The sequence below is a fragment of the Xanthomonas sp. WHRI 6106 genome, from assembly GCF_040202405.1.
In the GTDB taxonomy this organism is placed as follows: domain Bacteria; phylum Pseudomonadota; class Gammaproteobacteria; order Xanthomonadales; family Xanthomonadaceae; genus Xanthomonas; species Xanthomonas cannabis.
Genome location: NZ_JBEGFC010000014.1, coordinates 1 through 57,671 on the forward strand (window position 1 = coordinate 1; position 57,671 = coordinate 57,671).

A 57,671-nucleotide genomic window follows, 5' to 3' on the forward strand; every position below is an offset into this window, starting at 1 on the left:
GCTCGGTGGCGGCATCCATGCCGCCAACGGTCCCGCAATCGGTAAGGGCACCGCACCAGACAGTTGGCTGGTGGTTTGTTGAAGAGCGAAGAAACAGCGTCGCAAGTTTGCTGATCGCTTGTTGAAAACTCTGCACACCGACCAACTCGACCGGTCCTTGCCCGCCCACCGTCGCGGGACCTTGAGCGGCATGGATGCCGCGCCAGAGCTACAGGGATGTACTTGCAGCGCGTCCTGCGATGGTGGGCGGGCAAGGGCCCTGCAGCAAACGCAAAGTCCTCGAAGGCGCGGTGCCCTCACCGCTCGCGGGCATCCCAACTCGATGCCCTCAGACGCAGTTACCAGCACATCACGGTGCGTTGGCAGCGGCTGGCTTGGACTTGATCGGGCGTGCCTTGCTCTCGGCGATGAAGGCGCGGACCTGCTGCTCCAGCACCGGCAGGGTGACCGAACCCTGCTTCAGCACCACGTCGTGGAACGCCTTGATGTCGAAGCGCTCGCCCAGTTGCTGTTCGGCCTCGGCGCGCAGCTTGACGATGCTGATCTCGCCCAGCTTGTAGCTCAGCGCCTGGCCCGGCCATGAGATGTAGCGGTCCACCTCGGTGGTGACTTCGTGCTCGCTGAGTGCGGTGCGGTCGCGCAGGTAGGCCAGCGCTTGCGCGCGGCTCCAGCCGTCGTGGTGCACGCCGGTGTCGATGACCAGCCGGCAGGCACGCCACATTTCGTAGGTGAGCCGACCGAATTCTTCATAAGGCGTCTCGTAGATACCCATCTCCTGGCCGAGCTTTTCGGTGTACAGCGCCCAGCCTTCGCCGTAGGCGGAGATATAGTTTTCGCGGCGGAACGCGGGCTGCTCGCCCTGCTCCAGCGCCAGCGAGCCCTGCAGCGAATGCCCGGGCGAGGACTCGTGCAAGGTCAACGCCGGCAGGTTGTACAGCGGCCGCGATGGCAGGTTGTAGGTGTTGACCCAATACGTCGTGGCGCCACCGCGGCCGGCGGTCCAGAACGGGGCGATATCGTCGGGTACCGGCTTGATGGTGAAGCGCCCGCGCGGCAGGGTGCCGATGAACTTGCCCACCTGCCCGTCCACGCGCTTGGAGATCCACGCCGCGCGATCGAGCAACTCCTGCGGGGTCTTGGCGTAGAACTGCGGGTCGGTGCGCAGGAAGGTGAGGAACTGCGCGAAGCTGACCTTGAAACCCACCTGCTTGATGATCGCGTTCATCTGCGACTGGATGCGCGCTACTTCGTCCAGGCCGATCCGGTGGATCTGCTCGGGGCTCAGCTCCAGCGTGGTGTATTCGCGGATCTGCTGGCGATAGAAGGCCTTGCCGTCGGGCAATGCTTCGGCCGCCAGCGTCGTGCGCGCCTTGGGCATGTAGTCGTTGCGGAAGAACGTCAGCAGCTTGCTGTACGCCGGAAGGACGGCGGTGCTCAGCGCGGCCTTGGCTTGTTCGCGTAGTTGCGCCTGCTCGGCGGCAGGGATCTGCGAAGGCAGCTGCTTGAATGGCGCGTAGAAGGTCGATTCGGTGGGGTCCTTGACCTCGGCGATGGTGGCGATGGAGACATCGCGCCCATCGAGCACCGCGCGCGGCACGCTGAACCCGCGCGCCAGGCCGGCGCGCATGTTGACCATCTGTTGGTCGAAATAGCGCGGCACATCGTTCAGGCGCGCGATGTAGGCGCGGTATTCGGCAGCGGTCTTCATCGGCCGCTGCGCCATGAAGCCCAGGTTCGACCAGAACGAGCTATCGGAGTTGAACGGCATTTCGTACAGGCGCAGGCGCACGTCGGCGGCCAGGTTTTCCACCTGTGGGCGGTAGATGGCGAAGTTGATCTGGTTGGCCGGCGAGAGCTGCCTGGGGTCGATGCCATCAAGCTGCTTGAGCACGCCGTCCCACACCGCCAGGCGCGCCTGCTGGGCGGCCGCGCTGACGTCCGGCAGATGCGTGTTGTCGCCGGTGGTGTCGCTGTCTTCGTCGGCCTGCCCGGTTTCGGCCTGCCGCCAGGCCCACTCTTTTTCGTAGATCGCGCGGAAGCGTGCATCAGCGGGCGCTTCGGCGGTGAGCGTGGCCGGCGCGGGCGGCGTGGCGGCCTGCGTGGAAGCGACGAACGAGGTGCCCAGCAGGGCGAGCGAGAGTGCGACGGCGAGCGGAGAGGTCACGTGCGGAAAGCCTGATCTGGAGCGAACGCCCGATCATGGCAGCCCACGCCCGCGCTGCCATGGGCCGGAAGTCCCAATGCGGGCAGATGCGCTGTGGTGGCTGTTGAGCTCCCTGTGGTGGCTGTTGAGCTCCCTCGCCGGCCTTGGAGCGCATGTGGGGCTGTTGCGCTGATTGGCCGGAGTGTTGGGCACTGCCCCCATCCGCCCTGCGGGCACCTTCCCCCGCAGGCGGAGGAAGGGACCTGACGGTGTCGAGGGTTGTTTGGTTGTCTTTACCGCCGGGGCGGAGCAACTGACGTCTTTCCACCGGGCGGGGCAACTAACGTTGCTGGCGAGGCGGTGCTCATTCCGCCTTTCGCTTGCGCGAGCGCTTGGGCTGTTGCGCTGATTGGCCGGAGTGTCGGGCGCTGCCCCCATCCGCCCTGCGGGCACCTTCCCCCGCAGGCGGGGGAAGGGACATGACGGTTGTCGAGGGTTGTTTGGTGTCTTCCCGTCGGGGCGGGGCAACTGACGTCTTTCCACCGGGCGGGCAACTGACGTTACTGGCGAGGTCGGTGTTGCCCCCTCTCCCGCCTGCGGGAGAGGGCTGGGGTGAGGGCCGCTTGATGCCGATTGGCGTCGGCTCGGCTCAGGCCTTGCGCACCACCACCAGATGCCGCTCGCCCTCCAGGCCGGGCACCTGCAGCGGATGCACCTCGCTCATGGTCCAGCCGGCAGGCAATGCGGCGATTTCCTCGTGCGGATAGACGCCCTTCATTGCCAGCAAGCTACCGCCCGGGCGCAACAGGTGACCGCCGACATCGATGATGCCGGCCAGCGTGTCCAGCGCGCGCGCGGTGAGATGGTCGTAGGCGGCCGGCTCGTCCAGCGCTTCGGCGCGCGATTCGGCCACCCGCGCATTGCGCAGCTCCAGGTGACGCAGGGCCTCGCGCATGAAGCGCGCCTTCTTGCCGTTGCTTTCCACCAGGGTCACCTGCAGTTGCGGGCGGGTGATGGCCAGCGGGATGCCGGGCAGGCCGGGGCCGGTGCCCAGGTCGGCAAGGGTGCCGCTGGCGATGTAGGGCTGCATGGCCAGGGAATCGAGCAGGTGGCGGGTAACCATCTCGCGTGGGTCGCGCACGGCGGTGAGGTTGTAGGTCTTGTTCCAGCGCACCAGCAGGGCCAGGTAACGCAGCAGCGGTGCGGCGAAGGCCGCATCCAGGGATTGGGCCTGCAGGCCGCGCTCGAGCGCGGCGGAGACATCGGGGGCGAGTGCGGCATCGTTCATGGCGCGATTATCGCAGCTGGGGTGCCGTGCGGGCGCGCGCGTGCAGGCGAGAATGCTACTGGGTTGTCCGGGCCGACCCGGCCGACGCCTCTTCGCAACGCTGGACACACGCGCTGCACCGACCGCAATGGACACGTGCCGGTAAGACAGCGGCGCTATATCTGGACACCGCTGCCAGAGCTTGGAGAACGCCATGCCCGCCTCCGATCGCGCCCGCCGCCGCCTCCTGCAAGGATTGGGTGCCGGCCTGTTGCTGCCAGCCACTGCCGGCTGGTCCGCGCGCAGCCTGGCCGCGCCTTCCGGGCGTCCACTGATCACCGACGGAGTGCAGAGCGGCGATGCGCTGGAAGACCGCGCGGTGCTATGGAGCCGTGCAGATCGGCCGGCGCGGATGCGGGTGGAATGGGACACGCGCCCCAGCCTGCGCCAGGCACGCCGGGTGGATGGACCGATGGCGGTGGCCGCCCACGATTTCACTGCGCGCGTGGACCTGAGCGGCCTGCCGCGTGGTCAGGACATCTTCTACCGGGTGCGCTTCGAGGACGCCGACAGCGGGGTACTGAGCGCGCCGGTACATGGTCATCTGCGCAGCGCGCCGCGGACACGGCGCGACGTGCGTTTTGTCTGGAGCGGCGACACGGTCGGCCAGGGCTTCGGCATCAATCCGGACATCGGCGGCATGCGCATCTACAGCGCCATGCGCGAACGCAACCCGGATTTCTTCCTGCACAGCGGCGACACCATCTACGCCGACAGCCCGGTTCCGGCCGAACTCACCGTCGAAGACGGCAAGCGCTGGCGCAACCTCACCACTGCGGCCAAGAGCAAGGTGGCCGAAACGCTGGACGAATTCCGCGGCAATTACCGGTACAACCTGCTGGACGAGCATGTGCGCCGTTTCAATGCCGAGGTGCCGCAGCTCTGGCAATGGGACGACCACGAAACCACCAACAACTGGTCGCCCGGCAAGCAGCTGGATGCGCGCTACCAGGTGCGCGAGATCGACGTGCTGGCCCAACGCGCGCGCCAGGCCTTCCTGGAATACGCACCGCTGCGCGGCGTGCGCGCCGATGGCAACGGGCGCATCTATCGCAAGATCGCCTACGGCCCGTTGCTGGACGTGTTCGTGCTGGACATGCGCAGCTACCGCGGCGCCAACAGCGACAACCTGCAACCGCAACCCGGCCCCGATGCCGCGTTTCTCGGGCCGGAGCAATTGGCGTGGCTGCAGCGCGAATTGGCCGGCTCGCGCGCGCAGTGGAAGGTGATTGCCGCCGACATGCCGATCGGCCTGCAGGTGCCCGATGGCGAAGATGGAGAGGGGCGTCCGCGCTGGGAAGCGATCGCCAATGGCGACCCCGGCGTGCCGCGTGGCCGTGAGCAGGAAATCGCCACGCTGCTGCGCTTCATCAGCCGTGCGCGCATCCGCAACACGGTGTGGCTCACTGCCGACGTGCATTACTGCGCAGCCCATTACTACCACCCCGACCGCGCCGCGTTTCAGCAGTTCGAGCCGTTCTGGGAATTCGTCGGCGGCCCGCTCAATGCCGGCAGCTTCGGACCGAACGCGCTGGATGCCACCTTCGGCCCCACGGTGGTGTTCCAGAAGGCGCCGCCTGCACCCAATACCTCACCGTTGGCCGGGTACCAGTTCTTCGGCGAGGTGGAGATCGATGGCGCCAGCGGCGTGCTGACGGTGACCTTGCGCGACCTGGATGGCGTGGCACAGTTCCGTCAGCCGATCCTGCCGTATGGCGCGGGGCCTCACGCGGCCGCGTGAGGGTAGAGCGCCAGCGCGGCGCGGCACTGCGGTGCGGCCCACCATTCGTGCAGCTGCCAGCGCGCGGCCTGGCCCAGCGCCGGGTCGCACCACTGCAACTGCAGGGCGCCATCGGCGGCCAGCGCGTAGGCCAGCCGATGCAGGCCGAACGACAGGCCATGCCCATGCGCCTTGAGCAGGGCTTCCTTGGCGCACCACAGACGAAAGAACAGCGCCTGCTGTGCGTCCGCCGGCAAGGCGGCCAGCAGCGCCAGTTCGTCGGGGTGGAAGAAGCGATGCGCGATCTCCAGCAGGCGCGGGCGCGGGCGGATCCGCTCCAGGTCCACGCCCAGCCGCACGCCCTGCCCCAGCCCCACCAGCAGGTAATCGCCGCTGTGGCTCCAGCCGGTATCCCAGTCCGGCAAGGCCGGCTGCAGGGTCGGGCGGCCCCGTGCGTCACGTTGCAATGGCACCTGCGCCGGATCCAGGCCCAATGCCGGGCCCAGCAGTTGCCGCGCCTGCGGCTCGCCGCGTTCGCCGGGCCGGTGCGGCCGTAGCCAGAGCTGCACCGGGCCGTGCTGCCAGCTTGCGTACGCTGTCACGCGCCGCCCACCAACCCAACTGCTTCGCCTGCCCGGCGGCCGCGCTCGACAGCTGCTTCACGGCGCGGTGCGTCCAATGGCGCCCATGCACCACGTCGGGTGCACAGACATGAGGAGATCGGCAACATGGGCATCATCATCTGGTTGATCGTCGGCGGCATCGTAGGGTGGCTGGCCAGCATCATCATGCGTCGCGATGCGCAGCAGGGCATCATTCTCAATGTGGTCGTCGGCATCGTGGGTGCGCTGATTGCCGGTTTTCTGTTCGGCGGTGGCATCAACCAGGCCATCACCCTGTGGACCTTCGTCTGGTCGCTGGTGGGCGCGGTGATCCTGCTGGCCATCGTCAACCTGTTTACCCGCGGCCGCGTGCGCTGATCGGCGCAGCGTCGGTTGCCACGACGCCCGGGCCCGCCCGGGCGTCGTCGTTTCAGCGACCGGTGGCGGCGCGATCGGCAGGATGGTTGACGCCATCTTCCACCGGCACCGCGATGTTCAGCGCATACGGATTGACGCCTTCCAGGCAACCGACGTTGTAGCCGTATTCGTTTGGATTGGAACGGCGCCGATGATGGGTGTAGATGCCGCACACGCCGCAGAAGTAATGCGCGGCGGCGTGGGTGTTGAACTGATACAGCCGTAGCGCGTCCTGGCCTTGCACCACGTGCAGGCCGTCGAGGGTGACCGAGGCGACGATGGCGCCACGCCGGCGACACATCGAGCAATCGCAACGGCGCGGGTCGAGCAGGCCGTGCGGCAACTCCAGATCGATCTGCACTGCGCCGCAATGGCAACTCAAGCGGTGCACCGGCCCCAGCGTGACATCGCCTACCTTGTGGGTACTGCGACGCAGATGACGCTCGCTCATGCGCCTGCCTCCGCCAGCCGCACCCAGGCCGGCGCATGGTCGCTGGGACGCTCCCAGGTGCGCGGTTCGCGGTCGATGCCCGATTCAATGGCACGTGCGCGCAAGGCCTCCGACACCAGGGTCAGGTCGATACGCAGGCCGAGATTGCGGCGGAACCCGGCCTGGCGGTAATCCCACCAACTGAACTGTTCGGCTTCATCGTGATGCAACCGGAATGCATCGTGCAGGCCCAGCGCCAGCAGTTTTTGCAACGCGGCGCGCTCGGCAGTGGAGGTGAGGATGTGGTGCTCGTTCCACACCGTCGCATCGTGTACGTCGCGCGCATCCGGGGCGATGTTGAAGTCGCCCAGCACCACCAGCTGCGGATGGCGTTGCAGCTCCTGCGCGATCCAGTCGTGCACCGCATCCAGCCAGCGCAGCTTGTAGGCATATTTCTCGGTGCCCACGTCCTGGCCATTGACCACGTACAGGTTGACGATGCGCACGCCGTCCACGGTGGCGGCGATCACGCGTTGCTGCACGTCGTCGAAGCCCGGGATACCCATCTGCACGTCCAGCGCCGGCGAGCGCGACAGGATCGCCACGCCGTTGTAGGTCTTCTGCCCGCAGAACACGCTGCGATAGCCCAGGGCAGCCAGCGCCGCATCCGGGAACTTGTGGTCTTCCAGCTTGGTTTCCTGGACGCCCACCACGTCCGGCGCAAACGCGCCGAGCCACTGTTGCAGGTGCGGCAGGCGCACGTTGAGCGAGTTGACGTTCCAGGAGACGATTTTCATGGAGGGGGCCGTGGTCCAAACCGCCAATGGTACCGCGCCGCCCGCGCATGCCTCAGGGCCGGGCCGAAAGACGTCCCGAGCTGGTCGGGGCCGGGCGCAGGCGCTACGCCTGCACGGTCGGCGCAGCGACACAGCCGGTGAGGCGCAGCACTTCTGGCAATGCATCGCCACGTCAGCCGGCGCCGCTGCACGCGGCCGCACTCCCCGGGCGGTTCCATTGTCAGACTGTGCACGTGCCCTTGCCGCAATGAGGCTGCCGTATCGCGCGCCTGCGCGTCGCGCCGCAAGGCGTGGCTGCCATGCCGGCACCGGGCCGCAATATCGCCAAAACGCAAGACGCCGGCGCAAGGCCGGCGTCTGCGATCACCTGTACAACGCCGCACTCAGTGGCCCGAGGCACCACTGGCACCCAGGCCGGTTTCGGCACGGATCTGCTGCGCCTTGAACGCGGCGCGTTCATTGGCCGCCTGCGGGCTGCGATCCAGGATCGAGAACAGCCAGATGCCGACGAAGCCGATGATCATCGAGAACAGCGCCGGCGAGGTGTACGGGAACGGCGCCGAACCGGCCGCGTTGCCCAGCGTGTCCACCCACACCGACGGCGACAGCACGGTGAGCACCAGCGAGGACACCAGCCCCAGGAAGCCACCGGTCACCGCGCCGCGCGTGGTGCAGTTCTTCCACAGCAGCGACAAGATCAGCACCGGGAAGTTGGCCGAGGCGGCGATGGCAAAGGCCAGCGACACCATGAAGGCCACGTTCTGCTTCTCGAACACGATGCCCAGCAGCACCGCGATCACGCCCAGCACCAGGGTGGTGGCGCGCGAGACCTTCAGCTCCGAGCCCGGCGCCGGATTGCCCTTCTTGAGCACCGTGGCGTACAGGTCGTGCGACACCGCCGACGCGCCGGACAGGGTCAACCCTGCGACCACCGCCAGGATGGTGGCGAAGGCCACCGCCGAGATGAAGCCCATGAACACGTTACCGCCGACCGCATTGCCGACCAGCACCGCCGCCATGTTGGCTGCACCCTTGCCGCCGTGGATGGTGCCGGTGGCCACGTCCGCAAACTGCGGGTTGGTCAGCACCAGCGCGATCGCACCGAAGCCGATGATGAAGATCAGGATGTAGAAGTAGCCGATCCAGGTGGTGGCCCACAGCACCGACTTGCGTGCCTGCTTGGCATCGGGAACGGTGAAGAAGCGCATCAGGATGTGCGGCAGGCCGGCGGTGCCGAACATCAGCGCCATGCCGAACGAGATCGCCGAGATCGGGTCCTTCACGAAGCCGCCCGGGCCCATGATCGACAGGCCGGCCTTGGCCGCGTCCTCCGGCGATGCACCGCTGTTGGCCGCAATCGCGGTCTTCACCCGCACGCCCTCGGCAAACAGCGCCTCGAAGCTGAAGTTGAAGTGCCACATGATCGCCACGGCCATGAAGGTCACGCCGGTCAGCAGCAACACGGCCTTGATGATCTGCACCCAGGTGGTGGCGGTCATGCCGCCGAACAGCACGTAGACCATCATCAGCACGCCGACCAGCGTCACCGCGACCCAGTAGTCCAGGCCGAACAGCAGCTTGATCAGCGCACCGGCGCCGACCATCTGCGCGATCAGGTAGAACAGCACCACCACCAGCGTGCCCGACGCGGCAAAGCTGCGGATCGCGGTCGGCGCGAAGCGATAACCGGCCACGTCGGCGAAGGTGTACTTGCCGAGGTTGCGCAGCCGTTCGGCCATCAGGAAGGTCAGGATGGGCCAGCCGACCAGAAAGCCGATCGCATAGATCAGGCCGTCGTAGCCGTTGGCCATCACCGCGGCGGTGATGCCCAGGAACGAGGCCGCCGACATGAAGTCGCCGGCGATCGCCAGGCCGTTCTGGAAGCCGGTGATGCCGCCGCCGGCAGTGTAGAAGTCGGCGGCCGACTTGGTCTTGGCCGCCGCCCACTTGGTGATCCACAAGGTGCCCAGCACGAAGAAGCCGAACATGCCGATCGCCACCCAGTTGGTGGGCTGCTTGTCGACCTGGCCCATGTCGCCACCGGCGGCCAGCGCAAGGCCGGCCGGCAGCAGGCCGGCCAAAATCAGGAGAAGGCGCGAAGTCTTGCTCATTTGCGGGCGTCCTCCAGGATCTGCGCGGTCAGCTGGTCGTAGGTGTTGTTGGCGCGCCGCACGTAGATGGCGGTGATGATGATGGTGAACACCATCACCCCGATCGCGATCGGAATGCCGATCGAGGTCACCCCGTCGCCGATGGGCTTGGCAAGGAATTCCTTGTCGAAGGCAATCAGGCCGATGTAGCCGTAGTAGGCCAGCAACATCAGCACGGTCAGCGTCCAGCCCAGCGTGTTGCGTTGGCGTTTGAGCGCGTGGTACTTCGGATTGGCATCGATCTTGGCGATCAGTGCATCATTCGAGACGGTCATGGTCTGTCTCCTGGAGTGCGGGCGGCACGGCCCGCCCACATGCGTGGCGGGCGGCGGGCGGGGTGAACCTTAGAAGCTGTACTTGGTGGTGAACTGCAGACGCGAGATGTCGCCGGAGTCGCCGTTTTCGGCTTCGCGGCGGCCGTACATCAGCTCTGCACCCACATCCACCTTGGGCAGCGGCGAATAGAAGACGTTGGCACGCAGGCTCTGCTGCGACTTGCTGGCAAGCCCGCCGGTGTTGGCCAGGCTGTGGTCGTAATCCACCCGCGAATACATGATGGTGCTGCGTAGCTTGGCGCTGTAGTCGTGGCGCCACGCCACCCAGCCGGCCACGGTGCTGACGGTGTGGATGTTGCCGTCCACATCCAGCTCCACGTCCGAACCGTTGCCCAGGCCCAGATAGCGCCCCAGGCCTTCGCCGTAGCTGAGCTGGTAGCGCAGGTCGTTGCTGGAATTGATGATCCAGCGGCCGCCGCCGGCGATGGCGCCGCCGAACTCGGTGTCGTTGGTCAGCGCGCTGCGGGTGCGGTACTGGCGTGCGATGGCCGACAGGCCGAACGTGCCCCAGGTGCCCTTCCAGTTGTAGCGCGCGGTCAGGTCCGGCATGGCGCCGTGGTCCGAGGCCAGGATGGTGTTGCCGCCCTGGTAGGGCGTGGTCAGCGTTTCCGGGTTTTCTGCCGACACGCTGAAGGCGCCGCGCGTGTAGCGGATCTGGGTCTGACGGCTGAACAGCGCGCCATCGGTCGGCCCGACGATGTCGGCCGCTTCCGGCAGGATCGTGGCGTCGATGAAGTTGGACCAGGTCTGGCCGGCCAGCCAATTGTTCCAGCTCATGTAGGCATGCCGCAGGGTGCCGCCGTACAGATTGTTGACCTGGTTGGCCAGCGCGTTGCCGAAGAAATCCAGCTCGATGAAGCCGGTGAGCTTGTCGCCGTTTTCGGTGACGGTGTCCACGCCCAGGTTGAAGCGCGAGAACTTGGCATGGAAATCGGTGTCGGTGCTCGACGCCTGCCCACCGACCGGCGTCTGGGTCGGGATGTACAGGTACCGCCCCACCGCGCCTTCGGGCAATGCACCATCGCTGGTGCGGGTGGTCATGAAGTCAGCCTTGATGAAACCACCGTAACGGAACGTTGTCCCCGCCGCTGCGTTCGGTGTGATGCTGGTAATCTGGATCGGCCGCTTGCCGGCCGGAACCGCAGGCGCGGGCGCCGCTGCAGGCGCTTGCGCCTGCAGGGTGCGCACTTCGCTGACCTGGGTCTGCGTCTGTGCGATCTGGCCCTGCTGCTGTTGCTGCGCGGTCACCAGCAGTTGAACCTGACGTTCGAGCTCGGCGATGCGTGCTTCCAGCGCCTTTTCCTTCGGCGTCTGTGCAAACGCCACACCCGGCAGGATGCTGGCCACGAACAAGGCGGCAGCCAATGGATGGCGCACCAGCGGTGCAGTACGGTGTTTCATGGACCCCTCTCCCCGATGAAGGCCTCGCGCTTGATGGCGATGCTGTGCGGAGCGTGAGGCAGTCCGCGGTTTGCAGCCTATTCGCCTTTGGTCGTAGCTGCAACGCAGCATTCCGCAAGGTGACCGATCGTCGCACCAGAGCCCGCAATGGATGTGCGCTGGCGCACTGACCTGGTTACGACCATGGTCTAAGGCGCCGTTGACCACCGGGACAGAACGGATGCGGCACACTGATTACCTACCGAGGGCAGCCGCAGCGCCCTCTTCCGACAAGATCATCGCAAGTGAGGGTGCCATGGCTGATGTTTATCCCGTCGATCCCGCGTTCGCCAAGGGCGCACGCGTCAATGGCGAGCAGTACGCAACGCTGTACCGCGAATCGATCGAGCACCCCGAGCAGTTCTGGGGCAAGGCCGCGCAGCGGCTGGACTGGTTCAAGCAGCCCACCCAGGTCAAGGACGTCAGCTTCGCGCTGGACGACTTCCATATCCGCTGGTTCGGCGACGGCGAGCTCAACGCCAGCGTCAACTGCCTGGACCGCCAGCTGGCCACGCGCGGCGACAAGACCGCGCTGCTGTTCGAACCCGACAGCCCGGACGCCGCCTCCTACCCGGTGACCTATCGCGAGCTCTATGAGCGCGTGTGCAAGCTCGGCAACGCCCTGCGCAATCTCGGCGTCAAGAAGGGCGACCGGGTCACCATCTATCTGCCGATGATCGTCGACGCGGCCGTGGCCATGCTGGCCTGTGCGCGTATCGGCGCGGTGCATTCGGTGGTGTTCGGCGGCTTTGCCGCCAACTCGATCGCCGACCGCGTGATCGATTGCCAAAGCAAGCTGATCATCACCGCCGACGAGGGCCTGCGCGGCGGCAAGAAGATTCCGCTCAAGGCCAACGTGGATGCGGCGCTGAAGATCCCCGGCACCAATACCGTCGAAACCGTGCTGGTGGTGCGCCACACCGGCGGCGCGGTGGAGATGCAGGCACCGCGCGACCGCTGGTTCCACGATGTGGTGGATGGCCAGCCGGCCGAGTGCGAACCCGAGCGCATGAATGCGGAAGACCCGCTGTTCATCCTCTACACCTCCGGTTCCACCGGCAAGCCGAAGGGCGTGCTGCACACCACCGCCGGCTATCTGTTGTTCGCCAGCTACACGCATGAAGTGGTGTTCGACCTGCGCGAGGACGACATCTACTGGTGCACCGCCGACGTGGGCTGGGTCACCGGCCACAGCTACATCGTGTATGGCCCGCTCGCCAACGGCGCCACGGCGCTGATGTTCGAAGGCGTGCCGAACTACCCCAGCGTGTCGCGCTTCTGGGAAGTGATCGACAAGCACCAGGTCACCCTGTTCTACACCGCGCCCACCGCGATCCGCGCACTGATGCGCGATGGCGAAGCGCCGGTCAAGAAGACCTCGCGCAAGAGCCTGCGCCTGCTCGGCAGCGTGGGCGAGCCGATCAATCCGGAAGCCTGGCGCTGGTACTACGAGGTGGTCGGCGACAGCCGCTGCCCGATCGTGGACACCTGGTGGCAGACCGAAACCGGCGGCATCCTGATCTCGCCGCTGGCCGGCGCGGTCGATCTCAAGCCCGGCTCGGCCACGCTGCCGTTCTTCGGCGTGCAGCCGGCGCTGGTCGATGCCGAGGGCAAGATCCTGGAAGGCGCCACCGAAGGCAATTTGGTGCTGCTGGATTCGTGGCCGGGTCAGATGCGCAGCGTCTACGGCGACCACCAGCGCTTCATCGACACCTATTTCCGTACCTATCCGGGCAGCTACTTCACCGGCGATGGCTGCCGCCGCGATGCCGATGGCTATTACTGGATCACCGGCCGCGTGGACGATGTGATCAACGTGTCCGGTCACCGCATCGGCACCGCCGAAGTGGAAAGCGCGCTGGTCTCGCACCCGAAGGTGGCCGAAGCGGCCGTGGTCGGCTTCCCGCACGACGTCAAGGGCCAGGGTATCTACGCCTACGTGACCTTGATCGCCGGCGAAACACCGAGCGAAGACCTGCATAAGGAATTGGTGGGCTGGGTGCGCAAGGAAATCGGCCCGATCGCCTCGCCCGATCACCTGCAGTGGGCCCCCGGCCTGCCCAAGACCCGCTCGGGCAAGATCATGCGCCGCATCCTGCGCAAGATCGCCGAAAACGCTCCGGACCAGCTGGGCGACACCTCGACCCTGGCCGATCCGTCGGTGGTGGATTCGCTGGTCAATGAAAGGCTGACGCGCTGAGAGGCCGGGATTCGGCATTCGGGATTGGGGATTGGCTGAGGAGCGGGGATTGGTGATTTGGGATTGGGAATTCGCAGAAGCGGGTTCCCATTGCCTGGTTACCCCGCTCCTCGACCATGCATTGTTTTACTGCAATGCGCAGAGGCGGTTCTTACATCGGCGATTGCGAATCGAGATTCGCTCTTCGACATCCCCGCTCTTACGAATCCCAACGTCCGAATCCAGAATCCCGCGCTTTTACGAATCCCGAATCCCCAATCCCCAATCCCGGCCCCAAAATGACCACCCTGCTGATCGCTGACGACCATCCCCTGTTCCGCGAAGCCTTGCGCGGGGCAGTGCAGCGGGTGATGCCGGGGGTGGAATTGTTCGAGGCCGACAATGTCGATGCCCTCTATACGCTGGCCGATGCGCAGCCGGATGCCGATCTGCTGTTGATGGATCTCAACATGCCCGGCGCGCAGGGATTCAGCGCGCTGGTGCATATGCGTTCGCTGCATCCACAGTTGCCGGTGGTGGTGGTGTCTGCACGCGAAGAACCCACCGTGATGCGGCGTGCGATCGACCATGGCGCGTTCGGCTTCATCCCCAAGTCTGCCGATTCGGACACCATTGGCCGCGCCCTGGCCACCGTGCTCGATGGCGAACGCTGGATTCCTGCAGAAGCGCAGAACCTGCCGCCGACCGACAGCGAAGAACGTGAGGTCGGCCAGCGCCTGCGCGATCTCACCCCCCAGCAGTTCCGCGTACTGCAGATGCTGGGCGCCGGCCGTCTCAACAAGCAGATCGCCTACGACCTGGGCGTGTCCGAAGCCACCATCAAGGCGCACGTCACCGCGATCCTGCGCAAGCTTGGCGTCACCAACCGCACCCAGGCGGTGCTGATGGCGGGCAAGCTCGCCATCGATTCGGATGGCATCGTGCTGCCGCCGGAAGAGGAGTAACCCGCGCGACATGTGCCTGCGTCGGGCGTCTCGGGGAAAGCCCCGTCGCGCCCAGGTGCGCTCCTACGCGTGGCCCTGCATCTGCCAGGTCACGCAATAACAGGCACCACGCCGACACACCGCTGCAGGAGCGCCCCCGGGCGCGACGGCATCATCGATACAGCCTCAGCGCACGCGAGCGCGTGACGACGCCTTACCCTGCACCTGCCAGGTCACGCAGCAACAGGCATCACGCCGACACGCCGCTATGGCAGCGCCCTGGCGCGACGGCATCCTCAAGACAGCCCCGCCGCGCGCAAGCGCCACGACGCCTGGGCCCGCATCTGCCAGTCACTCGACATGATGCAGGACACCGCCAGCGCGGCAGTGACGCGTGTCCATCGATTCCCGAGACGGGCAGGCACCAACGCGCCACAGTACACGCCATGCCATGCACCGTGCATAGCAGCTGGCGCTGCGACAGCCGCCCGTGCCACCTGGTGCGTGGCTGGTTGCTGCGGTGTTTTGCGCAAACCCACTGCGCGACGTTGCTCCACAGTGGCAAGCCCAAGCGCGGCGGCGTGATCGTCTCCACAGCTGCGCGCCGTGCGACATCGCAGTTGTCGATATCACCATTGACCATGTGCTGATGCCTGGGCAAGGCTCGGTCACCAGGGACGCTTTGGAGTTGGGGTGGCATGACGCGACGATTTCCGTGGCTCTGGATGGGCCTGCTGGTGGCGTGCGCACTGATCGCGGTGCTGGCGTGGCAGAACCGGCAGCTGCGGGTGCAGCAGCAGTGGTTGCAGACGCGCATCAGCACCCCTTACGAGGGCATGTACGTGCCCCGGATCGAGGCGATCGATGGCGATGGTCAGCGCCATCTGCTGGGTGCGCCGCAGGGCCCGGCACAGGTGCTGTTCTTCTTCACCACCACCTGCCCGTATTGCCAGCGTTCGGCGCCAACGGTGCTGCGCGCGGCGCGGGAGCTGCAGGCCAATCTACCGGGGCGGCCGCAACTGCTGGGTGTCTGCCATTGCGATGCCGCACAAGCCGCGCGCTATGCGCATGTACATGGGTTCGATTTTCCGGTGGTCACGTTGACCGACCGTCGCGCGCTGATGCTGTTCCGTGCGCGCAACGTGCCACTGCTGATGGCCATCGATGGGGCCGGGCGCGTGCGCCATTCCCATCTTGGCGTGTTCGATACCACGGAGCGGGTGCAGGACCTGGTTGCCGCGTTGCGCCGCACGGATGCGCCAGCGGCTTTTGCAACGGTGAAGGAGTAATGCATGAAAAAGCGTTGGGTAAGCTTGCGCAGTGCGTTGATGGCGGCCACGTTTCTGGCCAGCACCGGATTCGGTGCCTTCCAGGTGATGGCCGTGGACAACGCACAGCCGAAAGTCGAATCGTGTAGTGCATGGGCCTGCAAGGCCGAGTGCCCGGAGTTCGGTGGCGATCTCGGGCAAGGCAACGTCTGCTACTGCTGCGGCTGAGTCGGCGGCGGGGCCATCCGGGCCCCGCCCTCTGCAGTGCGATGGCGGTGCTGCGCTGCCAATGCAGGCCACCGTCGTGCAACCCTCGATGACGGCCATCGCGTTGTCATCGTGCGCATGCTGGCCGCCGCGGTGACGCCGCGCACCAGCCGCTCAGCTAACCGCGAGCAAGGCGGCACCTGTCAGGCACCGATCCAACCGTCCGCGGTCAGCCCAGCGCGCGGTAGCGGAAGTCGCGCAACACCACCTCGCCCTGCTGCGCGGCGTACACGCCCAGCTGCAGGCTCAGGAACCCGCCAAAGACGTTGTGGTGAAAGCCGGACACTTCCATGCGGGTGGGGTGGCGCGTCCACTGCCGGCCCTCGTCGAAGGAGTAGTCGAAGCGCACGATGTGGTGATCGTTGGTCAACCGCACGCGGATGCGGCGGTGGGTGTTGGGCGTACGGGCCCACACCAGTTCTTCGGAGTATTCGTAGGTCTTCATGGTGTCGGCGGTGAAGCCGATGCCGACGAAGGCCTTGTGGTTGTAGAACAGCACGATGCCGCCTTCGGCAGTGCCGACCAGCTCTAGCGTCACCTCGGCCACGTAGGCGCGATCGGGCACGCCGCAGGTGAGCGGCGCGCTGTCGATGGGCGATGTGCCCGCGCAGGCCAGCGTCAACGCCTTATTCGCACGTCGCACCCGTGCCTGCTCCCCAGGCTTGGGCGCATGCAGGCTCCACTGGGTGCCGAAACGGTCGCTTAAAAAATCGTCCGACAATGCAAAACCGCTGGCCGCGGCACGCGCGCCGACAGCTGCAAGTGCGGGTGTACGCATTGGCTTGGACAGGTCGCCACCGGTGGCGCGGAACCAGCCGTCGGCGGTCCATTCGACCGGCTCCAGCAGTGTCTGCCGGCCCAGCGTGCGGAAGCCGTTTTCGTAGCCGTGATAGACCAGCCACCAATCGCCGCGCGGGCCCTCCACCAGCGTGGCATGCCCGCGCGACCACCACGGCTCCTGCTCGGACAAGGTGCGCACCAGCGGATTGCGCGGGCAGTGTTCCCACGGCCCATGCACCGAACGCGAGCGCGCGGCGATCACCATATGCCCGGTCACCGGCCCGGCGGTGCCGCCGACCGCGGTCACCAGATACAGCCAGCCGTTGTGCCAGGTGAGCTTGGGGCCTTCGGGGGCGAAGTTCTCCACGATCCAGTCGTCGGGATAGCGCCATGGTGCGTAGGCCGGTTCGAGTTGCCCGTCGGTGGCCAGGCCGTCGTCGCGCAGGCGGATCTTGCGGATGCCGTTGACGAACAGGTAGCGCTTGCCGTCCTCGCCCAGCACATGGCCGGGATCGATGCAGCCGGCGATGCCCAGATCGATCGGCGCGCTCCACGGCCCGCGGATGTCGTCGGCCCAGATCACGAAGATCTTCCAGCCGTGGTCGTCCGGATTGGCGGGGATGTAGATGAAGTAGCGGTTGTCGTGCTTGCACAGGTCCAGCGCCCAGATCGTGCCTAGTTCCTGATGCAGCGCCGGGCCGATCGGTGCCCAGTTGACCAGGTCGGTGGAGTGCCACAGCACGATGCCCGGGTAGGAAAAGAACGACGAAAACGTCATGTAGTAATCGTCGCCATCCTTGAGGATGGTGGGGTCGGGGTGATCGCCGGCCACGATGGGGTTGAGGTAGGTGCCGTTGCCCAGGTCCGCCTTGCGCTGCCCTTCGATGCCGCGTGCCCACTGCGGGGTGCGAGCGCAGGGTGCAGACGGCGCCTGCGCGGCAGCCGACAAGGGCGTGACCAGCGCGCTGGCGGCCAGTACCTTGAACAAGTCTCGCCGTGTCGTGTCTGGCATGTGCCCGCTTCATCGGATGAGGGCTGGTATCTAGCCCTATGGGCGGGCTGGGGGCAACCGCACGACCTGCGTTATAGGAACTGGTGATGCGGCATGCGGATTTTGAAATAGCCGGGCAGTGGCGCGTTGCAGCGAGCGGGACTGCGCAGCAGCATCGGGATGCACGCGCACCTGCTGTGCAGGCGGGTGTCCGTGCGTTGGGCTGGATGACGCTCTTCTCCGCAAGGACATGACGGCACGATGCGTCATCGCGTTCGGCACCGTGAGCTCGTCGGACCGTCACCGGCCGGAGGCGGTGCGACGTTTATCGCTGGACTGCACCTGACTGGGTATCCAGAAGCTGCCTGGAGGTGTCACAACCAGTAGCCCGGCCGAGCGGACCACACCTCTCGCGCATTCGGCCGGAACCACACGGAAGCGATGCCCGGCCCGGCGACCGCCCCCGCCGCCTGCGGCGCCCACCCAGGCAACTGCCCGCAAGCCCCACCCGCCATGCTGCACTGCAGCGTGATCTGTTCATTGATGATTGCCATATTCATATGCGAACAGCCGGACGCCCACCGGCTGGTGGACGTTGTGATGCCCAGCTACCGCTTTCCAGACTCCGGTTCCGCCTGCGCCGTCTTTTCGGAGCAGTGCGCATGAGCACCGTCGCGCGGCAGCGCCTGGGGCGCACCGACGTGCAGCTGTCGGCGCTGGGCTTCGGCGCCGCGCCGATCGGCAATCTGTATGCCGAAGTGGACGAGGCCGACGCACTGGCTGCAGTGGCGGGCGCGTTCGAGGCCGGCATCCGCCATTTCGATACCGCGCCCTACTACGGCTACGGCTTGAGCGAAGCGCGCCTGGGCCGCGGCCTGGCCGGCGTGCCGCGCGATGCGTACACGCTGTCGACCAAGGTCGGCCGCTGCGTCTACGACGACGCCCAGGCCGTTGCCGGCCGCGATGGTTTTGCGGTGGCCGGGCGCCGCGCCGAGTTCGACTACAGCGCCGACGGCGTGCGGCGCGCCTTCGCCTCCAGCCTGGAGCGCCTGGGTACCGACTACATCGACGTGCTGCTGCTGCACGACATCGGTGCGCTGACCCACGGCGACAACCATGCCCGTGTGCTGCAGCAGGCCTTGGAGGAGGCCTTGCCGGCCATGGCGGAGTTGAAGGCGTCCGGTGCGTGCGGGGCGATCGGCCTGGGCGTCAACGAGCAGGACGTGGCGCTGGAGGTGCTGCCGCGGTTTCCGCTCGACTGCGTGATGCTGGCCGGCCGCTACACCCTGCTGGAACAGCACGGCGCACGCGCGCTGCTGGACCAGGCGCAGCAACACGGCGCGTCGATCCTGTCGGCCGGGCCATACAGCTCCGGCCTGCTCAGCGATGTACGCGGCCCCGGCGCCACCTACAACTACGCCCCGGTCGATACCGCCACCTTGCAGCATGCGCAGCGCCTGTATGCCGCCTGCGCCGCGTTCGGGGTGGATATCGGCGCGGCCGCGTTGCAGTTCCCGCTGGCGCATCCGGCAGTGACCACGGTGGTGGCCGGCATGCGCACCGTGGCCGAGGTGCACTCGGCTGCCGCACGGTTGCAGGCGACCATTCCGCCTGCGCTATGGCAGCGCCTGCGCGACGGCGGCCTGCTCGATACGGACCTGCCCACGCCATGAACCGCGTCGATGCGCATCTGCACTTCTGGCATCTGGCACGTGGCGATTACGCCTGGCTGACGCCCGAGCTTGCGCCGCTGTATCGCGACTTTGCTCCGCACGATGTCAGCGCTGCGCTGGATGCGGCCGGCGTTGGCAGCGTGGTCGTGGTGCAGGCCGCCGCAACGGAAGCCGAAACCTGTTACCTGTTCGAACTGGCGCACGATGCGCCGCGCATTACCGGCGTGGTCGGCTGGGTGGATTTTGCCGCGCCCGACGCCGCCGCCCGCATCGGCGCGCTGGTGCGCGCGGGCGGCGGCCTGCTCAAGGGCCTGCGCCCGATGGTGCAGGACATCGCCGACGTGCACTGGCTGGCGGGCGCCGAGTTGGACGCCGCCTTCGATGCGATGCTTGAACACGATCTGGCCTTCGATGCTTTGATCCGCGCGGCACACGTGCCGGCCTTGCAGGCGCGCCTGAAACGGCATCCGGCATTGCGCGTGGTCGTCGATCACGGCGGCAAGCCGCAGATTGCGGCCGGCGAGTTCGTCGCCTGGGCCGCCGGCATGGCCGCATTGGCGCAGCATCCCAACGTGCATTGCAAGCTCTCCGGCCTGCTCACCGAAGCCGCACGCGGCGCCGGCATCGACGCGCTGGAGCCGTATGTCGCGCATCTGTTCGCGCGCTTCGGTGCGCAGCGCCTGCTGTGGGGCAGCGACTGGCCGGTGCTGACCCTGCGCGCCGATTACGCGCACTGGGTCGATCTTGCACAACAGCTCGTCACCCGGCATGCCGCCGCCCACGCCGATGCGGTCTTCGGCGACAACGCACGTACGTTCTATCGTCTGCCACGGCCGGCGGCCCCCACCCACGGAACCTTATCGGTATGACAGTTTCGATCCCCACCACACCCACCACCCGCCTGCAGGGCAAGCGCTGCCTGGTCACCGCCGCTGGCGCCGGCATCGGCCGCGAAAGCGCGCTGGCCTGCGCACGCGCCGGCGCGCAGGTGATCGCCACCGACATCGACGCCGCGGCCTTGCAGGCGCTGGCGGCCGAATCGGACGCCATCACCACCCAGCTCCTGGATGTCACCGATGCCTCGGCGATCGCTGCGCTGGTCGCGGAGCACGGCCCGTTCGATGTGTTGTTCAACTGCGCCGGTTACGTGCACCAGGGCAGCATCCTCGACTGCGACGAGCCAGCGTGGCGCCGCTCGTTCTCGATCAATGTCGATGCGATGTACTACACCTGCAAGGCGGTCCTGCCGGGCATGCTCGAACGCGGCCGCGGCAGCATCATCAACATGTCGTCGGTGGCTTCCAGCATCAAGGGCGTGCCCAACCGCTTCGTCTATGGCGTGACCAAGGCCGCCGTGATCGGCCTGAGCAAGGCGATTGCCGCCGACTACGTGGCGCAGGGCGTGCGCTGCAATGCGATCTGCCCGGGCACCATCAAGACGCCCTCGTTGGCGCAGCGCGTGCAGGCACTGGGCGGCGACGAACAGGCCGTGTGGAAGAGCTTCACCGACCGCCAGCCGATGGGCCGCCTGGGCGACCCGCGCGAGATCGCGCAGCTGGTGGTGTATCTGGCCTCGGACGAATCGTCGTTCACCACCGGCCAGACCCATATCATCGATGGCGGCTGGTCGAACTGAGAGGCGCAGGCAAAACGTTGTGCAGCGACAAGCGCACAACCACTTGCTACGTTTCTTGATCGCTCTCTGTCCGCTGACACCAGGCCGCATTTCATACCTGGCGTCACCGCTGTTTGCAGCATGCATCACCCGCATTCCTGTTCCGAGCGCACCTTACGCACCCGTCCGCGCCGTGTGATGGGACGCTCCACTCCTCCCCTGCAAAGGAAGACTGCATGAAACTCGTACGTGTTGGCGCCGAAGGCCACGAACGCCCCGGCCTGATCGATAGCGAAGGCCGCATCCGCGATTTGAGCGGCGTCATCGACGATGTGGCCGGCGAGCACATCACCAACGCCGGCCTGGAAAAGCTGCGCGCGCTGGATGTGACCACGCTGCCGCTGATCGAAGGCGAGCAGCGTTACGGCGCCGCGGTGGGCCGCATCGGCAAGTTCATCTGCGTTGGCTTGAACTACGCCGACCATGCTGCCGAATCGGGCATGGAAGTGCCGAAGATGCCGATTCTTTTCATGAAGGCCACCACCGCCGTGTGCGGCCCCAACGACACCGTCATCATCCCGCGCGGCTCGGTCAAGAGCGACTGGGAAGTGGAGCTGGGCGTGGTGATCGGCGACGTGGCGCGCGATGTCTCGGTGGACGAGGCCTTGAACCATGTGGCCGGCTACGCGGTGATCAACGACCTGTCCGAGCGCGAATTCCAGCTCGAACACGGCGGCCAGTGGGTCAAGGGCAAGAGCGCCGATACCTTCGGCCCGATCGGCCCGTGGCTGGTCACCCGCGATGAAATCGCCGACCCGCAGGACCTGTCGATGTGGCTGGAGGTCAACGGCCACCGCTATCAGAACGGCAGCACCCGCACCATGGTGTTCGGCGTGGCCGAACTGGTCAGCCACATCAGCCGCTACATGACGCTGATGCCGGGCGATGTGATCAGCACCGGCACCCCGCCGGGCGTAGGCCTGGGCCAGAAGCCGCCGGTCTACCTCAAGCCGGGCGACGTGATGGAGCTGGAGATCGAAGGCCTGGGCCGTCAGCGTCAGCCGGTGGTGGCGCATCCGCGTGATGCGGGTTGAGGTTTTTTGGAAGGACTGAGGGAGTACTGCATTGCAGTGCGTCCCACCTCTCAGAATGTTCTCACGCGAAGGCCGAAGTACTCACACAACACGAATCGTGCAACAAAGCAAAGCCCCTCTCCCCTCGGGAGAGGGGTTGGGGTGAGGGTACGTCGCCACGGATGCGCGCAACTCGACGTCAGTCCACTTGTTATGTGGCCCTGATAGTTCGACGCTCGTGCTCACGCATCACACGCACGTTGCTCTCACGGAGTTTGCTGCCGCGTTAAGTGTCTAAACGTTGTAGCGCGCCGATCGCAAAATGCAGTTGGTCGTGCAATAGGTTCATTGGGCTGAGTTGCAAATGCCTACGTCACTGCAGCGCCTCAACACCCCCAGCGCTACGCGTTCGTACCCTCGCCCCAACCCCTCTCCCGGTGGGAGAGGGGCTCAAGCGCACTTCGCTGCTGTCGTTTCTTGACCCTTCGTTCTTTCACCCATCTGTTTTCCGTGCGTTTTCACTTCCCGCTTGCCATCGCCAGGACTTTCATGAGCACCATCATTGCCCTCGAGACCTACGACGTCCGCTTCCCCACTTCGCGCGAGCTCGATGGGTCGGACGCGATGAATCCGGATCCGGATTACTCCGCCGCCTATGTCGTGCTGCGCACCGATGCGCCGGACGACCTGGCCGGCTACGGCCTGGTATTTACCATCGGCCGCGGCAACGATGTGCAGACCGCTGCGGTGGCCGCACTGACCGAACACGTGGTCGGCCTGCGCGTGGAAGAGGTCATCGCCGACCTCGGCGCGTTCGCGCGCCGGCTCACCAACGATTCGCAGCTGCGCTGGCTGGGCCCGGAAAAGGGCGTCATGCACATGGCCATCGGCGCAGTGATCAATGCCGCCTGGGACCTGGCTGCACGTGCCGCGAAAAAACCGCTGTGGCGCTACATCGCCGAACTCACGCCCGAGCAGCTGGTCGACACCATCGACTTCCGCTACCTCACCGACGCACTCACCCGCGACGAAGCGCTGGCCATCCTGCGCGCTGCACAGCCGCAGCGTGCGCAACGCATCGCGCAATTGATCGAACAAGGCTACCCGGCCTACACCACCTCGCCCGGCTGGCTCGGCTACTCCGACGAAAAGCTGGTGCGGCTGGCCAAGGAAGCGGTGGCCGATGGCTTCCGCACCATCAAGCTCAAGGTCGGCGCCAACGTGCAGGACGACATCCGCCGCTGCCGCCTGGCGCGCGAAGCGATCGGCCCGGACATCGCAATGGCGGTCGATGCCAATCAACGTTGGGACGTGGGCCCGGCAATTGACTGGATGCGCCAACTGGCCGAATTCGACATCGCCTGGATCGAGGAACCCACCAGCCCGGACGACGTGCTCGGCCACGCCGCCATCCGCCAGGGCATCACCCCGGTGCCGGTGTCCACCGGCGAACACACGCAGAACCGTGTGGTGTTCAAGCAGCTGCTGCAGGCCGGCGCGGTGGACCTGATCCAGATTGACGCCGCACGCGTCGGCGGCGTCAACGAAAACCTCGCCATCCTGCTGCTGGCTGCCAAGTTCAATGTGCGCGTGTTTCCGCACGCCGGCGGTGTGGGTCTGTGCGAGCTGGTGCAACATCTGGCGATGGCCGATTTCGTCGCCATCACCGGCCGGATGGAAGACCGCGCGATCGAATTCGTCGACCATCTGCACCAGCACTTCCTGGACCCGGTGCGCATCCAGCACGGCCGTTATCTGGCCCCGGAAGCGCCTGGGTTTTCCGCGGAAATGCACGCTGCTTCGATTGCAGAATTCAGCTACCCCGAGGGACGCTTCTGGGTCGAAGATCTGGCTGCCAGCGCGAAAGGCTGAGGCTACGGCCCCTCATCCGCCCTTCGGGCACCTTCTCCCGCGCGCGGGAGAAGGAAGCAGCGGCCGGAGGGCTGGGGGCGCGCAGGCCGGCCATGGCCGGGCGGGATGGTGATTCAGCAGGCTCTGCGCTGCGGTCGGCACTTCTGGGGCCAGGTCTTGGGCCTGGCGGAACAACGAGCGGCTGACACGCAGCTCACTACAGACACCAAGCAGATGGGGGTGCATGGCACAGACACACCACCGCCCCGGTGCCAACGCCGAGCTCGCCCTTCTCCCGCCTGCGGGAGAAGGTGCCCGCAGGGCGGATGAGGGCGCGGGCTCAGCGCACGGAACAACGAGCGGCTGACACGCGCCCACTACAGACACCAAACAGATGGGAGTGCATGGCGCAGACACACCACCGCCCCGGTGCCACCCCCGAGCTCACCCTTCTCCCGCCTGCGGGAGAAGGTGCCCGCAGGGCGGATGAGGGCGCGGGCTCAGCGCACGGAACAACGAACGGCTGACACGCAGCCCACTACAGACACCAAGCAGATGGGGGTGCATGGCACAGACACACCACCGCCCCGGTGCCAACGCCGAGCACGCCCTTCTCCCGCCTGCGGGAGAAGGTGCCCGCAGGGCGGATGAGGGCGCGGGCTTAGCGCTTCGCCTGGATTGCCTCGCTCAACGCAAAGATCCGCCCCGCCTCGCGCCATTTCTCCCCAGGCGCGCTGCCCGGCAGCGGTTTCTGGAACCGCCACATCAGGTCTTCCCAGGCTTGAATTCGCGGATCACCCGCATCGCGCGCCGCCTTGGCCGACGGGTCGTAGTCTTCGCCGACCTCCATCAGCATCACCAGCCGGTCGCCACTGCGAAAGATCTCCAGCTCACGGATGCCGGCCTGCTGCAGCGAGGCCACGACCTCCGGCCACACCGCATCGGGCCGATGCCAGCGCTCGTACTCGGCGATCAGCGCCGCATCGTCGTGCAGGTCCAGCACATAGCAAAGACGCGGCATGCTCAGGCTCCTGCAATCACGGGCGCCGCGCGACGGGCACGCAGCGCGAACAACAAGATCACCGCAAAGCATGCGCCCGGCACCACCATCGCCCAATGGATGCCGGCCATGTCCGACACCCCGCCCATCACCGCGGTGAGCAACGCGCCGCCGATGATGGACATCACCAGCAACGACGACCCCAACTTGCGTGCGTCGTCATGCATGCCGTCCAGCCCCAGCGCGAAGATGGTCGGGAACATCACCGACATGAACACGCTGGCGGCCACCAGTGCGTACAGCCCGGTCCAGCCCGGCAGCACGATAGCCACTGCGCACAGCACCAAATTGATCGTGGCAAAACTGGCCAGCAATTTGGCCGGCGCCAGATACCGCAGCAGCGCGGTGCCCACGAACCGCCCGGCCATGAACAGCACCAGCGAGATGGTCAGATAGGTCGCTGCAGTTTTTTCCGGCGTGCCCGGCACGGCATCCTGCAGATAGCGGATCAGGTAGCTCCAGATACCAACCTGCGCGCCTACGTAAAAGAACTGCGCCACCACCGAAAACACGAACAGCCGGTTACGCAGCAACTCGCCAAAGCGGGCGCGCCTGGGTGCTTCGCCGGGGGTCGCCTCCGGTGCGCCGGTGGGGAAGCGCACCAGCGCGATCAGGATCGCCCACAGCACCACCACCACACCGATGATCAGGTACGGCATCTGCACGGCGGCCGATTCGGTGGCGAAGAACGCCTCGCGCGCGGCCGGCGCCATCGCTGCCAGCTCGGCCGGGCTGTGCTCCACGCCGGAGAAGATGAAGTGCTGGCCCACCAGCACGCCGGTGATCGAGCCTAGCGGGTTGAACGCCTGCGCAAGGTTCAACCGTCGCGCCGCGCCGTCGGCGGGCCCCAGCACGGTCACCAGCGGATTGGCGGTGGTTTCCAGAAACGCCAGGCCACTGGCAATCACGAACAAGGCCAACAGGAACAGCCAGTAGGTATGCACCTGCGCAGCCGGATAGAACAGAAACGCACCGCACGCATACAGCAGCAGGCCCAGCACCACCGCAGCCTTGTAGCTATAGCGGCGCATGAACATCGCCGCCGGCATCGCGAACACGAAATAGCCCATGTAAAAGGCGCTCTGCACCAGCCCGGCCTGCAGGTCGGTCAGTTCGAAGGCCTTCTTGAACTGCTTGATCAGGATGTCGTTGAGGTTGTTGGCCATGCCCCATAAAAAGAACAGGCTGACGATCAACAACAGGGGAACCATGGCGGTACGCGCCAGGTTGCCGCGCGGTGACGCGGCAATGTCACTGTGATGCATGCGACCGATCCCCTCCCAAGGCTGTGGCGCTTGCGTTGCAATCCAGCGAGCGTACTGCGCACGCCAACGCCATGCAAATATAAAATCTTTGTTTATATTTGCACGCACAGCATCCCACTGACCCGTGCCCGCGATGCCTGTACCCTGGCGCGCCGCACCCTGCCCTGGAACCGCAAACGGATGAGCACCGAACCCGCCAAGTACCGCGCGCCGGCCCTGGACAAGGGCCTGGACATCCTGGAGCTGCTGGCGCGTGACGCGCGGCCGATGAGCATGGGGGCGATCTCGCAGGGTGTGGGGCGCTCGCGCGGGGAGATCTTCCGCATGCTGCAGGTGCTGGAAGAACGCGGCTACCTGATGCGCGACGCCGAGGGCGACTATGTGCTGACCAACCGGCTGTTCATGCTCGGCATGCAGCAGCCGCAGGTACAGAACGTCACCGAAGCCGCGCTGCCGGTGATGCGGCGCCTGGCCGATGCGATCTGCCAGCCCTGCCATCTGGTGGCGCCGTCGGGCGACCAGATCGTGGTGATCGCACAGATGGATGTGCCCAGCGACCTGGGCCTGGTGGTGCGCCCGGGACATCGTCGCCCGCTGGCCCACTCCACGTCCGGCCTGGTGCTGTTCGCGTTTCAGCAAGCCGATGTGCAGGCGCGCTGGCTGGAGGCGCTGGACGCCAGCGCGGTTGCCTACGACCGCGTGCAGTTCCTGAAGGACGCGCAGCAAACACGTCGCGATGGCTATGCGATGCATGCCAGCGAAGCGGTCGTCGGCGTGATCGACCTCACCGCCCCGATCCTGCAGCACGGCAGCGCCACCTACACGCTGACGGTGCCCTTCATCGAACGTCGCCCGGAGCTGGTCAACGCGCGCGCAGCGCTGCAAGCCCTGTGTACGGCAACCGCCGAGATTTCCGATGCGCTGATGTATCACCCGCCACGTGCATTGGGCGGGTGAATCGGGGCCAGAGCGGGCTTGGCGCTTGGGGCGATGTCGCACGTGCGCGATCACCGGCGATGGGGTGACCGACAAGACGGGGCAATGCCGCGTGGACCTGCGATGGCACTCGAACGACCGTGATTGCACGCACCTCAGCTGCGACTGCGGCAGATCGACGCGGCTGTCCGTTGCAGTGGCCTGGGCAGCGCCTCCGCGGTGCTCGACGCGGCTGTTCCGTGCAGTGGCGAGCAGCGTGATTTCCCGCAGGAAGCCAGCATAGCGGCCGCTACGATAGCCAAGGCTATAAAGATCAGACCGACCTTCGCGTGCGGGCAAAACGCCCGAAAGCGCATTTTGCGTTGTTACACTGCGCGCCCCTTGGGGAGTAGCCTGCTTTCGTCCATCGAAAGCGCCTGCATCAACATCCTCGGCCGTTGCGCCGTGGTGCAGGCAACCAGTGTGGTTTGGCGAGACCAACGACATGCGTGCCTGACGATGGTTGGCGCGGGCGCATGCCGTTGTGAACGTGCCCAACCCGAGCGTGTCGATGTCTCCCGTTTCCATTGTGTTGATCGGTTTTGCGATGTCCACCGATGCCTTTGCCGCCGCCATCGGCAAGGGCGCGGCGATGCGCAAGCCGCAGTGGCGTGATGCATTGCGCGCCGGCCTGGTCTTCGGCTGCATCGAAGCCATCACCCCGGTGATCGGCTGGCTGCTGGGCCGTGCCGCCTCCAGCCACCTGCAGGCCTTCGATCACTGGATCGCCTTCGGCCTGTTGGGCGCGTTGGGCGTGCACATGATCGTGGCCGGCCTGCGCAACGAACCGGACGATGCCGAAGACGCAGCCTCCCAGACGCCGAAGCGGCACGGCTTGCTGGCCTTGGCCACCACCGGCTTTGCCACCAGCATCGACGCGATGGCAGTCGGCGTCAGCCTGGCATTTCTCGACGTGCACATCGGCGTGGTGGCGGTGGTGGTGGGCCTGTGCACCTTCAGCATGGTCACCGCCGGCATCATGCTGGGGCGTGCACTGGGCGCCTTGATCGGCAAGCGCGCCGAGATCCTCGGCGGCGTGATCCTGGTGATCGTTGGCAGCGTGATCCTCTACGAGCACCTCAGCGGCGCGGCATAAGCGCAGGCAGTTGTCGTAGGAGCGCACCCGGGCGCGACGGGCATTACCGGGAAAGCCCCGTCGCGCCCAGGTGCGCTCCTACGATGCATGGCATGCGCTCCGCGCGATCGGCATCGTGGGATGTTTACTCGATGCCGACTGCATCGCCGCATGTCGCGGTGATGGCAGGGATGTACCCGTCAGCGCGTTTTCGCGTCGTGATACGCACTCAAAAACGCGCGCAGCGAGGCCGGTTTCACCGGCTTGGTCAGCAGGCGGTAGCCGCGTTCGCGCGCAAGCTGTTTGAGCTCGTCGCGGCCGTCGGCGGTGAGCAAGGCGCCGGCAATCGGCGCGGTTGCCGCGGCCTGCACGGCGTCGAGCGTGTCCAGGCCATCCAGGCGGTCGTGCAGGTGATAGTCCACCAGCATCAGGTCCGGTTGTTCGCGCGCACGCTCCAGCGCCTGATCGACGGTACTGGCGGTGATGACTTCCACCTGCCAGCGGCCAAGCAGCGCGCGCATGCCGTCGAGGATTTCGCGGTCGTTGTCCACGCACAGCACGCGCAAGCCGGCCAATGAATCGCCACTGGGCAACGCGCGCGTGGCCGGCACCGGCAACAGCGGCGCCACCGGAACCGCCGCCACGCGCGGCAGCAGGATCGAGAACATGCTGCCGCGGCCGACCTGGCTGCGTGCGCTCAAGTCGTGGTCGAGCAGGCGCGAGATGCGTTGGCAGATCGACAAGCCCAATCCCAGGCCCTGCTCGCCCCAATCGAACGGCTGCTGGTAGCGGCGGAACTCTTCGAAGATCTGCCGCATGTGATGTTCCGGAATGCCCGGGCCGGTGTCCCACACCTGCAGCTCCACCTGCTGCCCGCGCCCGCGCATGCCCAGCACGATGCGCCCCTGGCGCGTGTAACGCAGCGCGTTGGCCAGGAAATTCTGCATCACCCGGCGCAGCAGCCGGCGGTCGCTACGCACCCAGATCATGCGGCTGTGCACCTGCAGGCGCAGGCCACGGCTGGCGGCCACCGGTGCGTACTGCGCAGCCAGTTCGTGCATCAGTGCGCTGGCATCGAAATCCTCCACCGTTGGCCGCAGGCCACCGGCATCCAGCCGCGAGACATCGAGCAAACCATCGAGCAGTTCTTCGGCCGCACGCAGCGAGGCGTCCACGCGCTCGGCCAGATGGCGTTGTTCTTCGTTGTTCTGGTGGCTCTCGCGCAGCGCGGAGGCGAACAGGCGTGCGGCGTTGAGCGGCTGCAACACGTCGTGGCTGATGGCGGCCAGAAAGCGGGTCTTAGATTGCTGCGCCAGCTCGGCCTCGCGCGAGCGATCGGCCACGCGCTGTTCCAGGTTCTCGTTGGCGTCCAGCAGCGCGCGCTCGGCGCGCTTGTAGTCGGTGATGTCGTTGTAGCTGGTGACATAGCCGCCGCCGGGCAGCGCCTGGCCACGCATCTCGATCACCTTGCCGTCGCTGCGGGTGCGCTCGAACACATGCGGCGAGCCGGCACGCATGTGGCGGATACGGCGGTCGATCTGGTCTTCGATATCGCCCTCGCCCAGCTCGCCACGCTCGGCGTTGTAGCGGATCAGGTCGGCCACCGGGCGGCCGACGTACAGCATGCCGTCGGGGTACCCGAACAGCTGCTGGTAGCGCCGATTCCACGCGGTCAGGCGCATGTCCGGGTCGACCACGCTGACTGCGGCACTGATGTTTTCCAGCGTGGTGGACAGGATCTCGCGGTTGAAGCGCAGCTCCTGGCCGGCCTCGTCCAGCACCGCCACCACTTCACCCAGCTCCATGCCCGAACCGCGCAACAGGCTGGTCAGCACCAGCCGCGCGGACGCCGCACCGATGGAGGCTGCCAGCAGGCGCTCGGTGAACTGCACCCAGGCGCGGTCGGCCACCACGGTCGGCTGCAGCTCGCGCTCCAGCAACTGCGCCTGCTCCACGAACGCACGGCGCGCATGCCGCTCGCCCACCACGCGCTCGGCCAATGCCTGCAGGTCGCCCACCCGCACATGCCCCGGCCATTCGCCGGCCACCGCCGGACGCTGCGCATACGGGTCCAGGAAGGGCGCGGCACGCAGCCGCTCGTCCACCCCGGGGCGCCAACGCGCCGAGACCAGCATCATCGCACCGACGTTGATCAGCAACGACCAGAAGGTGCCGTGCGCCAGCGGGTCCCAGCCGCGCATGCCGAACAACTGCTGCGGCTGCAGCCACGCAATGCCGAATGGCCCGTCCACCAACCACTCCGGCTGCAACCAGCCCGCACGCGTGGCGGCCGGCAGCAGCAGCGTATAGATCCAGGTCATGAAGCCGAGCACCATGCCGGTTTCGACGCCCTTGCGGCTGGCGCCGCGCCAGTACAACCCGCCGATCACGCCCGGCGCAAACTGCGCCACCGCCGCAAACGCCATCAAGCCATACGCGGCCAGCGTGGTGTCGTTGGCCACGCTGCGGTGATAGCCATAGGCGACCAGCGCCAGCAGCAAAATGGCGACGCGGCGGATCCACAGCACGCGCGAGGCCACTGCCGCACGCGCGTTGGCGCTGACGCGGCGGCGCAGCAGCACCGGCATCACCAGATCGTTGCTGACCATGGTGGCCAGGGCGATGCTGGCCACGATCACCATGCCGGTGGCGGCCGAAAAACCACCGACGTAGGCCACCAACGCCAGCACCGTATTGCCCTGGCTCAGCGGCAGCGCCAGCACCACCGCATCGTCCACCACCGCACTGCCCTTGCCGAACAGCGCGATGCCGGCCGAGGCGATCGGCACCACCATCGCCGAGATGATCACCAGGTACGCACCGAACAACCAGCGCGCGCGGCGGATATCGCCGACATCGCTGCATTCGACCACCGCCACGTGGAACTGCCGCGGCAGGCAGATCACCGCCAGAAAGCTCAGCAGCGTCTGCGAAATGAACCCCACCGATGGCGTGTGCTCGAACAGGGTGCGCGCCGAATCGGCGATATGCAGCTGGTGGTCGCTCAACCACAGCCAGGCAAACAGGCCCACCGCCACGATGGCGATCAGCTTGATCACCGACTCCAGCGCGATGGCCAGCATCATGCCGTGATGGTGCTCGGTGGCATCCACCTGGCGGGTGCCGAACAAGGTGGCGAACAAGGCCATCAACAGCGCCACATACAACGCCGGGTCGGCGAAGATGCCGCGCCCGGCGCTGCTATGCCCGGTCAGCACCTCCAGACTCATTGCCACCGCTTTGTACTGCAGCGCCAGGTACGGCACGATGCCGACCAGCGCGATCACCGCCACCAACGCCGCCAGCCGCCGCGAGCGGCCATAGCGCGAGGAAATGAAATCGGCGATGGACACGGTGTTTTCGGCGCGTGCGATCAGCGCCAGCCGCTCGATGATGCGCCAGCCGAACAGCAGCAAGAGCAACGGCCCCAGATAGATCGGCAGATAACCGATGCCGTTGCGCACCGCCGAGCCGACTGCGCCGTAGAAGGTCCACGACGAGCAGTACACCGCCAGTGCCAGGCTATAGACCGCAGGCCGCAGCCATGGCCGCTCCGGATACATCGGCCGGCGGTCGCCCCACCACGCCACGCCGAACAGCAACGCGGCGTAGCCCACGGAGACCAGCAGCAGGATCCAGCTTGATACCAAGGGGCGTTCCTAGGCGGCGCGATGCGAGCCTGGCAGTTTACGCAGTGGGATTGGGGATTGGGGATTGGGGAATCGTGCCGGACTGTTTGGTGGAGGGCGAAGCCCTACGGCCACCTCTGGCAGTTCCTGCCGTCTTGCAGGAGGCATGGCGCCGTAATGTAGGCGTTGCACGCCTGCGCGCTGCCGGGACGCCGCGCTTGAATCAGCCCCTGACCAGAGGCATCGGGCTGAAGGTCAGACGCCCCCCATCCGCCCTTCGGGCACCTTCCCCCGCAGGCGGGAGAAGGGAACGCGGTTGCGGTCTGCCATGCACTGGCTGTTGCATCTCCGGCCCACCAAGCTGGTCAGGGGCATCGGGCTGAAGGTCAGACGCCCCCCATCCGCCCTTCGGGCACCTTCCCCCGCAGGCGGGAGAAGGGACCGCAGTGCGGTGTGCCATGCAATCGCCTGTCGCATCTCCGGCCCACCAGGTCAGGCAGCCGGCAGGGGGGCGTCTGCCTCATGGCTGACCAGAGCGTGCACGGTCGGGCGACATGCACTGTTACGGCCGGGCGGCATGCACCGTTACGGTCGGCGAAGATGCATCGTTACGGTCGGGCGACGCTGCGCCGTTGTCGCGATCAGCCGATGATGCAGTGGCCACCCGGTGTTGGCCGCTCCCCTCTCCCGCCTGCGGGAGAGGGTGCCCGGAGGGCGGGTGAGGGGCGCTCAGCCCGGCAGCCGCACCTGCACCCGATACACCCGGCCGGCGGTCACCGCGTGCACGCGCTGGTCCGCGCTGACCACGCCATCCACCAGCACCTCCGTCGCCACGCGTCCGGCTTCGCGCTGCAGCTGCACCTCGAACTGCGCCCCCCGGAACTGGCGCGTGACCTGCGCCTGCGGCCAGTGCGACGGCAGCTGCGGACGGATCGCCAGCGCATCGCCCTCGCCGACCAACCCGAACAGACCTTCCAGCACGCAGCGATATACCCAGGCCACCGTGCCGGTGTTGAACAACTGGCTCGACCGCCCGGCGGTGCGCGGATACTGATGCCAGGCACCGCGGTAATAGTTGGGCAGCGACACCGGCAGATGGCCGCGCTGCAGCACGTCCTCGCGCGTCGGGCCCGGCAGCATCGCGCGCAGGATCTCCCACGCGCGGTCGGCCTCGCCGATCTGGTACAGGCTGTACAGATAAAACGCCACCGCGTGGTTGTAGACCGCGCCGTTCTCTGCCGCGCCCGGCCACTTCTGGGTCAGCCGCCCCACGTCGTCACGCATGTGCGTGTATGCCGGCGCCAGCATCACCGGACCATACGGGGTGTGCAGCTGCTCACGCACGGCCTCCAGCAGCGCCGCGCGTTGCTGTGCATCCGCAGTGCCGGCCAACAGCGCGAAACTCTGCGGATTGAGATAGATGCGTCCTTCCACGTCCTCGGCGATGCCGAAGCGCACACCATCGTCGGTGATGCCGCGTGCATACCAGTTGCCGTCCCACAGCTCGCGGTTCGCGTCGGCATTGACCGCGCCTACCGCCTGGCCAAACCTGTCCGCCTGCGCGCTGCGTCCGTGCGCAGCGCAGATGTCCGACCACAGCCGCAGCGCATACGCGGTGGCCACGGTCAGCCAGCCGGACACACCCTTGCCGCGCCAGCCGACCATGTTCATCGGGTCATTCCAGTCACCCTGGGCGATGAAGCTCAAGCCGCGTGCATCGCGTGCGTCCAACAGCCACTGCATCGCCGCATCCAGCCGCTCGGCCACGCTCAGCGCCTGGCCGTCCTGCGTGCGCACCACTGCCTCCAGCACGCTGGCATCATTGGTTTCGGCCAGATACGCGCTCAGGAAGATCGGCAACCACACGCAGTGGTCGGTATGCGGCACCTGGTTGATGTATTTGAGCTCGGCGCCTTCCACCAGCAGGATGCCGTCCGGCATCGCGCCGCTGGGTTCCTGCTGCGACAGCGCATGCAGCAGCGCCGCACGCGCGGTAGCCGGCTGCAGGTAGGCCATGCCCATATGGTCCTGCAGATAATTGCGCGTCTGCGGATCGGTGGTCAGGCGATTGACGTCGCCGTGGTAGAACACCTGCCGCGGCAACCAGTGGTTGACCAGGTTGTCCAGCGCCGCATCCGGCGTGGTGATCTGCACGCAGCCATGGCCGGCCTGCAGGTACTGCGCATACTCGCGCGCCGCTTGCGCAAAGCCTGCTTCCGACAGATAGCGCGCACGCAGCGCGGCGATTTCTGCATCGTCCTTGGCCGGCCCGAACGCAAAGCGGTACACGCTCGCCGCATCCGCTTCCAGATGCAGGCGGTATTGCAGCGCTGCCGCCGGGGTTTCGTAATGCGCCTCGCTGTTGCCCAGTTGTTCGGCCTGGATGGCGGAGGGCGCATGCAACCCGCCTTCGCCTTCGAACGCCAGTTGCTGCGCGTCCCAGGCCACCGGCGGTTGTTCGTGCAGCAGGAAGGTGCAGTCCTTGAAATCGCGCTGGCGAAAGTAGTCGTCCACCTTCTGGTACGGCGCCACGCTACGGCAGACGATGCCGCCCAGCGCCGGCTCGTAGCCGCCGGATTGATGCATCCACGACATGTAGCCCACCGGGAAATACACGTACAGGCTCAGCCTGCGCGCACGCCCGGAAGCGTTGTGTACGCGGCATTCCCACAGCTCCACCGCATCGTCGGTGGGCAGGGCCACGCATAGCTCCACCACGATGTCGTCGTGCTGCACGCGCCAGCGCACATCGTGCTTGCCGGCGGAGAATTCGAATGCCTGCGGCTGCGCGCGCACCGGCTCGTGCGGCACCGAATACAACGCGCCAGTGTCTTCATCCTTGAGATAGAAAAAGCGCCCGGGATGGTGCGCGTAATACGGCTGCTCCGGCATCATGAAGTTGCGCGCCTCCAGCACCGGCGCATGCGCGTACTTGGACGGCTCCGGCTGCATGAACTGGCCGGTGGCATAACCGCGACAGGTGAGCTGCAACATCATGCGGCGGTTCCACAGGAACCCGCCGGCATTGGGCATGGCCGTGGGGCTGTAGAGCGCGTAGCGCGCGCCGTCGGCGCTGGGCGCCAGCAAGGTGGACAGATCGTCGGACGCAGCAGTGGGCAGTGCAGACACGGTCAGGGGTGCTCCGGTTCGTCGCGCTTGCGCGCGGCCAGTTCGTGCTGGATGCGGCGCAGCAAGCCGTCATCCAGCGGATAGAAACGCATGGTCCAGGCCGCCATCAGCGCCACTGCGCCGGGGATGACCGTCAGCAGCAGCACGATGCCGGTCAGCGAGCCGGTGGACTGCGCGCTGTTGGCCACATAGCCCATGCCGGCCAGCACCCAGGCGATGCCGGCCGAGGCGAGCGCGCCGCCAAGCTTCTGCGAAAACGTGGCCGCCGCAAACGTCATCGCGGTGGCGCGCCGGCCGGTGCGCCATTCGGTGTAATCGGCGCTGTCGGCGTACATCGAAAACGCCAGCGGCGACTTCGGCCCCAGTGCCAGGCCGATCAGCATGTTCAACGCAAAGATGGCCCACACCGCATCGGCGGGCACGAAGAACATCGCACAGCTCAGCAGGCCGACCATCACCATCAGCCCGCACATCAGCTGGCGCTTGTCCCAGTGCCGGGTCAGCAGCGGCGTGATTGCCGCGCCGACGCCCAATGCCACCGAATAGCAGCCCAGGAACAAGCCGACCAGATCCGGGCGCTGCACGTAATATTTGAGGTAGTACACGCCCGCACCGCCGCGCATGGTGATGGTGATCATGATGATCAGCGACAGCACGAACAGCACGCACCACGGCTTGTTCTGCAACAGGTCGGCGATGTCGCGGCGTACCGGCGTGCGTTGCTGCGGCGGCGGCTGCACGCGTTCGCGCGTGGTCAGGGCCACGCCGACGAACAGCGCCACCGCAATGGCGCCATACAGCATCATCGTGCGCTGCCAGCCCAGCGCATCGTTGCCGCCGCCGAACCAGCGCACCAGGTCCATCGTGAAGTAATTGACCAGCGTGGTGCCCGCAAATGCGCCGATGAAGCGCAGGCTGATCAGACCGGTGCGCTGCTTGCTGTCGGCGGTGATCACGCCCGACAACGCCGAGTACGGAATGCTCACCACCGTGTAGGCCAGCATCATCACCAGGAAGGTGAGCGTGGCCCACACCATGCGCCCGTGTTGATCCAGCTCCGGGGTGGTGTAGGCAAGCACGCCGGTCGCTGCCATCGGCACCGCGCCCCACAACAGATACGGGCGGAACTTGCCCCAGCGGCTGCGGGTGCGGTCGGCGATGGCGCCCATGGCCGGGTCGGCGATCGCATCGGCGATCTTGGTCAACAAAATCATCGTGCCGACTGCGGCAGCCGGCAGGTGCATGGTGTCGGTGTAGAAGATCAGCAAAAACGCCGAGATGTTGGCCCAGTAAAGATTCAGGCCCAGATCGCCGGCGCCGTAGCCGAGCTTTTCGCGCCAGCGCAGGGGCGCCGATGCAGGAGACGTTGCGGGGGGTGACGTCATCGGCAGACCTTCATGCGTTGTACCCGGCCGGGCACGCCGTTACGCTGGGTGCCCGCTCACCTGGCAAGGAGCGCCGACGCTACACCACGCATCGGCTGCCGCCAACGTGAAATCCGCTCAAATGCCGAATCGATCCGGAGATATAACCTGACGTGATGGACACCGCCGTCCCCGCCACGCCCGCGTCCGCTTCGCCCCTGGCCATCGTCGTGATGGGCGTGTCGGGCAGCGGCAAGACCACCATCGCGCAGGCACTCGCCGCGCATTACGGCTACCGCTTTCTGGATGCCGACGACTACCACAGCGTTGCCGCACGCGCACAGATGGCCGCCGGCCAACCGCTCACCGATGCCATGCGCCTGCCCTGGGTGGAACTGCTAGCCGCCACCCTGCGCGACTGCGTGCATGCCGGCGAATCGGTGGTGCTGGCGTTCTCGGGTTTACGCGGTACGCACCGCCAATTGCTGCGCGGCAGCGGCATACCGATGCGCTTCGTGTTCCTGCATGCGGCCCCGCACGTGATTGCCGCACGCCTGAGCGCACGCGCCGGCCACTTCATGCCGCCCAGCCTGCTCGACAGCCAGCTGCAGACCCTGGAGCTGCCGCTGGACGAAGCGGACGTGGTGTCGGTGGATGTGGACGCCACGGTGGCGGAAGTGGTGCAGGATGCGATCACGCAGCTGGCGCTGATCGCTCCCACTGAGATGCACAACGCCGCGCCCTCGCCTCAAAACGCCTGACGCACCAGCTAACGCAGCCCGGCATCGTACGCCCGGGCGTCTCCTGCTCACATGGGAACAGGATGGCGCGCAGCACCGGATGAGGATGCGGGCCAAGCCCGTGGGTGCGGACGACACAGCGGCATCGCCCATTCCTTGACTCCTGAATATTCGGCGCGCGCCGACGGCGAGGGCTCCAAGGCACGTGTGACAACGGCGCGAAAGCAGTCTCATATCGTCAGAGAGGAGTGGGCATCAGAACGCGCAACGCGTGCAGTACTGCGTGGCAATGCCACCACCACCGCCACCAGAGATCGCCTCGCAGCGCGCAGCGATCGCGGCTTTACCGCCGGGTCGATCCACCGCACAAGGTGGCGCAACATTTCCTGGTTACTTTTTGCAAACCGCTGATTTGCATGGACATCCGGCGCTTTCTGGCTGAATCATTTTTTCTATCGTACTCAAGCAAAATAGTGATGAATCATCACCATTTGTGCGATTAACGCACGCATTGAACGCAAATTTTGCGAGCTGGTACGACCAGATCCAAGCAGACCCGACCACTCTCTGAATGCAGCGACCAGGCCGTGTTGCACGGTCGCCGCAATCGGCGATCTTCATCCAGCAGATCCGGGGGGATCCAGCGCTTCCTTCCATCAATGGACACGCCGTGATGACAAATCCCAATCGCCGTTTGCGCTTACGCAGTTTGACGCTCATCCCTTGCCTGCTCGCCAGCGCAGTGGCTTTCGCCCAATCTGGCGCCACAACCGCGCAGGCACCCGTGTCGTCGCTGGATACGCAGGCGTTCGCGCGCTCCGGCGAGGTCTGGCGCAGCTTCGGCAATGCGCTGCCCTTCGCCAGTCCCACCAGTTGGCCGATTGCCGGCGGTGGTTATTTGAACCAGCGCTTCGCGCCAGGCGAGTGGAAGATCAATCGCAGCACCGTACCCTCGCTCAAGCCGGCGTGGACCCTGACCACCACCGGCGACATCTCGGCAACGCCCAGCATCGAGGGCGGCACGCTGTATGTCCCCGACTGGGGCGGCACGCTGTACAGCGTCGATACCCAGACCGGCAAGCCGAACTGGCAGGCCAAGCTGTCCGACTACACCGGCAAGAGCACGTCGCTGTCGCGGACCACGCCGGCCATTACCCCCAAGAGCATCATCCTGGGCGACATGGCTGGCGGCACCGTGCTGGCCCTGGACAAGAAGACCGGCAAGTTGCTGTGGAAGAGCGAGGTGGAAACCAATCCGCAGGCCCAGATCACCTCGTCCCCTGTGGTCTACGGAAACCGCGTGTACCTGGGCGTGTCGTCCAGGGACTACGAAAGTCTTGATCCGACCCATCGGTTCTCGTTCCGCGGCAGCGTCGTGGCACTGGACCTCGCTACCGGCAAGAAGGTGTGGCAGTTCTACAACGCTCCCGAGGGCTATACCGGTGCGTCGACATGGGGCCAGGTTGCCGTCGATCCCATCGCACGCCGCATCTACTTCGGCACTGGCAACAACTACAACATTCCTGCCAGCGTCGGGAACTGCGTGTCCAACGCACGTTCGTACCGTGGCAGCGAACTGACGGTGCAGGATGAACTCGACTGCATGGCGCCGGACAACTATGTCGACTCGGTGGTCTCGCTGAATCTGGACACCGGCAAGCTGGTCTGGGCCAACCGGAACCAGGGGTATGACGCCTGGAACCTGTCCTGCATCCTCGCTCCCACCAATGGCCTGTGCCCGAATACCCAGGCGACCAATCTGACCGGGCCCGACTACGATTTCGGTGGCGCAGGCATCAACCTGTTTTCCGTCCAGCGCGAGGGCAAGCTGCAGCAATTGGTCGGCGCCGGCCAGAAGAGCGGCATCTATTGGGCCTTCGACGCCAAGACCGGTGCCAAGGTGTGGTCCACGCAGGTCGGCCCCGGTGGCACCACCGGCGGCATCGAGTGGGGCGCGGCGTTCGACCCCTACAAATCGCGCGTGTATGTGGGGATCAACAACAATTTGAATACCCCCTACACGCTGGCGCCGGGCAATACCGTCAGCCATAACGGCGGCTCGTGGGCAGCGTTGGATGCGGCCACCGGCCGGATCCTGTGGCAGGTCAAGACGCCGGGCATCAACCCGGTCAACCCGGCCGTGCCGGCAGGTGCCCAGGGACCGATCAGCGTCTCACCCAACCTGCTGTTTGCCGGCTCGATGGCAGGCAACATGGTGGCCCTGGACAGCGACACCGGCGCCACGCTGTGGAACTACAAGGCCACCGGCTCGGTGATGAGCGCACCATCGATCGTGGACGGTGCGCTGTACTGGGGCTCCGGCTATGCACGCAACAACTTCGGCGTCGCAGCCACGGCCAACCAGTTGATCAAGTTCGTGCCGGACGCCCCCGCAGGCAAGTAGGGGTCAACGTGGATGCTCTGCGCGACCTGACGCGCAGCATGGCATGACAACGGCGCCACCTTCGGGTGGCGTCGTTGTGTCTGCAGTTGTCGTGATCCTCGCGCTCGATGCGCAGGAGCATGCTGCATGTCTTGCTACTCGGGCATGGCCATAGCGAGGGACATTCGAGCTCCCATCCGGTGCAGTTGGCCACAGCGCAGCGGCACTATCTTTGAATCGCTGCTGCTGTGTGGGCGCTCATTCCTCCAGGCGATGCGATGCGCACACCCTGCATACCGATCGGCCAAGGCAGCGCCACGCGGCTTTGATCCGCACCCAACCCAGGTCACGTGTGGGTGCCTGCCAAAGCATCGGCGCAGCGTCCGGCCGCGCTGTTGTAGCGGCAGGGCCGCTACAGCCGGGTCACCTGGCATAGCCGGATCTGCCCCGCCTCCAACCCATGCGCCTCGGCCGCCCGGCGGCGCAGCGCGCACACCAATCCCGCTGCATCCAGCTCGCCGTCGGCAGGCACGTCCACGCTGTGCGTCAATTGACCCCACACCACCGGCCGGCCATCGCAATAGCCTTCGTAGTCTGCAAAATAATGCAGCTGGCGCGGCTCAGGTCCCGACATGGACATCGCCCTGGATCTCCGTGCAGCCCAGATGCTCCAGCGCGATTTCCAGCCCTAGCAGATAACTCTGCGCGCAGTAGCCGCGCACGGTTGCAATGCAGGGCGCAAACCCCGGTGGCAGGCACCGCTCCGGCCGGTCCGCGCTGTCGTCGTGGGTCTCCACGAACGGATACGGCAATGCGCCCAGCACACGGTGCAGACGCGCACTGTCCACGCAACTGCCCGGATCGATCAACGCGATCTCCATCCGCGCCTGCCCCGCCACGCGCAGGGCATCCAGCAATTCCTGCTCCGACCCACAGGCCCGCAATGCCACGGTCTTGCCCGCATCGCCGGCGCATTGCACCAGCTGGCGAATGACGGCCCGCGGCAACGGCTGCGGCCCACGCACCAACGGCAGCGATGCCTCCGGCCCACGCACGATCATGATCGACATGGCGCCTCCTCAGGCAGCCACGCGCAACGGCGCGTGCAGCGATGGCAGACAGCGCGCAGCAATGCCGAGCGACATCGCATACGCACGCGGCGCATCGTGCGGCGTGATCACCACCGCCAGCGGCGCATGCTGCGCATGCAGCCACGGCTCCAGCTCCTGATCGGCATCGGTATGCAGCTCGATATACGGCGTGGGCAATGCATCCACGGCTGCCCGCAAGGCCCGCGCGCAACTGCGCTCGGACAAGGGCAGATCACCCGAATCCAGCAACACCAGCTCCACCTCGGCATCGCCACCGGCCGCATGCAACTCGGCAATTAAGCTATCCACATCGGCACACGCCAGCGTGCGCAACGCACGGCCAGCACACTCAGGCAATTGCATCGGCACCGATGGCGCCGGAATCGCCTGAGGACCTCGCAAAATCAGGATGCACATCGTATTTGGCTCAACGCACCACAGTGCGGGAGTAGCAAGGTAGGACCGATGGGCATAAAGGGGCCATTCGCGCGCTGGTGCGCCGGCATAAAAAGTGCGTAATGCCTGCGCGATGCCGGTGTGCCGCGCCCGACAATGCGGCTGAAGAGGTTGTAGATAAAACTGCAGCGCTCAACCTGGCGATGCCTCACGCATGGCCGAACATCCCTTGATATCTGCATGTGTCAGGTCTCGACCTGACACATGCGGCGCCACGCACACCATGTGATGCACTGATGTGCGATTGACTGTTACTTCTCCCGCCGCCAGTTCACCGAGCCCTTGGTCTCCACGGTGCTCGATTCGGCCTCGATATCGAAGCCGCGGCTGAGCAGGTATTTGAGCGTCAGCACTGAGCCGCTACCGACCATCGACACGCCATAGCCGACATAGAGTTTCGGCGAGAGATACTTGCCGAAGCCCACCACCGAGCCGACGGTGCTGGATTCGCTCACTCCCGCTTCGTCCAGACCGAGCTTGGCGCCGATCTGCGAGGCGATCAGGCTGCTACCAGCCGACAGGGCAGCCGAGGCGGCGCTGACCTGCTGGGTTTCGTCGCTGCTGGCGGTGGACAGGCCGCGGCCGAGCACCAGGTACGACAGCGCCTCCGATTGCGACATCGCCGGTTCCGACCACACATCCGCACGCGGCGATTCGGCACGTCCGCTGACGTCGATGCCGGCGGTGACATCGCCGATCTTGCGTTCGGCGCGCAGGCTCACGCGTGGGTCGGAGACGATGTTGTTGTTCCAGGTCAGCTGGCCGCGGCTGATGGTCAGGTCCTGGCCATAGGCCTTGTAGCGGCCACGCACATCCAGCCCGCCGTTGGCCGTCATTTCGCGCCCCGGGCGCGCGCGGATCTGCATCTGCCCGCTCAGCCCGCCCTTCAGGCCGAAGCCGCTCATGTTGACCTTGTCGCCGAGCACGATGGCCAGGTCCATATCCAGCGGCGAGGCCGGCGTTTCTTCCGGGTCCACCGGGTCCAGCACCACCACGTCTTCGGACACCGAGGTGCCACGATCCAGCCGCTCCAGGTCGATATCGGCTTCGGGCACGGTGACCTTGCCGCGCAGCTGCATGGTGTTGTCGGTGATGCCGAACTGCATGTCCGGATTGGCGATGATGCGCAACTCGCTGGTGTTGTAGGCCAGCACGTTTTCGCCGCGGATATTGAGCAGCAGCGGCGTGCTGGTGCCGAACCACGACAGCCCGCCATCGATGTTGAGCGTGCCCTCGCCGGACTTGGCCGAGGCGGTGATCTTGGCCGAGCCATCCGGCAGCGCGTCGAAGCGCCCCTTGCCTTCGCTCAGGGTCAGGCCCATCGAGGGGTACTCGGCGGTGAAATCGCTCAGCGTGGCGTCGCCGCCCAGCAGCGGTTTGTCGCGGGTGCCGCGCAGGCTCACATGGCCTTCGACCAGGCCCTTGGGCCGCACCACGTCAGCCACGACCAGCTCCAGCCAGTACAGCCGCGACATGTTGAGATACAGCTCGCCGTTAAGCGGTGCGTACGCATCCCAGCCGGTGTTGAACTTGGCATCCACAAAGCCCGCGCCCTGGAAGCCGATACCGAGCTTGGCCTGGATCTGCTGCTGGGTGAAATCGGCCTGCACGCTGAACTGGTCGTAGCGCAGCAACTCGCCGCGATTGGGATTGCCGGCCACCGCGGCGTAGCGGGTTTCGCCGAGGCGAATGCCGCCTTCCGGCGAGGCGATACGCAGGCTGCCTTCCCAGGCGTTGCCGCGCGGCTTGAAACTGCCGTCCAGCGACAGCTCGCCACGCAGATAGATCTGGCGGCCTTCCTGCTTGGGCAACCACGGTTGCACCAGCGCCAGCGGCAGTGCATCGCCATGCACCACCATGCCCTCACGTGGCCAGTTGGCGCTGGCACACAGCGCGCCGCCGGTGGCCGCGCCCAGGCAGGTATCGGCCAAGGTAAATGCGGCGCCATCGGTGCTGAACTGCGCCGGCTGGCGCAGCGCCCAGGCATCGCCCTTGGCGGGGGCGATCCGCAGCGTGGCGACCTGGCCCTGCCAACGCTCGCCATTGCGGCGCATATCGCCCTGTAAGGCGACGCTGGCCATGCTGTTGGCAATGTCGGCATCCAGGCGCAAGGCTTCCACCGCACCGCGCGCCTGCACGCGCACGCTGTCCAGCACCACGCCCGCCTCGATGGCAGCGCCCTGCAAGGCCAGCTGCCCGTCGCTGCCGCGCCACGGCAGGCGGCCGCGCAGGCTGATGCTCTGCGCGCTATAGCTGCCCCAGCGCAAGCCATTGCCGGCGATGTCGGCGCTGATGTCCGGCGCATCGCGCTTGCCGCTGACCTGCAGCTGCCCGCGCACCACACCGGTGGCACCCGGCAGCACATCGTCCAGCTGCAAGGGCTGCAGCTGCGCGGCGATGTCGAGCTGGTCGCCCACCTTGCCCTTGGCGTTGATGCGGCTATTGCCCAGCGCCAGTTGCAACTCACCCTCGCCTTGTTCGCCACGCAGTGCGAACTTGCCATTGGCCGACAGCGCGCGTTGACGCAGCTGGCCGGTCAGGCTGGGGATCTCTGCAGTGGCCTCGAAGCCCGGCGAGACACCGCCGGCCGGTGCCGGCAGCTGGCGGCCCTTGGAGGCGACTTTGCCAGAGAGATTGCCGTTCCAGCCCGGCGCGAAATAGCCCGGATCGAACTTGGCCAGCTGCGCGGTGACGTCCCACTGCAGCTCCGGCGTCCAGCCCACCTCGCCGGTAAGATCCAGCGAACCGCCCGGCGTTTTCGCCTGCACCTGCTTGAGCTGCGCGCGTTGATCGTTGCCGCGGCTATCGAACACCAGCGCGGCCTGCTGGCCGTCGCGTTGCAGCGTGGCGCGGCCGATCGCCGCCCAGGCCTTCAAGGTGCCGGCAATGCCCAGGCGCGCCTCTTGCAACTCCACCGGCACCAGCGGTGCATCCGGGGTGGCCGGGTCCGGCGTCGGGGTGAAGCGCAGGCCGCTGGCGTTGACGGCAAAGCGGAAACTCGGATTCTGGGTATCGCGGAAATCGGCGGTGCCGCGCAGCTGGGTGCGACCTTCGAAGGTGTCGATCACCAGCGGTTCGACGGTCAGTACCTGATCGGCCAGGCTGATATGCGACGGCTGCAGGGTGGCGCTCAACTCGCCCTGTGTGATGCTGCCCTGCAGGTCGGCCTTGCCGCCCTTGCCGGAGGCGGCCAGGTTCACTGCGATCGGCGTGGCCGGCGCGCTGGGCGCGCCATCGGCAGCCGGAATCAACAGCGAGGTGTCCAGCGCCTCGGTGACCGCCTTGAACGCCCAGGTCGGGTCGTCGCGGCCGGTGAACACCAGGCTGGCCTGCAGCGGTGCCGGCGCGCGGCCGGCGATGGCCACTTCCATCTTGTCCAGATCGCCGCGTGCGACCAGCCCCAGGCTGGCCGGCGTACGCCCGCGCGCGGCCGGCAGCACTGCGGTAGCGGTGAGATCGGCGTGGTAATCGTCGTTGGGAAGGTAGTCGCCATGCAGGCGGAAGTCGCCCATGTCGGTGTCGACCACCAGATCGCGCGTGCGCAGTTCGCCGGTGGCCACTTCCAGGCCGCCCTGCACGGTGTGCAGCACGATCATCGGCTGCCGCAGTTGGGTGATGCGCAGGTTCTGCACATCGATCTTGTCGGCCTGGATCGCCAGCGGCACGTTGATCTGCGGCAGCGACTCCGGCCAACTGGGCAAGGTGAACGGCTCGTCGCTCTTGCCGAGGTTCAAGGTGGCATTGCTCACCTGCACGGCATCCAGTTGCAGCTTGCGCCCCAGTAGCGGCCGCAGATCCGGCTCCAGGTACACGCGCTCGGCGGTGAAGTGGATGTCCTGGTACTTGAAATCGACGTTGCGCAAGGTCAACGGGCCCGCTACCGGGCCTTCGACGGTGCCGTAGGTAAAGCTGGCGCCCACCGGCAGGCGCGCCACCACCTGGGCCAGCAACACATCGCGCCCGGCCACGGTCTGCAGCAACCAATAGATCGCGATCAAGGCCAGCAGCACCAGCCCGAGCACGGTCAGGCCGGAGCCCACCCAGAAGCGGCGCCGGCGGTAGAAGCGCGCGCGGCGCGGCGCGGAGGGCGGCGTGGGTGTACTCACAGGTTGGCACCGATATCGATATACAGCTGGAACTGCGAGTCGGGGTCGTTCAGGCCGTGCGCGATATCCACGCGCACCGGCCCCACCGGCGAGCGCCAGCGCAGGCCGAAGCCGATACCGGTATGCCAGTCGGGCGTGTTGTCGAACGCGCTGCCGCTGTCGACGAACACCGCCCCGCCCCACGGCCCGCCCTTGAGGTAATGCTCGTACTCGGCACTGGCGGTGACCGCATTCTTGGCACCCAGTGCGAATTCGTCCGGCTTGGGCGTGCGCGGGCCGACTTCGCGGAATGCATAGCCGCGGATGCTGTTGGCGCCACCGGCGAAGAAGCGCAGGCTCGGCGGCATGGCGACCAGGTCGCTGGTCCAGGTGGTGCCGCCTTCGCCGCGCAGGATCACCCGCCCGTTGTCGCCGGCGCCCAGGAACCAGCGCAGCTGCCCATACAGCTGGCCGAAGTTGGTGTCCGAGCCCGCCCCCTCGGCGCCGCCACGGATGAACATCTGCGCCGACACGCCACTGCGCGGAAACAGGCGGTCGTCGACATTGACGTAGTTGGCCTGCAACTGCGGATAGATCAGGGTGGAGGTTTCGTATACCGCCCCTTCGAAGTCGTTGCCGCTGCTGAAGCGCCAGCGCTCGCGCAAGGCGTTGATGGACGCGATCGCGCTCCAGCGCTCGTTGATCTGGCCACTGCGGCTGCCGGTGAGCTTGACATTGCGCAGGTCGATGTACTCGGTCTGCTCGTCATACAACCGCGCCGAGGCGGTGTACCAGCCGTCGAGCCAGCGGAACGCGGGGACCCGGTAGCTGGTGGTCAGGCTCTTGCGGTTCTGCGCGTAGTCCAGCTGCGTATCCATCTTGTGGCCGCGCGAATTGACATAGCGCCGCTCCACCCCGCCGCGCACACCGGCGCCGCTCTCGCTGCCGTAGCTCAGGCCGGAGGTGTAGATGGTGCGCTTGGCGCGGGTGAGCTTGACGTCCACCGGCACGCGGCCATCGGCATCGGCCTCTTCGGGCTTGGGCTGGATGTCGATGCTGCTGAAGTAATCCAGCTTGGTCAGCGACTCGCGCAGCCGGTCCAGCTTGCCCTCGTGGTAGTAGCTGCCCTCGTCCCAGTACACCAGCGGGTCGAACAGCCCGTCGCGGAAGTAGTCGTAGTCGAAACGCACCTTGCCCATGTCGTAGCGGCGGCCGCTGTCCCAGTTCAGATCGATGTCGGCAGCGTGTTCGGCGCGCGTCACCGCCACCCGGCGCTGGGTGAAATCGGCATCGAAATAGCCACGCTCGGCCAGGCGCCGGGTGATGCGCACCTTGCTGGCCTCATATTGCGGATGACTGAAAACCTGGCCTTCGCGCGGTTCGAACTGCTTGAGATCTTGCCCCAGGTAGCGGTCCTGCTCGGCCCAGCCGGTGATGGAGATATGCGAGGTGCGCACCCGCACCGGCTCGCCGCGGTCCACCGTGATCACCACCGTGACCCGGTCGCCGTTGCGCGGCGCCGCCAGCTCGATGGTCGGCGAGTAGTAGCCGAACGGCTCCAGCGCCTCGCGCGTCTGTCGCTCGGCCTGGGCCAGCAGATATTCCAATCGCGACTCGCCCTGCTCCTTGCCCACGGCCTCATACAGAGACAGGGAGACCTCGATGTTCTCGATCATCTCGGCATCGTCGCCGTCGTCCAACCCCTTGATCTCGATCTTGTCGATGGTTGCCCGCGCCAGGGCCGGTCCAGCCAGGACGCACAGCAGCAGAAGAACGGGTCGAACCCGGAAGATGAATCGCATCGGCGCAGGATACCGGCAGGACCGCGAAGGTCTGTTAATGGGACGTCTAGGGGTCGAGAGTGCCATGTCGTCTGTCACGTGCGCATGCACACGCCTGCACAGGAGGCTCGCCGGATGAGAGGACAGCGCCGTAGGCTTTCCCGGGAATCGGCGGAGATAGCACCCGCGTACCGTCAGCCCGCACATGGCGCAGTGATGTGGCGTTGTCCCTTCTCCGCGGGTGAAGCGTCTGTGCCACGGGGTCGCACTACGGCAGCAACGCTGCAGCGCACCACTGATGATCGGTCAGGCGCTGTCGTCCCCAGCCGGCGCGTGACGGCAGCGGCACCGTCACGCGCATTGCCCGTCAGCTGGACAAGTGCTCGATGGCGGCCACGCTGCCGAGACGGTCGCCGAGCTTCTTGAGCAGGGCCAGGCGGTTGGCGCGCAGCTGCGGGTCTTCGGCATTGACCATCACGCCGTCGAAGAAGGCGTCCACCTGCGGGCGCAGGCGGGCCAGGCGGGCGAGCACGGCGACGTAGTCGTGGCGATGCAGCGCGTCGCCGGTGTCGCCTATCGCCGCTTCCACGGCTTCGGCCAGGGCTTCTTCGGCCGGTTCACGTAGCAGGCTGGTGTCGATGTCGCCGGGAATCTCGCCCTCGATCTTGCGCAGGATGTTGCGAATGCGCTTGTTGGCGGCGGCCAGGGCTTCGGCTTCGGGCAAGGTGGCGAAGATGCCGATGGCATCGATGCGGCGGTCGAAGTCGTAGAGGGAGCCGTGGGTCGCGCCCAGGTGCGCTCCCACGCTGGCCGGTGCAGGAGCGCCCTCGGGCGCGACCGAGAACAAGCCAGCGACTGCATTGAAATGCGTTGCGGGCACGCCTTTGTCCGCGTAGTAGCCGCGTAGGCGGTCGAGGATGAAGTCGAAGATTTCCCCCGCAAGCTGCGCGTGCTGCGTCGAGTCGATGTCAGCAATCGTTGCTTCGTTCGACAGCGTCGCTTTCTTGATCAGGCGATCCCATGGCAACAATTTGGAAGCAGTCACCAAAGTGGCCTTCAGATCCAACTCAAACCCGCTCTCAATCACCGTCCGCGCCAACCCCAACGCATTACGCCGCAGCGCAAACGGGTCCTTGTTGCCGGTCGGCTTCAGACCCGCCGCAAACCCACCGGCCAAGGTATCCAGACGCTCGGCGATTGCCAGCACTTTTCCCAATGGCGACAGTGCGATGTCATCGCCGGCAAAACGCGGCTGGTAGGCCTCGTCGATAGCCAGCGAAATCTCGCTGGGCTCACCAGCGGCCTTGGCGTAATGGCGGCCGGCGATGCCCTGCAATTCCGGAAACTCGTTGACCATGCGCGACTGCAGGTCGTTCTTGGCCAACGATGCAGCGCGGCGCGCCTGCACCGGATCGGCGCCCACTTGCGGCGCGATCGCCTCGGCCAGCGCCGCCACACGCGCGACCTTGTCGGCCACGCTGCCGAGCTTGGCCTGATACGTGACAGTGGCCAGGCCTGCGCCCATCGCTTCGAGGCCCTGCTTGAGGTCTTCGTCGAAGAAGAACTTGGCGTCGGCAAAGCGCGGGCGGATCACGCGCTCGTAGCCCTTGGCCACTTCGGCCACGTCCCTGGATTCGATATTGGCGATGCCGATGAACTGCTCGGTCAACTTGCCACCGTCATCCAGCACCGGGAAGAACTTCTGGTTGATCTCCATGGTCTCGATCAGCGCTTCCTGCGGCACCGCCAGGAAGTCACGCTCGAAACTGCACAGCACCGCCGACGGCCATTCGACCAGGTTGACCACCTGCTCCAGGTTGTCGTCGCTGATGCGCGCACTGCCACCGGCCTTCCTGGCGGCTGCTTCCACCTCTTCAACGATGCGGGAGCGGCGCGCGTCGGCGTCCACCAGCACATGCGCCGCACGTAGCGCGTCGATGTAGTCGCCCGGCGCGGCCAACGACACCGCGCCTTCATGCATGAAGCGGTGCCCACGCGTCACGCGATCGCCGCGCACACCCAGCAATTCGGCCGGAATCACCGCATTACCGAACAACAGCACCAGCCACTGCACCGGCCGCGCGAAGGCGTAGTCGTGCGCGCCCCAGCGCATCGGCTTGGGGATCGGCATGGCAGCGATGGCTTCGCGCAGGATGTCAGGCAACAGGTCGGCAGTGCGCGCGCCCGGCGTCACTGCGCGATGCACGAAACGCTCGCCCTTGGCATCGCTGGTGCGCTCCAGCGCGGTCCAGTCGATGCCGGCTTTTGCCGCAAATCCGGCCAGCGCCTTGGTCGGTTGGCCTTCGGCATCCAGCGCGATAGTGAGATACGGCCCAAGCACTTCGGAGCGCTGCTCCGGCTGCTCAGTGGCAACCCCCGGCAGCAGCACCGCCAGCCGGCGCGGCGTGGACAGCGGCTTCGCATCGCCACAGGTGACCGCAACGCCGCGCTTTTCCAGCCCGGCCAGCACACCGTCGAAGAAAGCCTGCGCCAGGCCCGGCAGCGCCTTGACCGGCAGCTCTTCGGTGCCCAGTTCGATCAGCAGGGGAAGTTGTTCGCTCATGTCAGGTGGACCTTTACGTGTTCCCTTCTCCCGTCGGGAGAAGGTGCCCCGAAGGGGCGGATGAGGTTACGGGCGAAGCTCTGTGGAGTTTGGGTGCATGAGGGCTACGCCCCGTACCCTCACCCCAACCCCTCTCCCGCAGGAGAGGGGCTTATTGCTTCCTTCTCCCCTTGGGAGAAGGTGCCCCGCAGGGGCGGATGAGGGTACGGGCGAAGCCTTGGGAGTTTGAGTGCATGAGGGCTGCGCCCCGTACCCTCACCCCAACCCCTCTCCCGGTGGGAGAGGGGCTCTCGTTACTTCTTCACCCCGGGGAACCCCAGCTTCTCGCGCTGCGCGTAATACGCCTGCGCCACGCCTTGCGCCAGCGCGCGCACGCGCAGGATGTAGCGCTGGCGCTCGGTGACGCTGATCGCGCGGCGTGCATCCAGCAGGTTGAACGCGTGGCTGGCCTTGGTCACCTGCTCATACGCCGGCAACGGCAGGCCGACCTCGACCAGGTGCCTGGCCTCGGCTTCGCAGGCATCGAAACGGTGAAACAGCTCGGCCACATTGGCGTGCTCGAAGTTGTAGGTGCTCTGCTCCACCTCGTTCTGGTGATACACATCGCCATACGTCACCGCCGCGCCGTCCGGGCCGTAGGTCCACACCAGGTCGTAGACGTTGTCGCAGCTCTGCAGATACATGCACAGCCGTTCCAGCCCGTAGGTGATCTCGCCCAGCACCGGCTTGCACTCCAGCCCGCCAGCCTGCTGGAAGTAGGTGAACTGGGTCACCTCCATACCGTTGAGCCAGACTTCCCAGCCCAGGCCCCAGGCACCGAGCGTGGGCGATTCCCAGTTGTCTTCGACAAAGCGCAGGTCGTGCACCAGCGGGTCGATGCCCAGCGCCTTGAGCGAGCCCAGGTACAGGTCCTGGATGTTGTCCGGGTTGGGCTTCATCGCCACCTGGTACTGGTAATAGCGCTGCAGGCGGTTGGGATTCTCGCCGTAGCGGCCATCGGTGGGACGGCGCGAAGGCTGCACATACGCCGCATTCCACGGCTCCGGTCCCAGCGCGCGCAGGAACGTGGCCGGGTGGAACGTGCCCGCGCCCACTTCCAGGTCCAACGGCTGGATCAGCACGCAGCCCTGGTCGGCCCAGTACTGGTTGAGGGTCTGGATCAGGCCTTGGAACGTGATTGGAACGCGGGGGGAATCGGACATGCAGCAAGGGCCGTGCGAAAGGGGTGCGCTAGTATACCGGCCCACCCGCAGCGCTTCGCCGCGGGCGATCGCGGCAGGGGACAACCAGCATGGAACAGCGGCGTACCGCCGATCCGGATAACGCAGTGGCACTGCTGCCGCGCGGCCGGCTGATGTTCGACTCGGTGGCCGCCGCGTTGCTGGCCGATGGCATGGTGGTGCCGCACGAACACGAGCGCGTGCAGTTCTCCGCGGCCGGCGCGCGCAACGCCAGCGACGTGCATCCGCTGGTGCTGCTGGCTAATCTGAAGTTGCATGCCGCGCAGCCACCGGCCGGTGAACTCGGGCTGGAACGGCTGACCGAATGGCTGGCCACCCGCACCGGCCTGCGTTACCTGCGTATCGACCCCACCCGCATCGATGTGGCCGCCGTCACTGGCGTGGTCTCGCACGCGTATGCGCGCCGCCACCGCATCCTGCCGCTGGCGCTGGATGCCGAACGGGTGCTGATCGCCACCAGCGAGCCGCTGGCGCTGGAATGGCTGGCCGACGTGCAGCACTTGAGCCGGCGCCGTATCGAGCTGGCGCTGATCAACCCGCTGGACCTGCATCGCTACACGATGGAGTTCTTCGGCGTGACCCAGTCGGTGCGCGGCGCGCGCGGCGATGCGCGCAGCACCGAGTCCAATGCGGGCCTGCCCAGCTTCGAGCAGCTGGTGGAACTGGGCCGCGCGGGCGACGTCAATGCCGACGATCACCACATCGTGCATATCGTCGACTGGCTGCTGCAATACGCCTACGAGCAGCGGGCCAGCGACATCCACCTGGAGCCGCGCCGCGAGGCCGGGCGCATGCGCTTCCGCATCGACGGGGTGCTGCACAAGGTGCTGGAAGTGCCGCCCTCGGTGATGACTGCGGTGGTCAGCCGCATCAAGGTGCTCGGCCGCATGGACCTGGCAGAGCGCCGCCGCCCGCAGGACGGCCGCATCAAGACCCGCTCGCCGGGCGGGCGCGAGGTGGAAATGCGGTTGTCGACGATGCCCACCGCGTTCGGCGAAAAATGCGTGATGCGTATCTTCGACCCGGATTCGGCATTCAAGAGCATCGAGCAGCTCGGCTTCAGCCCCGAAGAGGCCGCCGGCTGGAGCGCGCTGGTGGAACGGCCGCACGGCATCGTGCTGGTCACCGGCCCCACCGGTTCGGGCAAGACCACCACGCTGTATTCCACGCTCAAGCGCCTGGCCACGCCGGACGTGAACGTGTGCAGCGTGGAAGACCCGATCGAAATGATCGCGCCGGAATTCAACCAGATGCAGGTGCAGCAGAACATCGACCTGGATTTCGCCAGCGGCGTGCGCACGCTGCTGCGCCAGGACCCGGACATCATCATGATCGGCGAAATCCGCGACCTGGAAACCGCGCAGATGGCGGTGCAGGCTTCGCTGACCGGGCATCTGGTGCTGTCCACGCTGCACACCAACGATGCCGCCTCGGCGATCACGCGCCTGCTGGACCTGGGCGTACCGCACTACCTGGTGGCCTCCACGCTCAACGGCGTGCTCGCGCAGCGGCTGGTGCGCACCCTGTGCGTGCACTGCAAGCGCCCGCACACGCTCAGCGACGCCGACTGGGCGGCGATTCGCGAGCCGGGCGAAGCGCTGCCGGAACCACTCAACGTGCACGCACCGGTCGGCTGCCTGGAATGCCGCCGCACCGGCTATCTGGGCCGGGTGGGCCTGTACGAACTGTTGCCGGTCACTCCCCGCCTGCGCACCCTGATCCGCCCGGACACCGAATTGGCCAGCTTCAGCCACGCCGCCCGCGGCGAAGGCCTGCGTACGCTGCGGCGCACCGGGCTGGAAAAGGTCGCCGCCGGGCTGACCACGGTGGAAGAAGTGCTGTCGGTATTGCCGCCCCGGGAGTAGCCAAGCCACTTTGGCCGAGGGAGCGGCGAGGACCCCGCACCAGACAGTTGGACAGCGGTTTTATAGAAGCTGGGCATGGTGCGAAGACGGTGCGGCTTCGCGTTTGGGTGCTGCAAGCTGGCCGCGCCCAGTGATATAGCCAGCGAACGTCGCCTGTCGCATGTCGCCTGCACTGACACACCGACCATCTCCACCGTCCTTGCCCGCCCACCGTCGCGGGACCGTTGGCGGCATGGATGCCGCCACCGAGCTACATGGACGTACTTGCAGCGTGTCCCGCGATGGTGGGCGGGCAAGGGCCCTGCAGCAAAGGCGCAGCGTGGAGGGCGCGGCTTCGCGTCGAAATTCGGTCAACCCAGCCATGCCTCTCCCGTTCAAGCAGGCCACGGCATCCTCAGGCCGCGACGCGGCGAAACGCGCCGACAATCCAGTCGCGCCGCTATCTGCCGATATCGAGGGCATGTCACCGCCGTGGGTGATCCCGTCGACCCCGACTGGAGGGAATCAAGACATGTCATTCGGCAATGACGCGCAGGGCCCATCCGGGGGAGACGCTTGAAACAAAGCCGCCCCTGCCGCCTACAATCGGGCACATCTGTCGTGTCCGGATCTTCGCGCATGTCTGTTTTGCCGTTCCTGATCATCGAAACCGGGCAGCCCGTGCCGGAGATGAAGCGCTACGGCCGTTTTCCGCACTGGATTCGCGTGGCGGCGGGGCTGGCCGAGCATGAAACGGTGGCCATCGACGTCGCCAATGGCGATCCGCTGCCTGATCCGGCTGACTTTGCCGGCGTCATCGTCAGCGGCTCGGCCGCCTTCGTCACCGACCGCGCCGACTGGAGCGAACGCAGCGCCGGCTGGCTGCGCACCGCCGCGCACCAGGGCATGCCGTTGCTGGGCATCTGCTACGGGCATCAACTGCTGGCGCATGCGCTGGGTGGCGAGGTCGACTACAACCCGGCCGGGCGCGAGTCCGGCACGATCGCCCTGGAACTGCATCCGCCAGCCGGGCAGGACCCCTTGTTTGCAGGCCTGCCGGCGCAGTTTCCGGCCCATGCCACCCACCTGCAGACGGTGGTGCGCGCCCCGGACGGCGCCATCGTGCTGGCGCACTCGCGCCAGGACCGCTGCCATGCGTTCCGCTGGGGCCGGGCCACCTGGGGCGTGCAGTTCCACCCGGAGTTCGCCACCCACCACATGCGTGGCTACGTCCAGGCCCGCGCGGACTGCATTGCCCGCCACGGCCATTGCGCCCGCACCGTGGCCCGTGAGGTCACCGCCGCGCCGGTGGCCCGCAAGCTGCTGCGCCGGTTCGTGCACCACGCCCGCGGCCTGCAAACAGTGAACGCTCGTCCCGCCGCGCACACGTAAAAGCAGCGATAATCGCGTCACGCCGGATGGTCCGGCGCGCGTATCGATCCGGAATGGGAATGAGCGAAATTCGCAAGGTGCCGGCATCTGCCGGCGCAGAATGGCTGTTGACCGGTTTCTCGCTGTTGAAGCGGGCGCCGCTGGCGCTTGGCTCGCTGGGGGTGATCTGGAGTGTGGCCGCCTCGCTGGTGGTGTCGCTGTCGGTGCTGGTGCCGCTGCTCGGCCCGGCCCTGCAGTTCCTGCTGGTGCTGGCCGGCCCGCTGTTCATGGGCGGCCTGCTGTGGGCGATCCGCGAGGTGGACGAAGGCCGCGTCGCCAAACCGTCGCATCTGCTGCATGGCCTGCAGGACGGCCGCGCGCCGCATCTGCTGGTGTCGCTGCTGCCACAGCTGATCGCCGGCCTGCTGCTGGGTGTGCTGTTGTTGGCGATGATCGGCGCCAGCGGGCTGCAGCAGTTGTCCGAAGTGATGGTGAAGATCAACCAGATCAGCCAGTCCGGCGCCCAACCCGACCCGGTGCAGATCGAGCAGCTTGCCGCCAGCCTGCCGGCCGGGCGCATCCTGCTGTGGCTGCTGCTGACCATCGCCACCTTCGCGGCGATGACGCTGGCGCTGTTCGTGATGCCGCCGCAGGTGATGTTCGACCGCAGCACCGGCGGCCACGCACTGCGCGAAAGCCTGCGTGCCAGCCTGCACAACCTGCCGGCAATGCTGGTGTTCTTCGTGCTGGCTTTCATCGCCATCTTCGCGATCTATTTCGCGGTGATGATCGTGGCGCTGATCGTCGGCCTGGTCGCCGGCCAGACCGTGGCGATGTGGCTGGCCCAGCTACTGCTGATGGCGGTGCTGATGCCGGTGTTTGCCGGGTCGGTCTACGCGGCGTGGAAGCAGATGTTCACCCACGAAGGCGCCGCCGCCCAGCCGATCAAACCCTCACGGCCGGATGTGTTTGCGGCTTGATCTTGCGAGCCGTAGGAGCGCACCTGGGCGCGACGAAGCTTTCCCAGGAACGCCCGTCGCGCCCGGGTGCGCTCCTACGCAATTCGACCTGTCCGCGTGGTGTCAGTCTGTCCGATTGAGTTCCACGCGAACGGCCGTGATGCAGTCGGGTATGTCGCCGAACGGCAATGGATGCGCTGCAAACACGTTCTCGTAAATGATCACCTCTGCACCGGAGCGGGTTTCGCGAAGGTGTCCCACGCCGCTGAAGGACGTATTGGCATTCTCTCTCAAGGTGGCATTACGGCCGTGGAAGAAGTCACTCGCAGCGTTACCGCATGTATCGATGCGTACTGTCAGCTCGCCATACATCGCGCTGATGAAGTCGTGTCGTTCGGTGCCGAATAGCTGAAACGGATCGACGGTGTTGTAAATCAGCAACACCGTCGGCATGCCGGCACCGGCAGCCGCGCGTAGCTGCCCCCGCGCTTCGACAATCTTCTGGCGCACATGCCAACCGATCGTCCTGGACCACACGCCATCTGGATCGATTCCGCGATCACTCTCGATCTGCTTGATCTCCACCGCCACCAACGTGCTGCCAAGCCACACGTGATAGTCGGGGGTACGGCTGGATGTCTCGGCAATCCGCTGGCAGTACAGCCGATGATGCGCGCAGAATGTTTCAAACAACTGCTCTGATGTGGTTCTTTGCATTCCCAGATCAGCTCGCAGACCGAGCGCGAATTAGGCGCTCTTCGGCCCTACCGCACGCGAGGCAATGATGCCCAGCTCATACAGCAGGCACATCGGGATGGCCAGCATCAGCTGCGACACCACGTCCGGTGGGGTAAGCACGGCGGCCAGGATGAAGATGCCGACGATGGCGTAGCCGCGGCCTTCGCTGAGTTGCTTGGGGCTGACCCAGCCCAGCAGCACGAGGATCACCAGCGCCACCGGCAATTCGAAACTCGCACCGAAGGCGAAGAAGATCGCCAGCACGAAGTCCAGGTACGAATTGGCGTCCGGGGTAATGGCGATCACGTCCGGCTTGAACGTGGTCAGGAAGTGGAACACCGCCGGCAACACCAGGAAATACGCGAACGCGCAGCCGATGTAGAACAACGCCACCGCCGAGGCCAGCAGCGGAAATGCCAGCTTCTTTTCGCGCTGGTACAGCCCCGGCGCGACAAACGCCCAGGCCTGGTACAGCAGCCAGGGCACGCTGAAAAACACCGCCACGAAGAAGGTCAGCTTGAGCGGGGCGAAGAACGCGCCGGCCGGGTTCATCGCGATCATGGTCTGCCCCAGCGGCAGCTGCGAGATCAGCGGCGCGGCCAGCCAGGAATAGATCGCCCGCGAGAACGGCAACAGCACCAGCAGCACCGCACCCAAGCCGATCAGGGCACGCACCAGGCGGGCGCGCAATTCGACCAGGTGCTCGATCAGACTGCTTTCGGCCTGTGCGTCGTCGAACAGGCTCACGGGTGCTTCTCCTGAATCCTGGCCGGGTCGGCCGGGGTTGGTGCGGTGGACACGTGCAGCGTGCCCGGCTCGACAGGCGGTGCGGCGGCCAGGCCCTGCGCAGGCGCGCTGGTGAGATGCGCTGCATGCGGTGCCGGTACCACGGGGTCATGCGGCGCCGGCACGACTGCCTGGTGGGGCGCCGGCGCAATGGGCTGTGCCTGTGCAATCACCGGCGCTGCCGCCGCCGGTGCGGCGATGGCAGCACCTGAGGCAGGCCCAGCAACCGGCTCGGCATCGGCGCCGGTCGACAGATCCGCATGCGCCAGCTCCAGTGGCGTGGCCACCGGCGTTGCGCTGCTGCGGATATCGATATCGCGGCCCACGTCGTCGTGCAGTGCGCGTGCACCCTGCTCCACCAGCTGCTGCTTGTGACGCAGCTGGTCTTCGGCTTCGCGCAGCGAGGCCTGCACGTCCTGCAGGCTGCGCTTGAGCTCCTCGGCTTCCAGCTCGCGTTCGAGTTCCTGCTTGACCGAATCCCACTGCGCGCGCGCGCGGCGCACCCACAGTCCGGCAAATCGGGCCGCCTTGGGCAGGCGCTCGGGACCGAGCACCACCAGGGCGACGATCGCAATCAGCGTCAGTTCGCCAACACCTATGTCAAACACCGACGCTGCTCCGGATCAGCGCGCGTCGCGGTCGCGTTCGGCCTGCGCCTCACGCGCCTGCTCGGCAGTGCGGGAGTCGTCACCGAGCTTGCCGGCCGGCTTATCGTCGTCGTGCATGCCTTTCTTGAATTCCTTGACCGCGCTGCCGAGGTCCTTGGCACCGCTGGTGAGCCGCTTGGTACCGAACACCAGCAACACGATCACCAGCACGATCAGCCAGTGCCAAATGCTGAAACCGCCCATGATCTGCTCGCTTGCTGAAAAGAAGGAAGGCGCAGGATACCCCAGCGCACCGTGCAGGGGGATGACAACGCCTCAGCGGTTACCGTCTAGTGATTCGGTGCGGATTTCACCATCGGACACCGGCTGGAACCCCTGCTGCGGCGGCGGGGTGGTGCTGGGCTGCATCGGCACCGTGCTGGCTTCGTTGGCAGGCGGCGGCGGTGCGGATTGCGCCGCCGGGGCCGCGCCTGGCGCCCGCGGCGGCACCGGTGCGGTGTCGTCGTCGCCATCGCTGGTGCGGTTG

The 57,671-nt window shown here is 66.4% G+C and carries 44 protein-coding genes and 1 riboswitch (1 of these 45 running past the window's edge); of the genes, 18 read left to right on the top strand and 26 right to left on the bottom strand.

From position 1 onward, the window contains the following. Positions 1-349: 349 nt before the first annotated feature. Both ABQZ09_RS17785 and rsmG read right to left on the bottom strand, forming a co-directional pair. Positions 350-2,164 (bottom strand): DUF885 domain-containing protein, encoded by a 1,815-nt coding sequence (locus ABQZ09_RS17785; RefSeq protein ID WP_349777526.1) that lies wholly within the window; start codon positions 2,162-2,164, stop codon positions 350-352. A 628-nt stretch (positions 2,165-2,792) separates the two neighbouring features. Further along, entirely contained in the window at positions 2,793-3,431 is a 639-nt protein-coding gene (rsmG, locus tag ABQZ09_RS17790) for a 16S rRNA (guanine(527)-N(7))-methyltransferase RsmG (protein WP_047697899.1), read from the bottom strand. Positions 3,432-3,624: 193 nt separating this feature from the next. Between rsmG and ABQZ09_RS17795 the strand changes: the two genes are divergently transcribed. Then, a complete protein-coding gene (locus ABQZ09_RS17795) occupies positions 3,625-5,211 on the top strand; it encodes an alkaline phosphatase D family protein (RefSeq protein ID WP_349777527.1) in 1,587 nt (528 codons plus the stop codon). Here ABQZ09_RS17795 and ABQZ09_RS17800 read toward each other — a convergent pair. Further along, positions 5,196-5,792, bottom strand: a complete 597-nt coding sequence (locus tag ABQZ09_RS17800) for a 4'-phosphopantetheinyl transferase family protein (RefSeq protein ID WP_047697897.1) — start codon at positions 5,790-5,792, stop codon at positions 5,196-5,198. The two genes, ABQZ09_RS17795 and ABQZ09_RS17800, sit on opposite strands and share 16 nt — an antisense overlap. A 126-nt stretch (positions 5,793-5,918) precedes the next feature. Here ABQZ09_RS17800 and ABQZ09_RS17805 point away from each other — a divergent pair, with 126 nt between their 5' ends. Continuing rightward, positions 5,919-6,170, top strand: coding sequence for a GlsB/YeaQ/YmgE family stress response membrane protein (locus ABQZ09_RS17805; protein WP_039404974.1), 252 nt, complete (start codon positions 5,919-5,921; stop codon positions 6,168-6,170). Positions 6,171-6,222: 52 nt separating this feature from the next. On the opposite strand, the gene ABQZ09_RS17810 is transcribed toward ABQZ09_RS17805, so the two are convergent. From ABQZ09_RS17810 to ABQZ09_RS17830, 5 genes are all read right to left on the bottom strand, one after another. Then, positions 6,223-6,660: a GFA family protein gene (locus tag ABQZ09_RS17810; protein WP_039404977.1), complete on the bottom strand. Its 438-nt coding sequence runs from the start codon at positions 6,658-6,660 to the stop codon at positions 6,223-6,225. Further along, positions 6,657-7,436 (bottom strand): exodeoxyribonuclease III, encoded by a 780-nt coding sequence (xth, locus tag ABQZ09_RS17815; RefSeq protein ID WP_349777528.1) that lies wholly within the window; start codon positions 7,434-7,436, stop codon positions 6,657-6,659. Before xth ends, ABQZ09_RS17810 begins: the two co-directional genes overlap by 4 nt. A 383-nt stretch (positions 7,437-7,819) precedes the next feature. Then, positions 7,820-9,547, bottom strand: a complete 1,728-nt coding sequence (locus ABQZ09_RS17820) for a cation acetate symporter (RefSeq protein ID WP_349777529.1) — start codon at positions 9,545-9,547, stop codon at positions 7,820-7,822. Then, positions 9,544-9,861, bottom strand: coding sequence for a DUF485 domain-containing protein (locus ABQZ09_RS17825; protein WP_184558047.1), 318 nt, complete (start codon positions 9,859-9,861; stop codon positions 9,544-9,546). Before ABQZ09_RS17825 ends, ABQZ09_RS17820 begins: the two co-directional genes overlap by 4 nt. Before the next feature lie 69 nt (positions 9,862-9,930). Continuing rightward, the gene (locus ABQZ09_RS17830) at positions 9,931-11,322 is read right to left on the bottom strand and encodes a DcaP family trimeric outer membrane transporter (RefSeq protein WP_228890742.1); all 1,392 of its coding nucleotides are present in this window, start codon (positions 11,320-11,322) and stop codon (positions 9,931-9,933) included. A gap of 295 nt (positions 11,323-11,617) precedes the next feature. On the opposite strand from ABQZ09_RS17830, the gene acs reads away from it, so the two are divergent. The 4 genes from acs to ABQZ09_RS17850 all read left to right on the top strand — a co-directional run bounded on the left by acs (position 11,618) and on the right by ABQZ09_RS17850 (position 15,980). Further along, positions 11,618-13,561, top strand: coding sequence for an acetate--CoA ligase (acs, locus tag ABQZ09_RS17835; RefSeq protein ID WP_228890741.1), 1,944 nt, complete (start codon positions 11,618-11,620; stop codon positions 13,559-13,561). Between the two features lie 278 nt (positions 13,562-13,839). After that, positions 13,840-14,505, top strand: coding sequence for a response regulator transcription factor (locus ABQZ09_RS17840; RefSeq protein ID WP_039566073.1), 666 nt, complete (start codon positions 13,840-13,842; stop codon positions 14,503-14,505). 704 nt (positions 14,506-15,209) lie between these two features. After that, positions 15,210-15,773: a peroxiredoxin family protein gene (locus ABQZ09_RS17845; protein WP_162183141.1), complete on the top strand. Its 564-nt coding sequence runs from the start codon at positions 15,210-15,212 to the stop codon at positions 15,771-15,773. Between the two features lie 3 nt (positions 15,774-15,776). Then, positions 15,777-15,980 (top strand): hypothetical protein, encoded by a 204-nt coding sequence (locus ABQZ09_RS17850; protein ID WP_005922076.1) that lies wholly within the window; start codon positions 15,777-15,779, stop codon positions 15,978-15,980. 208 nt (positions 15,981-16,188) lie between these two features. Here ABQZ09_RS17850 and ABQZ09_RS17855 read toward each other — a convergent pair whose 3' ends face one another. Next, entirely contained in the window at positions 16,189-17,811 is a 1,623-nt protein-coding gene (locus ABQZ09_RS17855) for a family 43 glycosylhydrolase (RefSeq protein ID WP_349777530.1), read from the bottom strand. Positions 17,812-18,452: 641 nt separating this feature from the next. On the opposite strand from ABQZ09_RS17855, the gene ABQZ09_RS17860 reads away from it, so the two are divergent. The 5 genes from ABQZ09_RS17860 to ABQZ09_RS17880 all read left to right on the top strand — a co-directional run bounded on the left by ABQZ09_RS17860 (position 18,453) and on the right by ABQZ09_RS17880 (position 24,023). Then, complete coding sequence (locus ABQZ09_RS17860) at positions 18,453-19,463, top strand: aldo/keto reductase (protein WP_349777531.1); 1,011 nt, start codon at positions 18,453-18,455, stop codon at positions 19,461-19,463. Further along, positions 19,460-20,332, top strand: a complete 873-nt coding sequence (locus tag ABQZ09_RS17865; RefSeq protein ID WP_349777532.1) for an amidohydrolase family protein — start codon at positions 19,460-19,462, stop codon at positions 20,330-20,332. The genes ABQZ09_RS17860 and ABQZ09_RS17865 overlap by 4 nt, the downstream gene beginning before the upstream one ends. After that, positions 20,329-21,099 carry an SDR family oxidoreductase gene (locus tag ABQZ09_RS17870; RefSeq protein WP_039405015.1) on the top strand — a complete coding sequence of 257 codons (771 nt, stop codon included), beginning with the start codon at positions 20,329-20,331 and terminating at the stop codon, positions 21,097-21,099. Before ABQZ09_RS17865 ends, ABQZ09_RS17870 begins: the two co-directional genes overlap by 4 nt. A gap of 215 nt (positions 21,100-21,314) precedes the next feature. After that, a complete protein-coding gene (locus tag ABQZ09_RS17875; protein WP_349777533.1) occupies positions 21,315-22,172 on the top strand; it encodes a fumarylacetoacetate hydrolase family protein in 858 nt (285 codons plus the stop codon). Positions 22,173-22,700: 528 nt separating this feature from the next. Then, complete coding sequence (locus ABQZ09_RS17880; protein ID WP_349777534.1) at positions 22,701-24,023, top strand: L-fuconate dehydratase; 1,323 nt, start codon at positions 22,701-22,703, stop codon at positions 24,021-24,023. Positions 24,024-24,663: 640 nt separating this feature from the next. On the opposite strand, the gene ABQZ09_RS17885 is transcribed toward ABQZ09_RS17880, so the two are convergent. Together ABQZ09_RS17885 and fucP are read right to left on the bottom strand one after the other, a co-directional pair. Next, a complete protein-coding gene (locus ABQZ09_RS17885; protein ID WP_349777535.1) occupies positions 24,664-25,023 on the bottom strand; it encodes an L-fucose mutarotase in 360 nt (119 codons plus the stop codon). 2 nt (positions 25,024-25,025) lie between these two features. After that, the gene (gene fucP, locus ABQZ09_RS17890) at positions 25,026-26,327 is read right to left on the bottom strand and encodes an L-fucose:H+ symporter permease (RefSeq protein ID WP_349777536.1); all 1,302 of its coding nucleotides are present in this window, start codon (positions 26,325-26,327) and stop codon (positions 25,026-25,028) included. Positions 26,328-26,507: 180 nt separating this feature from the next. Between fucP and ABQZ09_RS17895 the strand changes: the two genes are divergently transcribed. Both ABQZ09_RS17895 and ABQZ09_RS17900 read left to right on the top strand, forming a co-directional pair. Then, positions 26,508-27,284: an IclR family transcriptional regulator gene (locus ABQZ09_RS17895; protein WP_349777537.1), complete on the top strand. Its 777-nt coding sequence runs from the start codon at positions 26,508-26,510 to the stop codon at positions 27,282-27,284. 356 nt (positions 27,285-27,640) lie between these two features. Further along, positions 27,641-27,801: riboswitch (yybP-ykoY riboswitch) on the top strand. Positions 27,802-27,813: 12 nt separating this feature from the next. After that, positions 27,814-28,398, top strand: coding sequence for a manganese efflux pump MntP (locus ABQZ09_RS17900; RefSeq protein ID WP_039414746.1), 585 nt, complete (start codon positions 27,814-27,816; stop codon positions 28,396-28,398). Positions 28,399-28,577: 179 nt separating this feature from the next. Here ABQZ09_RS17900 and ABQZ09_RS17905 read toward each other — a convergent pair whose 3' ends face one another. The 3 genes from ABQZ09_RS17905 to ABQZ09_RS17915 all read right to left on the bottom strand — a co-directional run bounded on the left by ABQZ09_RS17905 (position 28,578) and on the right by ABQZ09_RS17915 (position 36,520). Continuing rightward, positions 28,578-32,027 carry a NahK/ErcS family hybrid sensor histidine kinase/response regulator gene (locus ABQZ09_RS17905; RefSeq protein WP_349777538.1) on the bottom strand — a complete coding sequence of 1,150 codons (3,450 nt, stop codon included), beginning with the start codon at positions 32,025-32,027 and terminating at the stop codon, positions 28,578-28,580. Between the two features lie 708 nt (positions 32,028-32,735). After that, the gene (locus ABQZ09_RS17910) at positions 32,736-35,135 is read right to left on the bottom strand and encodes a GH36-type glycosyl hydrolase domain-containing protein (protein ID WP_349777539.1); all 2,400 of its coding nucleotides are present in this window, start codon (positions 35,133-35,135) and stop codon (positions 32,736-32,738) included. Between the two features lie 2 nt (positions 35,136-35,137). Continuing rightward, positions 35,138-36,520 carry an MFS transporter gene (locus tag ABQZ09_RS17915; RefSeq protein WP_349777540.1) on the bottom strand — a complete coding sequence of 461 codons (1,383 nt, stop codon included), beginning with the start codon at positions 36,518-36,520 and terminating at the stop codon, positions 35,138-35,140. A 155-nt stretch (positions 36,521-36,675) separates the two neighbouring features. Between ABQZ09_RS17915 and ABQZ09_RS17920 the strand changes: the two genes are divergently transcribed. Both ABQZ09_RS17920 and ABQZ09_RS17925 read left to right on the top strand, forming a co-directional pair. Continuing rightward, on the top strand, positions 36,676-37,260 hold the full coding sequence (locus ABQZ09_RS17920) for a gluconokinase (protein WP_349777541.1): 585 nt from the start codon (positions 36,676-36,678) through the stop codon (positions 37,258-37,260). 652 nt (positions 37,261-37,912) lie between these two features. Continuing rightward, positions 37,913-39,643 (top strand): outer membrane protein assembly factor BamB family protein, encoded by a 1,731-nt coding sequence (locus ABQZ09_RS17925; protein ID WP_349777542.1) that lies wholly within the window; start codon positions 37,913-37,915, stop codon positions 39,641-39,643. A 391-nt stretch (positions 39,644-40,034) separates the two neighbouring features. On the opposite strand, the gene ABQZ09_RS17930 is transcribed toward ABQZ09_RS17925, so the two are convergent. The 7 genes from ABQZ09_RS17930 to glyQ all read right to left on the bottom strand — a co-directional run bounded on the left by ABQZ09_RS17930 (position 40,035) and on the right by glyQ (position 50,800). After that, the gene (locus ABQZ09_RS17930; RefSeq protein WP_039412260.1) at positions 40,035-40,262 is read right to left on the bottom strand and encodes a hypothetical protein; all 228 of its coding nucleotides are present in this window, start codon (positions 40,260-40,262) and stop codon (positions 40,035-40,037) included. Then, positions 40,243-40,692: a 3-dehydroquinate dehydratase gene (locus tag ABQZ09_RS17935; protein ID WP_039412262.1), complete on the bottom strand. Its 450-nt coding sequence runs from the start codon at positions 40,690-40,692 to the stop codon at positions 40,243-40,245. The genes ABQZ09_RS17930 and ABQZ09_RS17935 overlap by 20 nt, the downstream gene beginning before the upstream one ends. 9 nt (positions 40,693-40,701) lie before the next feature. Continuing rightward, positions 40,702-41,130: a hypothetical protein gene (locus tag ABQZ09_RS17940; RefSeq protein WP_039412264.1), complete on the bottom strand. Its 429-nt coding sequence runs from the start codon at positions 41,128-41,130 to the stop codon at positions 40,702-40,704. Positions 41,131-41,420: 290 nt separating this feature from the next. Further along, positions 41,421-45,275: a translocation/assembly module TamB domain-containing protein gene (locus ABQZ09_RS17945; protein ID WP_349777543.1), complete on the bottom strand. Its 3,855-nt coding sequence runs from the start codon at positions 45,273-45,275 to the stop codon at positions 41,421-41,423. Further along, entirely contained in the window at positions 45,272-47,056 is a 1,785-nt protein-coding gene (locus ABQZ09_RS17950) for an autotransporter assembly complex protein TamA (RefSeq protein WP_139051253.1), read from the bottom strand. The genes ABQZ09_RS17945 and ABQZ09_RS17950 overlap by 4 nt, the downstream gene beginning before the upstream one ends. A 346-nt stretch (positions 47,057-47,402) precedes the next feature. Continuing rightward, positions 47,403-49,598 carry a glycine--tRNA ligase subunit beta gene (gene glyS, locus ABQZ09_RS17955; RefSeq protein WP_349777544.1) on the bottom strand — a complete coding sequence of 732 codons (2,196 nt, stop codon included), beginning with the start codon at positions 49,596-49,598 and terminating at the stop codon, positions 47,403-47,405. A 293-nt stretch (positions 49,599-49,891) separates the two neighbouring features. Beyond that, a complete protein-coding gene (gene glyQ, locus ABQZ09_RS17960; protein WP_039412270.1) occupies positions 49,892-50,800 on the bottom strand; it encodes a glycine--tRNA ligase subunit alpha in 909 nt (302 codons plus the stop codon). Between the two features lie 89 nt (positions 50,801-50,889). On the opposite strand from glyQ, the gene ABQZ09_RS17965 reads away from it, so the two are divergent. The 3 genes from ABQZ09_RS17965 to ABQZ09_RS17975 all read left to right on the top strand — a co-directional run bounded on the left by ABQZ09_RS17965 (position 50,890) and on the right by ABQZ09_RS17975 (position 55,034). After that, positions 50,890-52,704 carry a GspE/PulE family protein gene (locus ABQZ09_RS17965; RefSeq protein WP_228315037.1) on the top strand — a complete coding sequence of 605 codons (1,815 nt, stop codon included), beginning with the start codon at positions 50,890-50,892 and terminating at the stop codon, positions 52,702-52,704. 618 nt (positions 52,705-53,322) lie between these two features. Continuing rightward, the gene (locus ABQZ09_RS17970; protein WP_184558096.1) at positions 53,323-54,075 is read left to right on the top strand and encodes a glutamine amidotransferase; all 753 of its coding nucleotides are present in this window, start codon (positions 53,323-53,325) and stop codon (positions 54,073-54,075) included. Between the two features lie 59 nt (positions 54,076-54,134). Continuing rightward, the gene (locus ABQZ09_RS17975) at positions 54,135-55,034 is read left to right on the top strand and encodes a BPSS1780 family membrane protein (RefSeq protein WP_039412276.1); all 900 of its coding nucleotides are present in this window, start codon (positions 54,135-54,137) and stop codon (positions 55,032-55,034) included. Between the two features lie 102 nt (positions 55,035-55,136). Here ABQZ09_RS17975 and ABQZ09_RS17980 read toward each other — a convergent pair whose 3' ends face one another. From ABQZ09_RS17980 to ABQZ09_RS18000, 5 genes are all read right to left on the bottom strand, one after another. Further along, positions 55,137-55,730: a hypothetical protein gene (locus tag ABQZ09_RS17980; protein ID WP_349777545.1), complete on the bottom strand. Its 594-nt coding sequence runs from the start codon at positions 55,728-55,730 to the stop codon at positions 55,137-55,139. Between the two features lie 30 nt (positions 55,731-55,760). Further along, entirely contained in the window at positions 55,761-56,498 is a 738-nt protein-coding gene (gene tatC, locus ABQZ09_RS17985) for a twin-arginine translocase subunit TatC (protein ID WP_039412278.1), read from the bottom strand. Next, positions 56,495-57,145, bottom strand: coding sequence for a Sec-independent protein translocase protein TatB (tatB, locus tag ABQZ09_RS17990; RefSeq protein WP_184558099.1), 651 nt, complete (start codon positions 57,143-57,145; stop codon positions 56,495-56,497). Before tatB ends, tatC begins: the two co-directional genes overlap by 4 nt. A gap of 15 nt (positions 57,146-57,160) precedes the next feature. Continuing rightward, positions 57,161-57,388: a Sec-independent protein translocase subunit TatA gene (tatA, locus tag ABQZ09_RS17995; protein ID WP_003484969.1), complete on the bottom strand. Its 228-nt coding sequence runs from the start codon at positions 57,386-57,388 to the stop codon at positions 57,161-57,163. A gap of 72 nt (positions 57,389-57,460) precedes the next feature. Continuing rightward, positions 57,461-57,671, bottom strand: the 3' end of a protein-coding gene (locus ABQZ09_RS18000; RefSeq protein ID WP_047694171.1) for a lipid-binding SYLF domain-containing protein. The gene runs 689 nt beyond the window's last position; only the last 211 of its 900 coding nucleotides appear in the window; its start codon lies off the right edge, out of view; the stop codon is at positions 57,461-57,463.

What these genes read in the sequence shown, in the direction of transcription:
- rsmG (WP_047697899.1), bottom strand. Translation starts at nt 3,431, where the DNA reads ATGAACGATGCCGCACTCGCCCCCGATGTCTCCGCCGCGCTCGAGCGC.
- ABQZ09_RS17795 (WP_349777527.1), top strand. Translation starts at nt 3,625, where the DNA reads ATGCCCGCCTCCGATCGCGCCCGCCGCCGCCTCCTGCAAGGATTGGGT.
- ABQZ09_RS17805 (WP_039404974.1), top strand. Translation starts at nt 5,919, where the DNA reads ATGGGCATCATCATCTGGTTGATCGTCGGCGGCATCGTAGGGTGGCTG.
- ABQZ09_RS17810 (WP_039404977.1), bottom strand. Translation starts at nt 6,660, where the DNA reads ATGAGCGAGCGTCATCTGCGTCGCAGTACCCACAAGGTAGGCGATGTC.
- xth (WP_349777528.1), bottom strand. Translation starts at nt 7,436, where the DNA reads ATGAAAATCGTCTCCTGGAACGTCAACTCGCTCAACGTGCGCCTGCCG.
- ABQZ09_RS17820 (WP_349777529.1), bottom strand. Translation starts at nt 9,547, where the DNA reads ATGAGCAAGACTTCGCGCCTTCTCCTGATTTTGGCCGGCCTGCTGCCG.
- ABQZ09_RS17825 (WP_184558047.1), bottom strand. Translation starts at nt 9,861, where the DNA reads ATGACCGTCTCGAATGATGCACTGATCGCCAAGATCGATGCCAATCCG.
- ABQZ09_RS17830 (WP_228890742.1), bottom strand. Translation starts at nt 11,322, where the DNA reads ATGAAACACCGTACTGCACCGCTGGTGCGCCATCCATTGGCTGCCGCC.
- acs (WP_228890741.1), top strand. Translation starts at nt 11,618, where the DNA reads ATGGCTGATGTTTATCCCGTCGATCCCGCGTTCGCCAAGGGCGCACGC.
- ABQZ09_RS17840 (WP_039566073.1), top strand. Translation starts at nt 13,840, where the DNA reads ATGACCACCCTGCTGATCGCTGACGACCATCCCCTGTTCCGCGAAGCC.
- ABQZ09_RS17845 (WP_162183141.1), top strand. Translation starts at nt 15,210, where the DNA reads ATGGGCCTGCTGGTGGCGTGCGCACTGATCGCGGTGCTGGCGTGGCAG.
- ABQZ09_RS17850 (WP_005922076.1), top strand. Translation starts at nt 15,777, where the DNA reads ATGAAAAAGCGTTGGGTAAGCTTGCGCAGTGCGTTGATGGCGGCCACG.
- ABQZ09_RS17855 (WP_349777530.1), bottom strand. Translation starts at nt 17,811, where the DNA reads ATGCCAGACACGACACGGCGAGACTTGTTCAAGGTACTGGCCGCCAGC.
- ABQZ09_RS17860 (WP_349777531.1), top strand. Translation starts at nt 18,453, where the DNA reads ATGAGCACCGTCGCGCGGCAGCGCCTGGGGCGCACCGACGTGCAGCTG.
- ABQZ09_RS17865 (WP_349777532.1), top strand. Translation starts at nt 19,460, where the DNA reads ATGAACCGCGTCGATGCGCATCTGCACTTCTGGCATCTGGCACGTGGC.
- ABQZ09_RS17870 (WP_039405015.1), top strand. Translation starts at nt 20,329, where the DNA reads ATGACAGTTTCGATCCCCACCACACCCACCACCCGCCTGCAGGGCAAG.
- ABQZ09_RS17875 (WP_349777533.1), top strand. Translation starts at nt 21,315, where the DNA reads ATGAAACTCGTACGTGTTGGCGCCGAAGGCCACGAACGCCCCGGCCTG.
- ABQZ09_RS17880 (WP_349777534.1), top strand. Translation starts at nt 22,701, where the DNA reads ATGAGCACCATCATTGCCCTCGAGACCTACGACGTCCGCTTCCCCACT.
- ABQZ09_RS17885 (WP_349777535.1), bottom strand. Translation starts at nt 25,023, where the DNA reads ATGCCGCGTCTTTGCTATGTGCTGGACCTGCACGACGATGCGGCGCTG.
- fucP (WP_349777536.1), bottom strand. Translation starts at nt 26,327, where the DNA reads ATGCATCACAGTGACATTGCCGCGTCACCGCGCGGCAACCTGGCGCGT.
- ABQZ09_RS17895 (WP_349777537.1), top strand. Translation starts at nt 26,508, where the DNA reads ATGAGCACCGAACCCGCCAAGTACCGCGCGCCGGCCCTGGACAAGGGC.
- ABQZ09_RS17900 (WP_039414746.1), top strand. Translation starts at nt 27,814, where the DNA reads ATGTCTCCCGTTTCCATTGTGTTGATCGGTTTTGCGATGTCCACCGAT.
- ABQZ09_RS17915 (WP_349777540.1), bottom strand. Translation starts at nt 36,520, where the DNA reads ATGACGTCACCCCCCGCAACGTCTCCTGCATCGGCGCCCCTGCGCTGG.
- ABQZ09_RS17920 (WP_349777541.1), top strand. Translation starts at nt 36,676, where the DNA reads ATGGACACCGCCGTCCCCGCCACGCCCGCGTCCGCTTCGCCCCTGGCC.
- ABQZ09_RS17925 (WP_349777542.1), top strand. Translation starts at nt 37,913, where the DNA reads ATGACAAATCCCAATCGCCGTTTGCGCTTACGCAGTTTGACGCTCATC.
- ABQZ09_RS17930 (WP_039412260.1), bottom strand. Translation starts at nt 40,262, where the DNA reads ATGTCCATGTCGGGACCTGAGCCGCGCCAGCTGCATTATTTTGCAGAC.
- ABQZ09_RS17935 (WP_039412262.1), bottom strand. Translation starts at nt 40,692, where the DNA reads ATGTCGATCATGATCGTGCGTGGGCCGGAGGCATCGCTGCCGTTGGTG.
- ABQZ09_RS17940 (WP_039412264.1), bottom strand. Translation starts at nt 41,130, where the DNA reads ATGTGCATCCTGATTTTGCGAGGTCCTCAGGCGATTCCGGCGCCATCG.
- ABQZ09_RS17950 (WP_139051253.1), bottom strand. Translation starts at nt 47,056, where the DNA reads ATGCGATTCATCTTCCGGGTTCGACCCGTTCTTCTGCTGCTGTGCGTC.
- glyS (WP_349777544.1), bottom strand. Translation starts at nt 49,598, where the DNA reads ATGAGCGAACAACTTCCCCTGCTGATCGAACTGGGCACCGAAGAGCTG.
- glyQ (WP_039412270.1), bottom strand. Translation starts at nt 50,800, where the DNA reads ATGTCCGATTCCCCCCGCGTTCCAATCACGTTCCAAGGCCTGATCCAG.
- ABQZ09_RS17965 (WP_228315037.1), top strand. Translation starts at nt 50,890, where the DNA reads ATGGAACAGCGGCGTACCGCCGATCCGGATAACGCAGTGGCACTGCTG.
- ABQZ09_RS17970 (WP_184558096.1), top strand. Translation starts at nt 53,323, where the DNA reads ATGTCTGTTTTGCCGTTCCTGATCATCGAAACCGGGCAGCCCGTGCCG.
- ABQZ09_RS17975 (WP_039412276.1), top strand. Translation starts at nt 54,135, where the DNA reads ATGAGCGAAATTCGCAAGGTGCCGGCATCTGCCGGCGCAGAATGGCTG.
- ABQZ09_RS17980 (WP_349777545.1), bottom strand. Translation starts at nt 55,730, where the DNA reads ATGCAAAGAACCACATCAGAGCAGTTGTTTGAAACATTCTGCGCGCAT.
- tatA (WP_003484969.1), bottom strand. Translation starts at nt 57,388, where the DNA reads ATGGGCGGTTTCAGCATTTGGCACTGGCTGATCGTGCTGGTGATCGTG.